Raw genomic sequence first — 57671 nt, forward strand, 5'->3', positions numbered from 1 at the left:
TGAATTTTCAGCTCTGTGTGGCGAAATTTCTAAATCCCTGCGCAAGGTGATGGAAGCGTAATGAAGCCCCAGAAACCGTTGTTGGAACGCCAATCCGCCATATCACCGGCCCGACCGTTGGGTTTCGCACGTCAATTGCTGAAGGCCTTCTTGCCGCCTCTGATCATGGGTGGCGTCTTGTTCTGTCTATACGTCTTTGTGCGCGGCAACCTTGAGCCGCATCGCCAGTTCCTGATGCCAGGTGTCAGCGATCTCTGGTCACAGGCATTTGGAATTGCCGCTGTGCGCGAAGAGCTGCTGGAGCGTTCCATCACCACCATGTCGATTGCGCTTGCAGGATTGGGTATTTCGATACCGACAGGTATTTTCCTCGGCATCATCATGTTCCGGTTCTATGTGATGGAACGAGCGGTTTTCCCTTACCTTGTTGCCTTGCAGTCCATTCCGATCATGGCAATCATCCCGCTCATTCAAAGCGCGCTGGGGTTCGGTTTTTTTCCGAAAGTGCTGATTGTTGCGCTGTTTACTTTCTTTGCCATTCCAACCACGCTTCTTCTGGGGCTGAAAAGCGTTGACCGTGGTATCATCGATCTGTTTCGCCTTCAGGGCGCCAGCTGGTTTGTCATGTTGCGCAAGGCTGGACTGCCGTCAGCGGCCCCTGCCCTGTTTGCGGGGTTGCGTATTTCGGGCAGTCTGGCGGTTATTGCGGCAATCGTTTCAGAGCTGTTCTTCCTGTCTGGACGCGGTGGACTGGGCCAGATGCTGATGAACACCAAGATCGACTTCAAATACGAACAGATGTATGCGGCGCTTATCGTAGCGTCGATCCTGTCGATCTGCGTGTATGTGTTCTTCAACTGGCTGGGAAACCGGCTGTTTTCACAGTGGCATGAATCGGCGCGCCGCAATAAATAGACTGGCCGCTGCGGAGGCGAACGGGATGAGGGAAACGACCATGAATAAAACAAGCGCATTTTTTCTGTCAACTGTGATTGCGGCAACCGCAGCCACATCGCTGCGGGCGCAGGAGCCCGGCGCATTTGCCGAAGAACATTACACGACCTCGCTGAAGGACGTGTGCCCCAGCCCGCTTTACATTCAGAAGGACTGGCTGGCGCAGGCCGAACATGGCGGGCTTTACCAGTTGATCGGTGCCGGTGGTAAAATGGAAACCGGTCGTTATTCCGGCCCACTCGGCGCAACGGGCATCGAACTCGTGCTGCTGGAAGGCGGCAGCGGTGTTGGTCTTGGCGATGGCGAGACCGCCTATTCCGCGCTTTACAACGGCAACTCAAAAGCCGGCGTGACACCGCAGATCGGTTTTCAGGAACTGGACAACGCGTTCATTTTTTCCAAGCGTTTTCCTGTCGTCGGTGTGATGGCGCCGCTTGATAACTCCCCGACCGCGCTTTTCTGGGACAAGGCAACCTACCCAGACGGCTTCAAGTCGATCGCCGATCTGAAGGCCTTTGCAGAAAGCGACAAGGGCAAGATCTATGTATCCACCATCAAGCGAACCTTCGGGCTCTACCTTGTCGAACAGGGCGTGCCGAGCGATGTTTTTGTTGAGGGCTATCGAGGTGACGGCGAAAACTTCGTTACGAACAACGGTACATGGCTCAATCAGGGTTTTGTGACCAACGAGGTCTACAAGTTCAGCCACGGCAACAACTGGGGCAAACCGCTTGACTATCTGCTGATCGATAGTCTCGGCTACCGCAATTATACCGGAATGCTGTCGGTGGCGACAAACCGTCTGGAAGAGCTGGCGTCATGCCTCGAAAAATTGGTTCCTTTGATCCAGCAGGCCCATATCGACTACGTGAAAGATCCGGCCGAAGTAAACAAGCTGATCTTTGAATTCAACCAGGCCGGACTTGCCGCAAGCTGGTGGAAAACACCTATGGACCTGATTGATAACGCGTCCAAGGTCATGGTGGAAACCGGTGTCATCGGCAACGGCCCAAATGCGACCATTGGGGATTTCGACATGGAGCGCGTTGCGGAAATGTTGAAGATCGTCAAGTCACGGCTGGATGAGCGTGCCGATCCAGATGTTACACCGGAGCAGATCGTTACAAATCGCTTTATCGATCCGTCCATTGGTCTGAAGTAAGGTTTTGCAGATGGCTGGCAGAGCAATCGTCCTTGATGGTGATCTACTGGCCACTGAACTGCGACGGGAGATGAAGAGCCGTGTTGCGGCTTTGCGAACTGCCGGCGTGACACCAAAGATTGCCACTGTGCTGGTGGGGGATGATCCCGCCAGCCATCGATATATCGCCCGCAAACATGCCGATTGCATTGATTTGGGCATTGAATCCATCGATTTGAGGATGCCCGGCGACGTCGACATGTCCGGTTTGCTTGCTCAGGTGTCCGATCTCAACGGGGATAAAAGCGTTCACGGTTTTCTGGTGCAGCTTCCATTGCCATCACATCTGGATGGGGAGGAAATTCTTGCAGCTGTTGATCCTTCAAAAGACATTGATGGCCTCCATCCAGTCAATCTCGGTGCGCTATGTGCTGGTTTTCCGAAAATGCTGGCCTGCACGCCGTCTGGCATTTTGGCGCTTCTTCGTCATTACCAGGTACCGCTGGCGGGTAAAAACATCACGATCATAGGTCGCGGGATGTTAACTGGGCGACCGCTTGCCATGTTGCTGTCGCTTCCGGGCATTGATGCGACAGTGACGCTGGTTCACAGCAAAACACCTGATATTGCCACTCACACAAAACTGGCTGATGTGGTGATCTCTGCGGCCGGAAAGCCTGATCTGGTGACCGCTGATATGATCAAACCGGGCGCTGCCGTTGTCGGTGTCGGCATTTCTTATAATGCCAATTCCGAGGCTGTTTCTGATGTTGCTGATGATGTGGCCGATGTTGCCGGTTGGGTTACGCCCCGACACGGTTCTGTTGGCGCGTTGACGCGCGCCAAGCTGCTTTCAAACCTCATCGATTGTGCGGAACGAGCCGGTTAAAGTTTTGCCAGTTCGGCATTCACCTGATCCCGCCAGGAACGGGCATTCACCAATTCCGGCGGGAACAATCCCGGTATCGCGAAGTATGGTGCGCTGGCATCTGTGGGATCAGTGATCGCAGCCGCGGCGAGAATTTCTTGGCCGCGTGGATCATCGAGATCACCACGTTTCTGGATTGATTTGATCCAGAGGGCGATCACATAGGCAAAGGTGGTTGCATCTCTGCCTGCTGCCAGTGTTTCAGATGCGGCTGACAAAATGCGTTGTGGCAGTTTCTGGCTAGTGTCCAGTGCAATCTGTTCGGTGCGGTGGGCGATGGTTGGATTGGCAAAACGGTCCAACAGTTGTTTGCGGTAGAACGGCAGATCGATGCCGGGAACCGGATCGAGCGTGGCGACAACAGCCTCCATATGCCGCTCAACCTTTGCGACGAATTCCGGCACGGCCATCACGTCGCGGACAAATTCCAGGTCATGCAAAATGCCCAGATGGGCAATCAGCGTGTGAGAGCCGTTGAGTAACCGCAGCTTCATTTTTTCATATGGTTCAACATGGGTGGCAAATACTGCACCGCCGGCCTCCCATGCCGGGCGTCCGGAAATGAAATCATCTTCGATGATCCACTGCATGAAGGGTTCGGTTTCAATGGCCAACCGATCATTGACGCCAAGCAGAGAGATCGCCCGCTGCCGTGTTTCTGCTGTTGCAGCAGGCACAATACGGTCAACCATGCTGCAGGGAAATTTGCCTTCTTGTTCAATCCAGCGCGCGAGTTCCGGATCTCGTTGCTCAGCCATTTCCAGCACCAACCGACGCACCACATGACCGTTGGACGGCAGGTTGTCGCAGCATAGAATTGTGAAGGGCGAATGACCGCGTTCCCGGCGTCTGACGAGACCTTCGACCAGAAAACCGACCACGCCAACTGGTGCGTGCGGGTTAGCCATATCGGCCTTGATTGCAGGGTGTTGTAGGTCCAGACCGCCCGTGAGAGGATTAAGCCCATAGGCTTTCTCACTGACGGTCAATGTCACGATACGGGTGTCCGGGCTTGAAAGATAAGCGATAACATCGCCTCCCCGTTCTGCCGCACAAATCCAGTCAACCGTTACGCCAATGATGTCAGCCTTGTCGCCATCTGCGCTACGGGTGATGACCGAGTAAAGGCCTTCCTGTTGTTGTAGTGCCTTGACCGGCTCAGGCGACCGCAAATTGACTGCGACGATACCCCAGGGGCCAAATGTCTTCTCGATGGCTTTCTGGGTGAAAACCGCCTGATGGGCGCGGTGAAATGCGCCAAGGCCAATGTGGACGAGGCCCGGCTTGAGCAATTTTCGATTGTAGGTCGGTTGCGAGACGTTGTCCGGTAGAAGGCTGGATGACGAGAGTGTCTCCATTGTCATGCACGCCCATACTGCGAGTGAAGCAAGGTCCGCTCGACGCCGCGCAATTCCGCCAATCCCTTCAGGCGGCCAATTGCTGGATAACCCGGTTGGGCGCCGCGCGTCAGGTCATCAAGAATTTCCTGACCGTGGTCAGGGCGCATAGCGATCCGGTGGTCTTCACGCCCCTCCTGCTTGCGTTTCTTTTCCTCCGCCAGCAGCGCTGCAATGACGGCGACCATATCCGTGCCACCCTCAAGATGTTCGTCTTCAAAGAACGAGCAAGGCACAGTGTCAGTGTCGCGTGTCACATTGCGCAGGTGAACGAAATGGATACGGTCTGCAAAACGTTTGGCGATAAACGGCAGGTCATTATCCGCTCTTGCTCCCAGCGATCCCGTGCACAGGGTTACGCCGTTGGCGCGGCTGTCGACCTGTTTCAGCATATGCGCGTAATCGTCTTCAGTAGAGAGAATGCGTGGCAGCCCCAGAAGTGGCCAAGGTGGGTCGTCGCCATGGGCGCAAATGTTGATGCCTACTTCTTCAGCCACAGGAACCACTTGTGACAGGAAATCGATCAGATTGGATTGCAGCTTGGTGCGATCAATGCCCTGATAGGTCCGCAACTTCTCCAGCAATTGCTCAAGCGTGTAGCCATCGGCAGACCCCGGAAGGCCTGCGCCGATGTTCTTGCCAAGTGCAGTAATCTTGGTGTCGGGCATATCTGCAAAACGTTTTGCCGCATCGTCTATCAACCATTCCGGATAGTCATTCTTGGCGTCCGGGCGTTTCAGGATATGGATGTCAAATGCTGCAAAATCGGTCAGGTCAAAACGCATGGCTTTGGCGCCATGACGGGTTTCCCACCGCAGGTCGGTGCGTGTCCAGTCGAGTACGGGCATGAAGTTATAGCAGACGGTACGAATGCCAGTGGCCGAAAGTCGGCGCAATGTTTCCTGCCAATTGGCAACATGATCCGTCCAGTCACCCGTCTGTGTCTTGATTTCTTCCGACACTGGCACGCTTTCCACGACGTCCCAATAGAGGCCGCCAGCCTTGATTTCTTCGTGCCGTTTGCGGATTTCATCAACCGGCCAGACGGAACCGGTTGCAATGTGGTGCAACGCGCTAACAATGCCTTCTGCACCGGCCTGAGCCGCATCACGAACGGTTACCTTGTCAACGGGACCAAACCAACGCCATGTATGTTTCATTGCAATATTCCTTTAAAAATCAGTGAGGTCAGCTGAAGGTGATCTGCACCTTGCAGGCAACGGAACGGTCGCCAGCCTGTTCAAAGGCTTCAACAGCGTTTTCCAGCGGAAAGTTGTGCGAGATAATCGGCCGAACGTCGATGGACCGTGATGAAATGGCCTGAACGGCTTGCGCGAACTCTTGGTCAAACCGCTGTGAGCCACGCCAGATGACTTCCTTTCCGACAAGCGCATTGAGTGGAATGGTCATGTCTCCAGTAACGCCGACCTGCACAATTGTCCCACGCGGTTTGATAACGGCGAATGCGGAACGCAACGCCGGGCCAGCGGCTGAGCAATCAAACACCACGTCGAATGTGCCCTTGCCTTCCTGATAAGGTGCAAGGCCCTGCGGATTGGAGATGACGTTGATTGTCTGGGTGGCGCCCATGGCGGGCGCGCGGGACAGTGCTGCATCGGCAAGATCTGTCACAACAATTTCACTTGCGCCAGCGTGTTTTGCGGCTGCGACAGTCAGCAGTCCGATGGGGCCGGCACCGGTCACCAGTACTTTTTTGCCAGTGAGATCTCCGGCTTGGGCGACCGCATGCAGGCAAACGGCCAGTGGTTCGGCGCAAGCTGCTTCTGCTGGCGTAATGTCACTTGGAAAAGCGAAGCATTGTTTTGCGGGAACGACCAACCAATCCCGGAACATGCCTTGTTCATGCGGCAGACGCATTGCGCTGCCCATGAAACGCATGTCGAGGCAATGAATAGGCTCGCCTTTATCGCAATACTGGCATGTTCCACATGGTTGGGATGGATTGACGGCGACCAAGGCGCCAATCGTTAGTTCGCTTACGCCGTCTCCCAGTTTGTCTACGTAACCGGAAGCTTCATGGCCTGATATGATGGGTTCGCGCACCTGAATGGGTCCAAAGCCACCATCCTGATAATAATGCAAATCCGAACCACAAATGCCGCCGACGGCCATACGAAGCAGCACGTTGCCGGGCCCGGGTTCGCTGAACGCCTGGGTTTCGACCTTGAGATCCTGTTTGCCGTAAAGACGCGCAACGCGAGTGAGCATTCAATCTGCCTTTAATCTTAAAAAAGGGAATGCCGCGCGGATTTCACCGCGCGGATGGTATGTTAGCGGATCAGGCCCATCTGGGTCGGCAACCACAAGGAAATCGCCGGAATGAAAGTGATCAGAAGAAGCGCGATAAACAGCGGGACCATCCAGGGAAGGATTGCCAGCGTCGTTCGTTCAACCGACATTTTTGATATGCGCGCGAGGACGAACAGCACCATGCCGACCGGTGGGGTTAGCAGACCGATCATCAGGTTGAGGGTTACGATAAGACCGAGGTGAACCGGGTCAATTCCGTAACGGGCTGCAACAGGCATCAGGATCGGAACAAGGATACTGATGGCAGCAATCGTATCAAGGAATGCACCGACAATCAGCAGCAACACGTTGACAAGAATAAGGAATGTCCACCAGTTGTCTGTCAACCCGAAGATGAAGTCCGAGAACAACTGCGCTGCCTGACTTACCGTCAGCAACCAGGCAAAGATAGATGCTGCGGTTACAATGAACAGAACCGAGGCCGTGGTTTCAATCGTGTCGAACGATGCTTTTGCCAGGGTTTTGAACGTCATCGTGCGATAACGAACTAGTCCGAGGAACATAGACCACATCACCGCAGCAACAGCCGCTTCCGTCGGTGTGAACCAACCCATTGTCATGCCGCCAATCAGTAGTACCGGCGTCATCAGAGCCATAACGGCTGAGAAGTCAAAGTACCAATCAAGAGCCACCAGAGCCACAAGGCCGATAAGGACTGCAAGATTGACGGACAGGCCAGCCAGAACCAGCAGATAGACCGCAGCCGGGAAGGAGAAAACGATAACGACTTCTAGCGAGGCGCTCATAAGCTGTTTGAGTTCGAACGGCGTATCAGAGCCCCAGCCCTTGCGGCGTGCGAAAACATAAACCGTCAACATCATCAACACAGTCATGACGATGCCAGGCACAATACCGGCCATGAACAATGCGCCAATCGAGGCATTGGCCATCATGCCATAGATCACGAAAGGCAGCGATGGTGGAAAGATAGGGCCAAGCGTTGCAGATGCTGCAGTTACGCCGACGGCGGCTTCGACGGGGTAACCATGGTCCTTCATCGCCTTGATCTCGATGGTACCAATACCGGCCGCATCAGCAAGTGCTGTGCCTGACATGCCGGAGAACACCACAGAACCGATGATATTGACCTGCGCCAAGCCACCCTTCATCCAGCCGACGAGCGACAGGGCGAAGTGATAGATACGACCGGTGACGCCAGCGCTATTCATGAGGTTGCCAGCCAGAATGAAGAAAGGCACGGCAATAAGCGGAAAACTTTCCACGCCAGCGATCATGCGCTGGGCGGCGATAATATCAGGTGCAACGCCATAGAGGACAAGATACAAAAGCGAGGAGACTGCCATGGATACGGCTACAGGTGTGCCGATGAGCATGAGCAGCAGAAATGAACCAATCAGTAGCAGCATCGCTCAAATTCCCTGTGTATTAATGGCTTCGTCAGCCTGCTCGCGCACGGTTTTTTTGCTGGTCATGTCCTTGACGAAGTTCTGCACCGAACGCAGGAACATCAATATGTAAGCTGCAAACACGGTATAGAAGACAATGCCGCGTGGAAGGTCGACTGTAACCATACGTTCGTCGCCGACGATTTCGAGATAACGCCACATCAACCAGGTGATGTAGGCGAAAAAACCGATGTTGATGAGGTCAACGACAACTTCAAGGGCACGTCCTGTCTTGCGCGACAGGAAGCGATAAATCAGGTCGACCTGAATGTGTCGAACCTGACGGACACACATGACGGAGCCAAGAAACACCACGACCACAAGGCAGTTGGCGGCAATTTCTTCTGTCCAGGCAAGACTGTTGTTGAGTGCGTAACGTGTGAAAAACTGCAGGAAGACACTGGTCGCCATTCCCCAGAATACCAGCATGGTCACCCAGTCTTCAAATGCGTAGGGAGACAGGTCGACATCGACAACCTCTTCCTCGAAGGCATGCGCCATCTCTTCCACGCTGATGGGCGCGTTTTTTTGATCTGTCATTTGGAAAGCTCCAGTGGACTAGGCCAAAGGGATGTCCGGTGCCGTGTAGGCACCGGACGGTGCAATTACTGGATGGCGCGGATGGCTTCCCAGTCAGCTTTGTCGTAACCGAATTCTTCGAAGGTCACTTTGTCCAACACGTTCTTTTCGAAGTCGGCCTTGTCGACTTCCGTGACGGTCAGGCCACGCTTCTTGAAATCCTCGACGAGAGCGTTTTCACGTTCTTCGATGATTTTGGTTGTGCGTTCTGCCGCCTGCTGCATGACTTCCACGAAGATTTTCTTGTCTTCGTCCGAAAGGCTGGCCCAGCGGCTCTTTGAGATCAGCGTGTTGAGGTGGTCAACAATGTGGCCAGTCAACACGATGTTTTTCTGAACTTCGTAGAACTTCTTGGCATCGATCGTTGTCAGCGGGTTTTCTTGGGCATCCACAGTGCCGTTCTGCAGTGCAAGATAAACTTCAGCAAAGGCAATTGGTGTGGTGTTTGCACCGCAGGCACGTGGCATGGCAAGGTAAGCCGGAACATCAGGCACGCGCATTTTCAGGCCAGCCATATCGCCGCATTTTGCAATCGGCGTATTGGATGTGGTGTGGCGCGTGCCGTAGTAGCTTACAGCGGTGATGATGTTGCCAGTCTTGTCTTCATAACCTTTCGCCAGACGCTTGAACACATCGCTCTTGGTGTAGGCGATGAGGTGAGCAGGATCGCGGAAGATGTAAGGGAAGTATGTTACGCCAATAGGCTTATAGTCGCGGGCTGCAAAGCTGGAGCCAGAGATGATCATATCAACAGTGCCGAGCTTCAGGCCTTGGTTGATGTCGGCTTCCTTGCCGAGCTGTGAAGCGGGGAACACGTCGATCTTGTAGCGTCCCTCGGTGCGTTTTGCTATTTCTTCAGCGGCCCATACCGACTCCGTATGGAAAGGCTCTGTTGTTTCATACACATGCGCCCACTTCAGGGCCGTCTGCGCCTGCGCCGCGAGTGCCGATGCCATGATCAGTGCAGTTGCACCAAGCAACGTTTTTAATCCGAATTTCATCCTCAAATCCTCCCTAATTGATTTCAGATTTCGTATGGTTGTGATCCCGCCGCAAGAAGCGCGACAGGGTTATTCTTCTCCTCCCAACTCCTCACCGAAGCTCTCAGAGAATCTCTTTTGCGCCCGTATCATGTGCAGGCGCATCGCCTCACGCGCAGCAGCCGGGTCGTTAGCCGCAATCGCATTGCGGATGACCACATGTTCCTCCATTGCCAGCTGCCAGGTATGCGGGCCCTCAAAGTAACCTGCTAGCTTCTCGAAATAAGGCGTCATCCGCTGATCGTAGATCAGACCCGTGAAGCGGTTCAGTGTCGCGTTGCCGATGATGTCGGCGATAGCCGTATGAAACTCCCGGTCCACGGCCAATGCACGTTTTGCATCATGAAGCGACTGCTGCATGCGCTTCAGATTGTCGTCGAGTATCGCTACATGCTGTGGGGTCGCCAGGCGTGCGGCTTCTTCAGCAATTGCACTTTCGATGATGCAACGCGCCTGCAAAATTTCGAATGGGCCGTCGCTGTCATCTGCAGGCAAGACAATCTTGGTTGGGCTTGTCTTGCGGCTGATATAGACGCCTGAACCCATGCGGATCTGGATGTATCCCTCCACTTCCAGAACAATCAAAGCCTCGCGAACGGTCGGGCGCGATACCGAAAATCTCTCTGCAAGCTCGCGCTCGGCAGGCAGGCGGGCTCCATCGGAAAGCTCCCCCGTTTCGATAAGTAGACGTATCTGGTCCGCGACCTGCCGATAAAGGCGGCGCGGTTCCAATGCCACAAACATTTAGATCCTCCCATGCGCCACTCCCCTGGCGCATATCTGGTAAGATGGCCTTACCAATTTTTTTATTAAAGCTGCTTCAGTTGATAAGTCAAGCGAGAAATTAAATAAATATTACAATTAAGTATATGTTTTTAAACGCAAAAATTTGCTTGGCGGCAACCTGGTTGCCGCCCGTATTTTTCAGCGATGGAGCTATGGTTGCCTCTCAGATCAGAGGCATTTCCAAGCCATATTTTTCGGCAAGCTCTTCGAAAGCCTGCCTTGTGGCGGGGTCAACAGTCACCCCTTCTCGTTCTCTTTGCGCTGCGACAAGCCATTCCCGGTCGCCGGGCGCCATGACCTTGCAGTCTTCACGGGTTGGTGACGTGCGCAGCACCTGCAGATAGCGCTGCATGCCCGGATCATATGTCTGCCGGTCGACGAATGCTTCCGGTTTGATAGCCAGTACAAATGCGCCCATGCCGCGTGGCTTGGAAAAATCAGGCCCACCCATCGGAGCAATATCGAAACTCAGCTTCATGCCGGTCAAAACCGCGCTGAAAATTTCTGCGACGCCTGCAAGAGCCGCGCCCTTGAAGCCGAATTCGCCACCGAGCGGCGCGAGCATGTCAGCAGCATTGGCATCCGTGGTGTCAACGCCCGTTTCATCAGATGCAGTAGCGTTTGGTAGAGCTTGGCCGAGGCTGCGATACAGCAGAACACGGTTATAGGGGATGGAACTGGTTGCCATGTCGAGCAACCACGGATCATCCCCGGAAACTGGCACGCCAACTGAAATCGGGTTTGTGCCGTGGAAACGCATCGCACCGTCATGCAGGCGGACAAAGCTGTCCGAGTTGCAGAATGTAATGCCGATATAACCTTTGCGGGCCGCTTCGATGGAGTAGGCGCCAGCCGGACCAAAATGTGAGGTGTTGCGGATAGCAACTGCGCCAATTCCGAACTTACTGGCGAGGTCGATCGCGTTGTCCATTGCCGTATATGTGGCAAGGGCACCGTGCGCGTCATCTGCATCCAGCGTTTCGATGGCGCCAAAGCTTGTTATTTTTTTGATATTAGGTGCGCCGTTGATGCGGCCGCCGTTCAGCGCTGTGATGTAGTGGGCAAGAAGGCGGACACCGTGGCTGTCGACGCCGTGACGGGTGCCATGCATCATGGCTCGCGTTGCAGCGTCTGCCGTTGCCGTGTTTGCGCCAGCGGCGACAAACACGGCACGACAAAACCGGTCGAGCTCTTCCAGCGACACATTGTTCTGTGCGTTGGTTTGCAACATCCCGGTTCCTCCCCTCCAAAATGTACTATGTGTACACTAGACATTATTTTTGAGTCACGCAATGCCGCCATCTGCAAAAATCTGTTGTCAAAGCTGTTGCAAGGCAAAGCCGCTTCCCGCATCTTCGAACCAGAAAAACCAGAGCAATATCATCCATGTCCACCACCGGTTCCGGCACAGCTCCCAAACTCTACCAGCGCGCTTGCGAGGTTTTGGCATTGGATATCAATAATGGCGCCATCAAGGTTGGCAGTCGCCTGACGGAAACAGGGGTGGCTGAGCGCTTTGGAATCAGCCGCGCACCTGCCCGGCAGTCGTTGATGGAACTTGAGCGCATGGGGCTGATACAAAAAGCCTCTTCGCGTGGTTATGATGTATTGGCACTCGCCAATCCAGCGGCTGTCAGTACGGCCCCCAAAGCTGCGGCCAATGATGATCCCAAGATACATTTCCTGCCAAGTTGGGAGTTGATCTACTCTGAAATCGAAATGGAGATTGTCTCACGGACAACCTTTGCCAGCTGGCGCATCAATGAAGCGATCCTGGCGAAACATTACGGTGTCAGCCGAACGGTTGCACGCGATGTGGTGGCCCGCCTGCAGCAGCGTGGCATTGTTCAGAAAGATGACAGCGCACGGTGGTTTGCACCCGCACTGACCATGCAACACATTGATGAGCTCTACGAATTAAGATGGGTTCTGGAGCCACTGGCGTTGGAAAAAGCCGTACCCAATTTGCCTGAGGGGTTTCTCACCCGGGTTCGCGGCAATATCGAAACAGCAATAAACTGCCAGATGCCGCAAGTCGGCAGCACATTGGACAGGTTCGAGCAGGAACTTCATGTCGAGCTTTTGGGGTATTGCGGCAACAGTTCACTGATGCGCGCGATCAGCCTGCCGCAGTCACTGCTCATTGCCCACCACTTCCTCTATCCCCGTACCACCGATCTGTTCGAGACGGAGCCGTTTCTGCCGGAGCATCTGGAGATACTCACCCATATTCAGGACGGAAATATCGTCGGCGCCAAGGACGCGATGACGGCGCATCTGCAGATTTCCCGCGAAAGAGCCATGATGCGTATTCAGGCGGTGACCCATTCGATGACGCCAGATGAGCTTCCCTATCTGGACCTCATGGAGTCGCTTTGACGCGGTGACGATTCCGTGTTTCCTGTTGGTTTGGATTGATACTCCGCACCCCCCGACAAACGCCGTGCTTGTGCCTTAATTCATTCAGGATCCATTCAGGCAGCGGGAACTATTTCTTATGCCATGATGTTTTAACGGGTGACAAAACACCCTCTGGATGGACGAAGACAATGTTCACAGTTGCAAAGAAAACAGTACTGGCAATTGCGGTCGCTGCCACAGTGATTGTTCCGCTTCAGTCAGCGAACGCCGGTGACTGGAACCGCCGTCACCGCAACGAGGCAGCTGCCCTCGGCGTGATTGGTCTTGCGGCTGGCTTGGCTGTCGGTTCAGCGCTCGCACGTCCGTCTGAACCGGATGGTCCTGTTTACATTGACCCGCCGCGCCGTGGTCCGGTTTATGCCGAACCTGAATATGTGTATCAAGACCCATATGCGAATGACGGTTATTATCCTGAGCCTCCGCGAACCGTTTACCAGCGACCGCGCCCAGTTTACGAGACACGCCCGGTTTACGAAACACGTCCCGCCTATCAACCGCGGACAGTTTACCGCACGATCGAACCATGGTCGCAGTCTTGGTATGACTATTGCTCACAGCGTTACAGAAGCTTCAACGCTCGCACCGGCACCTACACCGACTATAGTGGCCAGCGTCACTTCTGTACTGCTGGCTAAACAGCGGTCTCAAACATGTCAAAAAGCCCGCAGGCTGACGTCTGCGGGCCTTTCTTGCGATTACAGCACTGCCAATTCGAAACCCTCATCCAGCCAGCCGGTAATGCCGCCAGCCATGATCTTTACCGGCCGCCCCAGTTGAGCAAGCCGCAAGGCACCTTTTGCTGCGCCGTTACAATGCGGCCCCGCACAATATGTCACGAAAATAGTGTCTTCAGGCCAGGCTGCCATTTTCGATACAGTCATTTTGCCATGCGGCAGGCTAATGGCACCGGGAACGTGTCCCTTGTCGTAGAGCGCTGGCCCGCGCACATCGAGAAGCACAAAATCTGCGCCCTTTGACAGCGAGTCGTGGACATCCCAACAATCGGTTTCAAAGCTGAATTCGGCTGCGAAATGTTCAACAGCCAGATGGCTTGGTGCAGGTTTTACGATGGTAACGGCAGTGGTCATTGATCTGTCTCCTTTGCATAGCCCATTTTGCAAAGATGGCTCTGATTGCAAATTGGCGTAAATGCCAATAAACGTAAAAATCATGCCAAATGTATCAAACAGTCCGCAGCCTCCAAACGGCCCTCTCGTTGTAGCCTTGCTCTATGACCAGCTTTGCACGTTCGAATTTGGGATCGTTGCCGAAGTTTTTGGCCTGTCGCGCCCGGAGATGGGGGAGAACTGGTATCGGTTCGCCAGTTGTGCGGTGGAGGACGGGCCGATGCTTGCCCATGGCGGGCTACGTGTAACGGCGGATGCGGGTCCCGAACTGCTTGACATCGCCGACATCATTATTGTGCCGGGCTGGAAGGGGGCTGATGCTGCTGTCCCGCCGGAGCTCTGTGATCGTTTGCGGGCTGCGCATGCGCGGGGAGCGCGTTTGGCATCAATATGTTCCGGTGCATTTGTGCTTGCTGCTACGGGCTTGCTGGACGGTGGGGTCGCGACCACCCATTGGCGTTACGCGGAGGCTCTGCGATCGCGTTATCCGGAGGTGTCCGTGGATGATGCGTCCCTCTATCGTTCCCATGACCGCATCTATACTTCGGCCGGCAGTGCCGCCGGTATTGACCTGATGATCGAAATTGTACGTCAGGACTTTGGTGCCGTTGCGGCCAATTCAGTGGCAAGGCGTCTGGTGATGCCAGCACATCGTACCGGTGGGCAAGCACAGTTTCTGGAACGCCCGGTTGCGAAACGTGACGGTGTTGAGATTTCTCCGCTTTTGGACGCCGTGCGGTCCGATCTCTCCCGCACGTGGACCATCACCGAGATGGCGCGTTTCTGCCGAATGAGTGAGCGGACGTTTCTCAGGCGTTTTACCGAAGCAACCGGTGCCGCACCGGGCCAATGGCTGACAAATGTGAAGGTCGATGCGGCAAAACAACGCCTTTGTCAGGGGCGCGAGCAGATGGAAGACATTGCAATGGCAGTCGGGTTTGGAAGTGCGCACACACTTCGTCATCACTTCCGGCAAACCATGGGCATCAGTCCGGCAGAATATCGCGCCCGGTTTTTGAACGAACAGGTCCCCTTGCCAGTGTAATCAGGCAGAGGCGTTCTTTTTGGCCGTGTAATCAGCGCGATTTATGCCATGCCGTTGCAGCTTGTCGTAAAATGTCTTGCGCGCAATGCCGAGCGCGGCGATGGTTGAAGCGACGTCACCATCATTTTGCACGAGAGTTTCATGAATGATCTTTGCTTCATGCCGATCAATACGCTCTGTTAGCGTGCCAGACGCTTTGGCTTCTTCTTTCGGAGGGATGCCAGACAGTGTTCCACTTTCCAGCCCAAGAGCGACGCGTTCGGCGAAATGGCCTAGTTCACGGACATTGCCCGGCCAGTCGTGATCTGCCAGATGACGCGACACGCTGGCGGAGATTTGCGGAACGGGCATGTTGAAGCGTTTGGTGGCGCGCGACAGAAAATGGGAAAACAACATCGGAATATCCTCCCGGCGCTCCCTTAACGGCGGGATAGACAATGTGACAACGTTCAATCGGTAATACAGGTCGTCCCGAAACTGGTCGCGGCGTGCTGGATCGCCAAGATCGACTTTGGCGGCTGCAACAACACGGATGTCTACGGACCTTTCGTCATTGGATCCAAGTGGAGAAACCTCCCGCATTTCAAGGACGCGCAGCATTTTCACCTGTACTGCCAGCGGCATGCTCTCAATTTCATCCAGGAACAGCGTGCCACCACTTGAGTGCTCAATACGGCCAACGCGTTTTTTCTGCGCGCCGGTGAAAGCCCCTGCCTCATGGCCGAAAAGCTCGCTTTCAATGACGCTTTCCGGCAGCGCACCGCAATTCAATGCGACGAAGTTGCCTTTCGAGCGCTTTTTGCTCCAGCGGTGCAAAGCCGTCGCGACCACTTCTTTGCCGCTACCGGTCTCACCTGCCACGAGGACGTCGACGTCGGCGTCGGCGATATGGCGGATGGTGTCGCGAAGACGCTGCATGGCAGGCGTTTGGCCAATCAGCGGCAGGTCGCCTTCCGCCTGTTCGGCTGCCAACTTCAAAGCGCGGTTTTCCATGATGAGATGACGTTTTTCCAGCGCACGCATTGCGCTTTCTACCATGCGCTCGGCGGCAAATGGTTTGGTCATGAAATCATAAGCGCCGTTATGCAACGCTTCGACGGCCATCGGGATATCGCCGTGGCCCGTCATCAGGATGACGGGCAGATCGGTATCGACACTGCGGACTCGTTCGAAAAATTCTAACCCATCCATCCCGGGCATACGCACGTCACTGATAATGACACCGCCAAACTCGGCAGATAACGCATCCAATGCCAGTTTTGCAGCGGGAAAGGACGTTACCTCAAGGCCTGCCAGTTCCAGCGTCTGGCGCATTGCCTTGCGCAATGCGGAGTCGTCATCGACGAGAAATACCTTGCCTGAAATGCCCATGATCATGCCTTTTTGAGATAGACGGAGAAGCAGGTTCCACTCGGATTGCTTTCCACCTCGATACGTCCGCCATAGTCAGCGGCAATTTCGCGGGAGATGACCAGACCAAGCCCAAGTCCGCCGTCTTTCGATGTGTTGAAGGGCGTAAACAGGGCCTCAAGAATGTCTGGCGCAATGCCCGGTCCGTTGTCTGCAACGCTCAAGACCACCTGATCGGCAGCTTCGCGCACGCTGATCGTCACCTGACCATCGGCCTTGTCTTCAACTGCTTCGAGCGCATTCTGGAGAAGGTTGATCACAATCTGCTCCAGCCGGATGGGGCTGCCAGACACCATCAAGGTTTCAGCGGGAAGAGCGATATCCAGCGCCTCCATATGACCAGCGAAACGGCTGCGCAGCAGCACGACTGCACCTTCGATGACAGCCTTGACGCTGACAGGCTGTGCAGCCGCCCTGCCCTTGCGGGCCAATATCTTAAGATCACTGGTGATGACACCAATGCGCTCCGTCAACGCAGCAATGTCTTTCATGTTTTCGTCGGCTTCTTCCAGCCGCTGGCGGTTCATGAGAGTGCGTGCATTATCCGCAAAGGCGCGGATCGTCGCGACAGGCTGGTTGATTTCATGGGCGACGCCAGCTGCCACCTGTCCGAGAATGGCCAGCCGGTTTGCCTTTACAAGTTCCTGCTGGACAGTTTGCAATTCTCGACCGGTCTGCTGGTGGCCGCTGATTTCTGTTTCAAGCTGGTCCATGGCACTTTGCAGGTCACGTGTTCGTTCATCCACCCGGCGTTCCAGCTGTGCGCGGGCCCGGGCGGCAACTTCTTCCGCTTGTCGGGCTTTTTGGCGCCGTCGCAACCACAAACCAGACAATACGATAAGCGGCATCATGCCGGCCAGCATCAGCAGACGCATCCTCTGCACCTCTACCATCAAGGTAGGTTCAACCGGCAAAAGATAATGCAAGTGCCATGAGGTGGTTGGTACCGGCAGGATGAAACGTAGATAATCACCACTGTTGACGGCGGGTGAATTGATGTGGATCAGCTCCGTCGAATTGTCGATAAAGCGCAACGGGGAAAATGGCAGCAGATCAAGTGTCTCATTACCAAATTGCAGGCTGTCGGCAATGGTGCGGCGGGTCTGTTGGTCTATGGGTTTCATTGTGTCAAAGCGCCATGCCGAAATACTCGTCATCAGCACAACGCCGTTGGCATCAGCGACATAAACCGGTTTGCCACCTATTCTCCAGTCAGCCTCCAGACGGTTGAATTCGACCTTCGCGATGACGACACCGAGCGCTTTGCCGTCTTCAGAATCCACACGTCGTGATATGTAAAGGCCGGGTTTGCGGCTGACATTTCCCAAGGCGTAGTGCTCGGCCATGCCTGTGCGCATTGCAAGGCTGAAGTAGTCCCGGAAGGAATAGCTGGTGCCGACAAAACTGTCTGCGGCACGCCAATTGCTGGATGCTATTGCGACGCCATTCGGCCCTGTCACGTAAATCACCGAGGCCTGTGTGCCTTCGATCAGTCCCTCCAGTTTGCGGTTAAGCCGATCTACTGCGGCACCACCAGTTTCCAGAGCGGCAACGAGGTCCCTGTCGCCTGATAACACAAGCGGCAGGGCGCGGGGCCGCTCCAATGCAACATTCAGAAGCGCGACTTTCAATTGCCCGTCAGTTGAGGCGTCCTGCTGTAAGGCCTTGATGGTTTCTGTTCGGCCAAGTTCGCCTGCGACATAAATCGCCACCACCGCAATTACAGCCCAGAAAAACGCAAACAGCCACCACGGCCGTTGAGCGGCATCGATATGTTTGAACCCGGATGCGGTGAATGTGGTCATCATTTATCTTGTGCGTATTTTCACACAAAAGGCAATATTTCTGCGCGGAAATCTACACGAATCCAAATTTCGTGAAGCTGCACCAAGAAATTAAATCCATTTATTTCAGATATTTATCTGATTTTTTCTGTCTTGGCACGGTGTTTGCAAAACCGTCATCAAGCGGTCGCGAGGCCCCAGACCAAACAAGGCTGACCGGGAGGCCCCTATAAAAGGCAGGTCCAGCCGAGGAGGAGAAAATCATGATTGATAGTACAGCCGTGGCTGCAAGCCATGTCCGCATGCCATTTTACCGTCACCTGTATTTCCAGGTGCTGGTTGCCATTCTGGCCGGTATTCTTCTGGGCCATTTTTGGCCGTCCATCGGTGAGCAGCTGAAGCCATTGGGTGATGGTTTCATTCGTCTGGTCAAGATGATCATTGCACCTGTTATTTTCTTGACCGTTGCGACCGGTATTGCCGGTATGAACGACATGAAGAAGGTCGGGCGTGTTGCCGGCAAGGCGATGATCTACTTCCTGACCTTTTCGACGCTTGCGCTGGTCGTTGGTCTGATTGTTGCAAACGTTGTTCAGCCGGGCGCCGGCATGAACATCGACCCTGCGTCTCTCGATGCTACGGCGGTTGCGACCTATGCCGACAAGGCACATGAGCAGACGATTACCGGCTTTTTGATGAACATCATCCCGACCACCATTGTCGGCGCATTTGCCAGCGGTGACATTCTCCAGGTGCTGTTCTTCTCGGTGCTCTTCGGTATTTCACTTGGGGTCGTTGGTGAGAAAGGCAAGCCGGTCGTCGACTTCATGCATGCCATGATGTACCCGATCTTCAAGCTGGTCGCGATCCTGATGAAGGCTGCTCCTATCGGTGCTTTCGGCGCCATGGCGTTCACAATCGGCAAATATGGCATTTCGTCGGTGACCAATCTGGCGATGCTCATTGGTACCTTCTATCTGACATCGCTGATCTTCGTGCTGGTTATCCTTGGTGCGGTCGCCCGTTACAATGGCTTCTCCATTCTGGCGCTTATTCGCTACATCAAGGAAGAGCTGCTGCTGGTTCTCGGCACATCGTCTTCGGAAGCTGCGCTTCCGGGCCTGATGAGCAAGATGGAGAAGGCCGGCTGCAAACGCTCGGTTGTTGGTCTGGTTATCCCGACTGGTTACTCCTTCAACCTTGACGGTACCAACATCTACATGACGCTTGCGGCTCTGTTCATTGCGCAGGCAACAGGTATTCACCTGTCGTTCGGTGAGCAGATCCTGCTGTTGCTGGTTGCCATGCTCAGCTCGAAGGGCGCTGCTGGTATCACCGGTGCCGGTTTCATCACGCTTGCTGCAACGCTGTCCGTTGTTCCTTCCGTTCCGGTAGCCGGCATGGCGCTCATTCTCGGTATCGACCGCTTCATGTCCGAGTGCCGCGCACTGACCAACTTTGTTGGGAATGCCGTTGCCACTATCGTCGTTGCTCGTTGGGAAGGTGAACTTGATGAGGCTCAGCTTCAGCGGGTTCTGAACGGTGAGGAAATTGCCAGCATCGATGTGATTGACAACACGCCGATGCCGCAACCTGCTGAATGAAATCGCGCAAGGCGAAACAATAGAACCCGGCTTCCTCAGGTGGCCGGGTTTTTCTTTGCCATGGAAACAGACTTGCGACGGCCGCGTTGCGGTGCAATGACTGAACCCGGAACCTTCTGCTGTTTCCGAGATCAAAAAATGAAAAGTCTTTTTGCTTCATGGCCTTTCTGGGCATTGCTGTCGGCTGCTTTCGCCGCCTTGACCGCGATTTTTGCCAAGATCGGTGTCGAGAATGTCAATTCCGACTTTGCAATATTCATTCGCACCATTGTCATTTTTTGTGCCGCCGGTCTGATGGTGTACATCACCGGTAACTGGCAGCAACCATCCGGCATTTCCGGACGGACCTGGCTGTTTTTGGTGCTTTCCGGCCTTGCGACCGGAGCCTCGTGGATTTGTTATTTTTCGTGCACTGAAGCTCGGTGATGCCGCACGTGTGGGACCGATCGACAAACTCAGCGTCGTGTTTGTAGCCGTATTTGCAGTTCTGTTTCTGGGGGAACGATTGTCGCTGCCCAACTGGCTTGGCGTTGTTCTCATCGCGTGCGGCGCGGTGCTGGTCGCTTACCGAGGATAAGGCAGTGAGAGCGCCATTTCAGAGCCAGCCGAGTGCGGTGGCGGCTCTGATTGCTTCGGCGCGGCGGCTGCAGTCGAGCTTTCGAAACAGGTTTCCAAGGTGAAACTTGACGGTGACTTCCGAAATATTCAGGGCTTGAGCGATTTTTTTGTTGGACATGCCGCCAGCCAGAAATTGCAGCATCTGTACTTCGCGTTGAGACAATCCGCCATGGATTGCGCGGGCTTGCGGGGAGTTCACTGAAGCTGCAAAAATCGCCAAAGCAGCGCGCACATCAGACGAGGTTTCGATGAAGCTGTGTATTCGACGATTTTCGAGAAGCGGCGACAGAAAGATTCGTTCTTCGGAAAGAACTCCATTGCAGCCGAGGCGCGTTGCAGTTTCCAGTGCCAGCAAGATATTGGCGCGTGCCGCGGCATTGTCACGGCGTTGATGGGCCGTATAGCTCTGCCAGATCAGCAGCGCCACCCTCTCGCGATTGGTGACTTTCGGATTGGCGATCAGTGCATCGATCTGTCGTGGCAGATAGCCGCGCGGCGTCCAGACGTGAACCGCATCTCTAAGCCAGGCCATGACGTAGGTGATCTCGTCACGCCGCGTCAGACGGGTCAGTTCTTCTTCGGCACTTTCGACCCAGTTTTTGCCCATCGGCATGCGGATGGAGGTGAGTGTCGCAGCAGCTTCCGACCAGCGGTTGGTATTTTGGTAGGCTATCGCGGTGCGGATTTCCATCATCGCATGAAACTGTAATCCTTCAGACAGGTGTATCCACAAGCCATCCAGAAATCCCGGCCTTATGGTCATCGGGAAATGGTCCATGACGATCTGGGTCGCATAATGCAGAGCAAACTGCATGAGGCTCGGCCAGATCTCAGCGGCCGCGAAGTGCTCAAAGTCTTTCTGGATGAATTCCAGCAGATCGCGTGGGCGGCCTGATTCGTACTTTATGCAGGCTTCCGCCAGCCGCAACATGCGGCTTTCTTGCGGGACTTCGTGCGTGACCTGCTCCAATCGTTCACGTGCATCTTGCGCTGCCCGCCGTGCCATCAGCGCATCGCCGCTCATCAAACGCAGCACGATCTGGTGCAGGTGGATGAAGAATTCGAGAAGTGGTTGACCGCCCATTTTGCGCAGATAGATAAGCGCTCGGGCAGCCGCAGCTTCCGCCTCACGGAAGTTACGGCGGCGGATTTCGAACTCAAGAAGGGCGTTGTAGTAGCCGGCCCATTTGCCATGGTCACCCATTGGGTAATCCGCCATGAATTCACCAAGGCGGGTAATCATCGCATCGTTGGGTGTCAGGTCTTCCGTAATCATCAGATTCAGACGGAAAGTGCGGGCAGCAAAGGAAAAGCGCGAACCGTTTGCCAGAACCTTGAATGGATCAAGGTAATCTGAACCAAGATGCTTACCGACGAGATGGCGCACGCGCTGCAACTCACCCTGCTTGAGCAATGCTCTGCATACCGCAAACAATACGGTTTCATCGGTGGCAATCATGTCATGCGAGAAGTGCATGATGATGTTTTGAAACGCATTCACACTGCTGCGATAGATCAGTTCACGCCCATGGGCGCGCGCCAGAATTTGCGCGGCATGTGTTTCGTATCCCTTGTCCAGCAGCAGCGCCATCGCTTGCAACGCGCGGCCCGCCTTATCCAATGCGGAAGCCAGTTCGACGACAGCGCTGCTGTTTTCCAGAACTTGGAGACGTTCCTGCACTGCAATCGTCAACAGTCGTATCAGGTCTTTGTGCCGTTGCGGATCACGTGTCAGAAACGGCGGTAGCTGACTCGCCCAGGGTTGATGCGCGGCGCCGTCAGGCGCTTCAAGCCATATCGAAAGCGCCATGGTCTGTTCCGGCGAGAGATGGCTTAAGAAGGTTTCGCGCAAATAATCTGCGCAGGTGTCGTCATCAATGTTGCCCTGAAGTGGCAAAAAGGCGGGCCAACCGGCATAACCTTCCCGCATCGATGCTGCGCTCGCCGCTGGTAGCGCATTAAGCTCTTCATCGGAAAAGGTCAGGTCTTCAGCGCCGATCGTTGTCGAGCCATGATGCAATATCTGCCGACCAAGGCCGCTGATACGTTGTTCGGGGCGACAAGCGATAATGACCGTTGTCACGGTTTGCAGGGTTGCGGCCGGTATCTTGACTGTTCGTGCAGCGACCGGGACATCCCATAAAAGCCAACCGTCTTTTACATCCTCAGTCTTGGGATGTGTTGACGTGCAGACAGAACGTTCCGTCAAGCCAGCGAACAGTTTTAAAAGGCTGGTTTTCCCTGCCCCTGCCGGTGCCCGCAAAAAGATGACGCCTGCAGTTTCTTGCAGGATGCGTTGGCACAGATGAGTGCGTGGAAGCATGACATTCATGCCGAATGGATAGGCTATAGGCATGCAAAAACCTATACCATAACGATAAAAAACTATACTTTTTTGCGGTTGCTGATCTCTTGTTATCTGGTGATGTTGATGCATCAAAAAGCCGATGCACAAGGAAACTCCCGCTGATGCAGCAACATCCGTTGATCGCAATTATGACCCGGCTTGGTACATTCGTGCTTGTCATGATTGCCCTGTCCATCATGATTTTTGCATTGGCGCGTGTGGTGCCGGGTGACCCGGCGCGTATGGCTCTTGGCCCTGCTGCCACGCAGGAACAGGTTGAGGCGCTACGCCTGCAGATGGGTCTGGATAAGCCTCTAGCCCTGCAATATGTAGATTATGTCAAAAATGCCCTGCACGGGGATCTCGGCATGTCGCTGGTGTCGCAGCGCCCGGTCACGACGGACCTTGCTCAGACTGTTCCCGCGACCGTTGAACTGGTGCTGGTATCCGTCATATTCATGTTTCTGGTCGCAATACCCCTTGGCGTCATCACCGCGCATTATCGCGATAGAGGGCTCGATCATCTCGGACGCATTCTGTCCCTGACCGGCGTCACCATTCCGAGCTTTCTGTTTGCCATTACCCTGCAGCTGCTGGCTGCCAGATACATCAGTGGCTGGCCAATCATTGGGCGGCTGGACCATTCACTTGGCTGGCAAGGTGGACCAACCGGTTTCATTCTGGTCGATGGTCTACTGGCCGGTCGTTTTGATGTGGTCGGCGATGCTCTCAAACACCTTGCACTGCCAGCATTTGCGCTGTCCATGGCCGGTATCGGACAGATCACCCGTATCACGCGTTCCTCGATGATCGAAAATCAGCGCAAGGATCACGTGCTAACGTTGCAGAGTTTCGGCGTGCCTGAACGGGTCATCATCTTCCGCTACCTCTTGAAGCTGTCGTCCATAGCACCCTTGACGATCATGGGGCTGGAATTCGCCTCGCTGATCGGCAACGCCTTTGTTATTGAAATGGTTTTTGCCTGGGGCGGTTTTGCTTCCTACGGCCTGAACTCGATCCTTCAGAAGGACCTCAATGCCGTTACCGCCGTGGTTCTGGTCGCCGGTCTGTTCTTCATCGTTGCAAACATGATCGTCGACGTTCTGATCTCGATCATCGACCCACGCCTGCGTCACAAGGAGGCACGCTGATGGCCGATATGAAAATGCTCGACACATCCGACAAGGCGCTGAGTGCCGGTTACATTCTGTGGTACCGGTTCAGTCGCAACCCGGCTGCCGTTATCGGCGCGCTCATCCTGCTCTCGGTCGTTATTCTTGCTGTCTTTGCACCATTTTTGACGCCTTATCCGAAGCATGTTGGCGCAGTGGTTGATTTTCGCGCCAGACACCTGCCTCCCGATGCCCTGCACTGGTTTGGCACGGACAAGGCGGGCCGCGACATCTTTTCGCGCACTGTTTTTGGTCTGCGCATCTCGTTGCTGCTGGTTATCGGCGTGCTGGGTATCTCCGTACCAGTGGGCACAATTCTCGGGTTGGTAGCTGGTTACGTCGGCGGCTGGACAGAGAAATTCATCACCGGCCTTACCAACGTCATGCTGGCGATGCCCCCTCTGGTAATGGCGCTTGCCGTGTCTAACCTTCTCGAACCGACACTGATGAACGCGATGATTGCCATTACGCTGTTGTGGTGGACATGGCACGCGCGCCTCATCTATTCGGTATCGAAGTCGATTGCCTCGGAAGATTACATTGAGGCGGCACGCCTTGCCGGCGCCGGTCCCATGCACATTCTTTTCCGGGAAATATTGCCGAATTGCGTGTCGGTTATCTCGGTCAAGACCACGCTTGATGCGGCATTCGTCATCCTGTTCGGCGCGACGCTCAGCTTCCTCGGTTTCGGCGTGAAGCCTCCTATCCCTGACCTTGGCTCGATGGTGGCTGATGGCCGTCAGTTCATGCCTGAATTCTGGTGGGAAGTGCTCTGCCCAGGTGCCGCTGTTCTCTACGTTACTCTTGGTTTCAACCTGCTGGGCGATGGCCTGCGCGACATGTTCGACGTGGAGAATTGATTGATGACTGAACCGCTTCTTCAGGTTGAGAACCTCAACGTTTCCTTCACGACGTATGGCCGTTCGCGTCAGGTCTTGCGCAATGTGGGCTTTACCGTTGCTGCTGGCGAACGTGTTGCACTGATTGGTGAAACAGGTTCGGGAAAATCCGTAACCGCCAAGGCAATCATCGGTACCTTGCCGAAAAATGCTTCGATCACATCCGGCTCGATTGTAGTGGGTGGAAAAGATGTTCTTACCCTGCCAAAAGCAGAACGTGAGGCACTGAAGGGTACGGCATTTTCCCTGATCATGCAGGACCCGCTATCGTCCTTCAATCCGGTTTTCAGGATTGGTACGCACCTAGATGACGTCATGCGTTTTGCAGACAAACGCAATGGCATCTCGTCATCGAAGTCAGAGCGTCGCAACCGTATCGCCGAGGTGTTGCGTCGCGTGCAGCTGGCAGACACCGAACGTGTCATGAATGCCTATCCGTCGGAACTGTCCGGCGGCATGCGCCAGCGTGTTCTGATCGGTCTTGCCTTGCTGCACCGTCCAAAGCTGCTGATCGCCGATGAGCCGGGTACGGCTCTCGATGTGACCACGCAGGATGAAATTCTCAATCTGATCAATCGCCTGGTCATTGAAGAGAATATGGCCCTGCTGATGATTACCCACAATCTTGGCGTAGTTCGCAAGGTGGCAGACCGCGTGGTGGTCATGCACCATGGTGATATTGTCGAAACCGGCCCATGCTCGGAAATTCTTCATGCGCCGCGCGAGCCCTATACCAACTCTCTACTGAACGCTGTGCCGCCGCTTTACGGCCCACGTGTTGTTGATGCGCCGGAAAGTGATCGCGAGCCGATTGTCCGGCTCAATGATCTCAACAAGATTTTCGGCAAGCGTAATGGTTATCACGCCGTTCGTGACGTGACCCTGACATTGCGTGAAGGTGAGATATTTGGCCTTGCCGGTGAATCCGGTTCCGGCAAGACGACTGTCGCCAGAATGATCATGGGCCTGTCTTCACCGACGTCTGGCAGCCTGTCCATTGATGCGCCAGCACCGGCGCGCGGTAAACGCCTGACCCAGATTGTTTATCAGAACCCGGGTACATCGCTGAACCCCAAACGGTCTGTCCGACAGACGCTGACCTTGCCTTTAAAGTCGATTGGCATGGACAAGACCGCCCGCGAAGCACGGATGCTGGAGTTGATGGATCTGGTCCGTCTGCCGCAATCCTATCTCGCCAAGTATCCTCACGAATTGTCGGGTGGCCAGAAACAGCGTGTCGCGATTGCACGCGCTTTGGCGGCCGAACCGAAGATACTCATTCTGGACGAACCGACCGCCGCTCTTGATGTGTCTGTTCAGAAAACGGTCATCGAATTGCTGGAGCAGCTGCGGCAGGAACTCGGACTGACCTACCTGATGATTTCCCATGACCTTTCGCTCATGCGCAACTTCTGTTCGCGCATCGCAATCATGCTGCGTGGCGAAATCGTCGAAGAAGGTTCAACGCGCGAGGTCTTTGCCGATCCGCAACACCCTTACACCCGCGCACTAATTGCCGCGATCCCTGTCGTTACCGATGAGGAAGAACGCGAGAAACCCACCGTCACCGAAGAAGAGCGCTTGCGCTTTCTGGTGAAAACAACGGACTGATGAGAGGAGCTGACGTGTATCGCGTTGGAATTGATGTAGGCGGCACCAATACGGATGCTGTAGTCCTGAAGGATAAAACTGTACTGGCGGGAGTTAAGGCTTCCACCACGGAGGATGTGACATCCGGCGTTCTCGAAGCGCTCGAAAAGGTTATCGAGGCTTCGGGTATTGATCGCGGTGTGATTTCCGCTGTGATGATCGGCACGACACACTTCACCAATGCCGTCATTGAGCGACGTCATATGGAAGAGGTGGCCGCTATCCGTCTTGGTCTGCCATCGGGCGCAGGTTTGCCACCGATGGTGGATTGGCCAGACGATCTGCGCAAGATCGTCGGCAATCATGGCTATCAGGTCAAGGGTGGTTACGAGTTCGATGGCCGCGAAATCTCGCCGCTGGACGAAGATGCCATCGTGCGGATCGCTAGCGACATTCGCGTCAAGGGCCTGAAGGCTGCTGCCGTGACCTGCGTGTTCAGTGGCATCAACGATGCCATGGAACTTCGCACCAAGGAAATTCTGCAACAGCATTGCCCAGGTCTTCCTGTTGTCATGTCCAAGGACATCGGTCGCCATGGCCTGCTGGCGCGTGAAAGCGCCGCGATCATGAATGCAAGCCTTCTTTCTCTGGCAGACCGGACTGTTGCAGCATTTGGCAAGGCGCTTGCCACTGCTGGCATCACCTGCCCGTTTTACATCACACAGAACGACGGCACGTTGATGGCTGCTGACGTTGTCCGTGCCTTCCCTGTTCTGACATTTGCGTCCGGCCCAACCAACTCGATGCGTGGTGCGGCATTCCTGACAGGTCTCAAGGATGCAGTTGTGGTTGACGTTGGCGGTACAACATCGGATGTCGGCTCCCTGTCGCATGGGTTCCCGCGTCAGGCTTCGACAACTGTCGACATCGGTGGCGTACGCACCAACTTCTGTATGCCAGATGTGTTCTCCATCGGCTTGGGTGGCGGTTCGCTGGTATTAAACGGTGGTTCGGAAATCACCGTTGGACCGAAGTCAGTTGGTTACCGTGTCCGTGAAGAAGCTCTGTGCTTCGGCGGTGCGACATTAACCGCGACCGATATCGCTGTTGCTTCCGGCAAGGCCGATGTTGGCGAAAAGGCACTGGTTGAAACTCTCGACAGCAAGCTGGTCAAGGCTGCTGCTGCCAAGATCAATTCCATGTTGGAAGCCTGCGTTGAGCGCAGCCGTATTTCCTCTTCTCCAATTCCGGTTATCGCCGTCGGCGGCGGTTCCATCCTGATGCCAGAGCGGATCGGTGATCTTGAAGTGATCCGCCCGGACAACTTCGCAGTTGCCAATGCCGTTGGTGCAGCGATTGCGCAGATCAGCGGCGAAACCGACCGCGTGTTCTCGCTGGTGGAAGGCCGTACACGCGAAAGTGCACTTGCAGAAGCGGAAGCTGAAGCCCGTGAAAAGGCAATCGCGGCCGGTGCGCTGCCAGAAACGCTTGAGGTTATCGAACGTGAAGACATGCCGCTGGCCTACCTGCCGGGTAACGCTACCCGCATTCATGTGAAAGTCGTCGGAGAAATGGGAGGCCATCATGGCTGAGACGCGCAAGTTGAAATATGACGAGGCCAACCTGCGCACGCTGACGGTTGAAGATCTTGACGCACTTGAAATCGGCTCGGGCATTCTGGGCACAGGCGGCGGCGGAAATCCTTATCAGGGCAAGCTGCTGGTGCTTGAAGCGATGAAGGCTGGTTACGAGATGAAAATTCTCGCGACCGACGCCATTGAGCCCGACGCGCTCTGCATGTCGCTTGGCGGTATCGGTGCACCAGTGGTTGGTGTCGAGCGCATTCGTGAAGGTCGTGAAGGTCTGCGTTGCCTGCGGGCGATGGAAGAACTTATCCGTGCGCCAATCGACGCAATCGTCTGTGAAGAAATCGGCGGTGCGAACTCCATGAACCCGCTGGTTACAGCGGCACTTGGCGGTTTGCCTATTCTGGACTGCGACGGCATGGGCCGCGCCTTCCCAGAAATGCAGATGACAACCTTCTCGATCTATGGCCACAGCTCCACGCCGTCTGTGATGTGCGACCTGCATGGCAATGCAGTGATCTTCAGTCATGCGGTATCGGAAGTCTGGCATGAACGTATGGCGCGTGCCTGCGTTGTAGCGCAGGGTGGCGGCGCCATGTTGGCCACTGCACCCATGCAGGCCCACTATGTGCACCAGTACGGCATTCCGAAAAGCTACACCAAGGCAATCGCCATTGGTGAGGCGGTTATCCGTGCCCGTAAGGCTCAGGAAGACCCGATCGCAGCCGTTTGTGAATTGGAAGGCGGTCGTCGCATCTTCAATGGCAAGATCACCGATTTGAAGCGTCACCTGCGTGGTGGTTTTGCAGTTGGTGAACTGGAACTGGCAGGTTTCGACGACTTTAGTGGCCAGACGGCTGGCGTCGCCATCCAGAACGAATTCCTGATTTTCCGTCGTAACGGCGAGGTCGAGGTTTGCGTGCCTGACCTGATCGTTCTGCTGGACGTGGACACCGGTTATCCGATCACCACTGAAATGCTGCGTTATGGCCAGCGTGTCGCGGTTATTGCCATCCCTTGCCATAATTTGCTGCGGACTGCCCGCGCCCTTGAGGTCGTTGGTCCTGCTGCATTCGGCTACCCGGACATTGCCTATTCACCCCTGCCTGCACCGGTTCGTGCGGCTGCGGAATAACAAGCGGGATTTTCCCGCATTACAAAGAGGAGAACTTCCATGAAACTGCATTCCAGATATTCGCGTTTTGCGGCATTAGCGCTTGGCACGGCAATCGCCCTGCCTTTGGGCTTCTCCGCGCAGGCGGCTGATGAAAAGGTGTCGATTGCCGTCAACACCATGCAAATCTTCAGCTCGCTCGACCCTGCCAAGGTCACCGACTACACCGGCTACATGGCCGTTGTGAACATGTATGACGGTTTGACCACCGTGAGCCCATCGGGTGAAGTGGTTCCGCATCTTGCGAAGTCCTGGGACATTTCGGAAGATGGCCTCACCTACACATTCCACTTGCGTGATGACGTGAAGTTCCAGGATGGCACGGCCGTTAAGGCGTCCGATCTGGTCTGGTCCATCCAGCGGCTGATTGGCATCAACAAGGGCCCATCAAACCTGCTGGTCGGTCTTGTAAACCCTGATAATGTAACCGCGCCTGATGAGGCCACCGTTATCGTGAAGCTTGACCGCCAGTTTTCTCCTTTCATGTCGGTCACACCTTTGATGGTTGCGCTGAACGAGAAGCTTATCACCGCCAATGCCAAGCCTGACGACAAGTGGGGCGAAGCCTATGTCGGCGAGCATTCATCAGGCTCTGGCCCATACAGCCTTGTCAGCTACAACCGCTCTGCCGACATGGTCATTGCCCGTAACCCCGATTATTTCGGCGGCTGGAACAAGGGCAAGCCGATCGACGAAGTTCGTTTTGTCCAGACAAGCGACGATGCCACAGTAAAGGCCCTGGCTGAAAAAGGTGAACTTGGCCTGACGTCACACGGTCTCGGTAACGACACCTACGAGTCTATCGGCAAGATGGATGGTTACAAGATCATCCAGACCCGCACGGCTGGCGGATTTGTCATCAAGCTGAACACCAAGGCATACCCGACTGATGACGTTCATGTTCGTCGCGCCATTGCCTATGCAACGGATTACAAGACGATCCAGGAAGTTATCTATCCGGGCTTCGACATGCAGGGTCCGCTTTCGGACGCCTTCAAGGATGCCCATAATGATGGCATCGAGCCGGGCGTTTTTGATCTGGAAAAGGCCAAGGAAGAACTGGCAAAGTCCAAATATGCCGGTCAGCCAATCACGCTCGTCAACAGCTATGTTGCCTCTCTAGCTTTCGAAGCTGAAGTGGCTTTGATGCTGCAGGCCAATCTGGAGCAGATCGGCATCACGCTTGATATCAAGCCAGAGCCATGGAACCGTATTGTTGAGCTCTCTTCGAAACCGGAAACCACTCCAGCCTCAACACAGGTCAACATTTCGCCGACCTACCCTTCGCCGGACGCAATGTTCTACAACCAGTACCACTCGAAAGCGTCTGGCACATGGATGTCGATGGAATGGTTGCAAAACCCGGAAATCGATGCGCTGATCGACAAGGCGCGTGCGACAACCGACGTTGCTGAACAAAATGCAACCTACAAGGAACTGCAGACGAAGATTGCTGAGCTGCAGCCGGATGTCTGGGCTGTTGCACCCAACCGCCGTTACGGTGCGAACAAGTGCCTGCAGGGTTACGAGTTCGTGCCGATGCAGAGCTGGGATCTGAACTTCTCCAATTTCCATTGGGATTGCTCGGTTAACTGATAGGCATACAGAAAATCCGGCCCCGTACATGCGGGGTCGGAAACACAATTTCCCAGAGCATTTGCGCATTTTTTGATTGCGAAAATCGCTCTATCTCCTTGTTTTCACGCAATTCCTGAATTCGAGGCGCGCTGCGCTATTTTGCCGGAATTGCTCTAGGGTGAGACATGCTTCAGGAATTCGCAGAAGAAAACATTGAACCGCTGGCCACCGGCGCATGGATTTTAGGTACTGGAGGCGGAGGCAATCCTTACATCTCCACCCTGAACCTCAGACGTCTCTATGCCGAAGGTCGCCGCGTCCAGGTCATGGACCCGATGGCACTTGAAGATGACGACATGGTTGCAGTTGTCTCCAAGATGGGCGCGCCGCTGGTCGGTCAGGAGCGTCTTGGAGACCCTGTCCATCTTGCCCGTGCGGTGGAGGTGATGGAAGATTACCTGGGCAAGCCGTTCCGCGCTATCATGAGCGTGGAAATTGGCGGTTCCAATGCTTTGTCATCCTTCCTCGCCGCTGCAATTCTGGACCGACCGGTTGTGAATGCCGATGCGATGGGACGTGCCTATCCCGAAGCGCAGATGACGTCATTTGCGATTGGCAATCTACCGATGTTTCCGCTGTCACTGGTTGATGTGCGCGATAACGAGGTGATTGTTACCCGTGCCGCATCGTGGAAGTGGATGGAGCGGATTTCCCGTAAAGTCTGCACCGAGGTTGGCTCGACGGCGGCGACCTGCAAAGCGCCCCGCACCGGCAAGGAAGTCAAGGAGTGGGGCATTCACTACACCGTCACCAAGGCGGTGGAACTTGGACGTGCCGTTATGGATGCGCGTGCACGGCATGCTGATCCGGTACAGGCGGTTCTTGACCACGAAGGTGGCAAACAGCTTTTCCGCGGCAAGGTAATTGACGTTGCGCGCGAAACTACCGGTGGCTTCCTGCGCGGTAGCACGGTGATTGAAGGCATGGATGCCGACAAGGGTTCGCGTATGGAACTGGCCTTCCAGAACGAGTGGGCTGTCGCCTTCCGCGACGGTTCGCCTGTTGCCATGACGCCTGACCTGCTTTGCCTGCTCGATACGGTTTCCGGCAGTGCTATCGGAACTGAATCGGTGCGTTATGGACAGCGCGTGACGGTCGTTGCTCTGCCCGCACCGGAACTTCTGACAACACCAGCTGGTATAGCTGCGGTTGGTCCCCGCGCCTTTGGCTATGACATAGATTTCAGATCGGTATTTCCATGAAACGCATCGGTATTGACGTAGGCGGCACCAACACGGATGCCGTGCTGATTGATGGCGAAACAATTATCTCTTCCGTCAAGGTTCCAACCACACAGGACGTGCTTTCGGGTGTGAAGGCGGCGTTGGCACATGTCTCCGGGCATCCGCAGGCGGCCGGCACGCCAATCGATGCGGTGATGATCGGAACAACGCATTTTACCAATGCGGTGGTCGAGCGTGCGCGGCTTGAGCGGGTTGCCGCTATTCGCATCGCGCTACCAACCGGCCGTTCCTTGCCACCGATGTGCGATTGGCCGGATGATCTGCGCAGCGCTGTCGATCCGATGATCTTCATGGTGCATGGCGGCCATGAATATGATGGCAGCCCGCTTGTGCCGATGATCCCTGAGGAAATACGGGATGCGGCAATGAAGATCCGCGACGCGGGCATCACTTCCATTGCGATCTCGGCTACATTTTCGCCGTTGACCACCGAGTGTGAAATCAAGGCCGCAGACATTGTCCGTTCGGTTATTCCGGATGCGCGGATCACGCTGTCGCACACGCTGGGGCGCATCGGCTTGCTGGAACGTGAAAACGTTGCACTTTTGAATGCCGCGTTGCAGACCCTGGGGAAAACGACAGTACAGGCATTTTCGGACGCATTACGCGAAGCGGGCGTAACGGCGCCGTTCTTCCTGACGCAGAATGATGGCACAGTCGCTTTGGCAGATGTCGCTTCGGCAAACCCCGTGCACAGCTTTGCGTCCGGGCCAACAAATTCCATGCGTGGCGCGGCTTTCCTGACCGGATTGACGGATGCGATGGTCGTGGATGTTGGCGGTACGACATCGGACATTGGTTGCCTGATTGGCGGCTTCCCGCGCGAGGCAAACAACATCGTTCATATCGGTGGCGTGCGTACGCTCTTCCGCATGCCAGACCTGTTGCCAGTGGCGCTTGGTGGCGGCACCATTATCGACCCTGAAACAGGAACCATTGGTCCTCGTTCGGTGGGTTACCGTATCCTGACAGAAGCACGAGTGTTCGGCGGCAATACGCTCACCACCTCCGATATCGCCGTCGCTGCAGGTCTGATCGAAATGGGTGACAAGGATCGGGTCAAGGATCTGGATCCGACTTTCGTCAAGTCATGCCTTGGCCGCATCCGAGACATGGTTGCTGATAATTTCGATCAGATGAAAACCTCTGCTGAAGATGTGCCATTGATCGCCGTTGGCGGCGGTGCATTTCTGATCCCGGAAAGCATACCTGGTGCGTCGGAAGTGTTGCGTGTTGAAAATGCCGGTGTGGCCAATGCCTTGGGCGCTGCTATGGCGCAAGTCTCTGGCGAAGTCGATCAGGTGTTTTCCGGCATGAGCCGTGATGAAGCGCTGGCAAAAGCGGAAGCTGAAGCGCGGGACGCCGCAGTTGCCTCCGGTGCTGGCCGCAGCACTCTCAAGACACTGGAAGTCGAGGATATTCCAATTGCTTATCTGCCGGGCGGCGCGCGTCGCGTTCGAGTGCGGGTTATCGGCGATATCGACTTCACCTGAACCTCTTCACCCGCTGATAGCAGGGCATGATCGGAGCATGACATGACTAAAATCGCACTGGCCATACATGGTGGTTGTGGCGTGCTGCCACAGGATAGCATGACGGCGCAGGAATGGGCTGAGGCGCGGCTCGATCTAGGACATGCCTTGCGTGCCGGCTACGCCGTGTTGAAGGCGGGTGGACGGTCGATTGACGCTGTTGAAGCTGCCGTCGTCGTGATGGAAGACAGCCCGCACTTTAATGCCGGGCATGGCGCGGCACTCAACGAACATGGCCTACATGAACTCGATGCGTCGATCATGGATGGGCAGACGCTGGAAGCTGGAGCGATCAGTGCTTCGCGCGTCATTCGCAATCCGATCAAGGCGGCCCGCGTGCTGATGGAAGACGGTCGCGCCGTTTTCCTGACCGGTCCTGCGGCTGACACCTTTGCTGGAGAAAAGGGTCTGGCCGTTGAACCACAGTCCTACTTCACAACCCCGAAACGCGTTGAGGCCCTGCAAGCGATGAAGGCCCATGCGGCCGCTGGAACTGAAGCAACCGAAAACGAAAAACACGGCACTGTCGGCGCAGTGGCACTGGACGCTGACGGGCATTTGGCCGCCGCCACATCAACAGGTGGTTACACCAACAAACCGGATGGCCGTGTGGGCGATAGTCCAGTTATCGGTGCGGGCACCTATGCCCGCGATGGTGCCTGCGCTGTTTCTGGTACTGGCAAGGGCGAGTTTTTTATTCGCTACGTGGTTGGTCATGAAGTGGCGACGCGCGTGTCTTATCTCGGGCAGGACCTTGAAACCGCAGCCGGTGGACTGATAAACAACGATCTCGCCGCTCACGATATTGGCGCCGGATTGGTTGCTGTTGATGCCAAAGGCAATGTGACTGCACCATACAACACGCCGGGCATGTTTCGTGGCTGGGTGACAACGGAAGGCAAGGCCTTTGTTGCCACGCATGAAGAACTTTATGAGATTACACTGTAAGGACGCTGTGAATGACTGCTGATCTGGTACGTGTGCCCGTATTTGACGGCCACAATGATATCTTGTCCCGCTTGATGCGTGAGGGTGTCGAAGGGGCTGAACAGCGCTTTCTGCAAGGGCAGAACAATGTCCATATCGACATACCGCGCGCTCGTGGAGGCGGTCTGGCCGGCGGGCTTTGTGCCATCTACGTTCCATCACCTGCGGGCGGTCTTGATGCCAATGGTGATCTGCCACGTGTCGAACTGCACAGTGCAATCGACCAGACGATCAGTCAGGCGGCACTCCTCGGGCGGATAGAGGCGCAGTCAGAGGGCGCTTTCACCATCTGCCGGATAGCAGCAGATATCCGCAAGGCCATGGAAAAAGGCAGCTTTGCCGCGGTGTTTCATATCGAAGGCATCGAGGCCGCAGGCCCAGACCTTGATATCGTCCACGTTCTCCACGCAGCAGGCCTGCGGACGCTCGGACCTGTCTGGAGCCGGCCAAACATATTTGCACACGGCGTTCCCTTCCGCTTCGGTCACGACCCCGATATCGGACCTGGTCTGACGGACGCTGGACGTGATCTCATTCGCCTCTGCAATCGTTTGAAGATCATGGTCGATCTTTCGCACATGAATGATGCCGGTTTCCGTGATATCGCAAAAATTTCCGATGCGCCGCTTGTTGCGTCTCATTCAAACGCATTTGCCGTTTGCCCGCACAGCCGCAATGCCACTGACTGGCAGCTTTCGGCCATTCGTGACACCGATGGTCTGATCGGCCTGAATTTCGGCGTCAAATTCCTGCATCCGGAAGGCAAGGCCGACCCGAATATGGATATTTCCGTGATGGTGCGGCACATCGACTACCTGGTCGAACATGTCGGTATCGATCACGTCGCATTGGGGTCGGACTTTGACGGTACGCTGATCTCACAGAAGATTGGTGACGCCACCGGCCTGCCGCGCCTGCTGACCGCATTGCGTGATGCCGGTTATGACGATGAAAGCCTTGTCAAAATTGCGCATGGCAACTGGATTGCGTTGCTTGAACGGACCTGGGGCGCCTGATAGAGGCGATTTATCACGTCAGTTTTTGATCATTATGTCCCGCACGATAATGTCGTGCGGGATTTTTCGTTTATCGACCTCAGGCAAAAATACGTTTGAAACGCGATGCCGCAAAGGCTGCGATATGCTGCGAGGTTGGTCTACCCGATATGAGATCAGCGACGATGCGCCCACTGGCCGGGCCTGTTGCCAGACCGACATGGCCGTGCCCGAATGCATAAATGATGTCACTGGTAGCAGAGGACGGGCCAATTACCGGCAGTCCGTCCGGCGTTGATGGGCGATGACCCATCCACCAGTCGATACGGTTTTCATCAAAGGCTTTTGTAAGAGCTGGATAGGCACGTTTGGCGTGGCCAAGCAGAATGTCGGCGCGGCTCTTGTCTGGTGACGTGGCTGTACTTGCCAATTCCACCTGCCCGGCAATGCGAAGACCCGCCAATGTCGGGTTGTTTCCCATTTTCCCATCACCAGGCATGATAGGCATAGCACCTGTTACGACGTCATGCGGAATGACCACGTGGTAACCACGCTCGCTTTCCAGCGACACCTTGTCACCAGCTTTGGCTGCCAGTGTCTTGGAGTGGATGCCGGCGGCGATGACTGCACGATCGCAGGTGATGCTGCCCGCGTCTGTTTTCACAGCCTGCAAGCGACCAGCCGATATATCAAAACCGATTGCCTTGCCATTTATCCTGACGGCGCCGAGCGCTACTGCATGGTCAACGAGGGAGCCGACATATCCACCGGGATCGATGCAATGCCCACCCTGCTCTACCAGCACGCCGAAAGAGTAGGCTTTTGACAGTGCCGGTTCCAACCGATGCAATTCGTCAGATGAAAGCTCGCGGTAAACAACGCCATTGTCGCGGCGCAAACGCCATGCAAGCGCTTCTGCTTCAAACAATGCTCTATCCGGATAGGTGTAGATAAGTCCTTTGCGGACAATCAGATCAGAACGACCAGCCTCCTTGGCAAGTGCTTCATGTCGTGCCGAAGCATCATGCAGTAGCGATGACAGGATGCGGGCTGTTCGTTCAACTTTGGCAATGGTGGCGCCAGCTGATACAAACCGCAAAAGCCATGGCGCCAGACGCAGGATATGGCGCCAGCGAATAATCAGCGGGCCGTTGGGGTCAGCGATGAGGCCGGGTACTTTTTTCCACAGGCCGGGCATCGACATGGGGATAATCGAGGCAGGACTCAACCAGCCGCTATTTCCATAACTTGATGCCTGACGCCCGCCCGGCTGTTCCGGTTCGATGATGGAAACCGAATGCCCATCTCTCAGCAATTCAATAGCGGTTGCTGCACCAACAATGCCTGCACCGATAACGACGACATGCGAGGTCATTCCTGGAACGCCTCCTTGCGCACCGAGCCGAATTTCGGCAGCACGATCAATGCCAGGACGACAACGGCGGCCACCAGAAGACCAGCAGAGATTGGCTTGTCGACAAAAATGCTGAGACTACCGCGTGACAGGAACATGGCGCGACGGAAGTTTTCCTCCAGCATCGGTCCGAGAATAAGGCCCATGACCAACGGCGCAGCGTCGCAATCCAGCTTGGTGAAGATATATCCGAGAATGCTGAAGATCGCCAAAAGCCACAGGTCGAACACCGAGTTACCAAGCGAAAACGCACCGATGGCACAGAACACGATAATCGCAGGATAGAGGTACTGGAACGGCAACGTCAGCAGTTTTGTCCAGATGCCGATCAGTGGGAGGTTCAGGACCAGCAGCATGAAGTTGCCGACCCACATGGAGACGATAACGCCCCAGAAGATTTGCGGGTGATCGCTGATAAGGGTCGGCCCCGGTGCGATACCCTGCATGATAAGCGCACCGAACATCAGTGCCATCACGGCATTTGCCGGAAGACCAAGCGTCAGAAGTGGCACGAAGGATGTTTGCGCACCCGCATTGTTGGCGCTTTCAGGTGCGGCAACACCCTCGATAGCGCCGTTACCGAACCCTTCCGGTGGTTTGGCAACGCGTTTTTCAATCGCGTACGCGGCAAAGGCCGCAAGCAGTGCGCCACTACCGGGGAGTAGACCAAGCAGGGAGCCAATACCCGTGCCGCGCAAGATCGGAGCGGCCATGCGGCGCCAATCCTCACGCGATGGCAACATGGAAAAGAATGGTGCCTTGATCGCAGTTCGGTTTTCTGTGTGTTCAAGGTCCTTGATCAGTTCGCCTATGCCGAAAAGGCCCATGGCGACCACCACGAAGTTCACGCCGGTTGCCAGCTCTTCATAGCCCAGCATGAAACGCGGTGCAGCCGTTTGCACGTCCTGCCCGATCATGCCGATCAGAATGCCGGTGAATACCATCGCAAGAGCTTTGGGCAACGATCCGCGCGCAAGAACGATTGAGGCGATAAGGCCGAGGATCATCAGTGAGAAATATTCAGCCGGACCGAAAAGCAGACCAACTTCAGCCAGCGCTGGTGCAAACAGTGCCAGCAGCAACGTCGCAACCGTACCGGCAAAGAACGAACCAATGGCAGCAGTCGCCAAAGCCACACCAGCGCGGCCTTTCCGGGCCATCTTGTAACCATCAATGGCTGTGACCACCGATGATGCTTCGCCCGGCAGGTTCAAAAGGATTGCCGTGGTCGAGCCACCATATTGCGCGCCGTAATAGATGCCCGCCAGCATGATCAGCGATGTCACCGGTTCGAGACCGATGGTGAATGGCAGAAGGATCGACATGGTCGCCGCAGGTCCAAGGCCGGGCAAAACGCCGACCAGTGTGCCGAGCAAGGCGCCAATCAGACACCAGAAAAGGTTGACCGGCATGATAGCCTGATCAAGACCGAGGAGAAGAGCGTTGATTGTTTCCATTGGTCTTTCCTCAGTAACCGAACCACGGACCGATAATGCGTACCGGCATGCCCAAACCTAGGATGAATGCGGCACTGCACGCCGCACCCAGACACAGGCCGTATAGCCCCATGGCAATTGGTCGAAACGGACGCGAAGCGAAGGATGCAATCAGACTGCAAAGCGCGACGGATATAAGCAGGCCAGCGCCGCGAACCGTGAGGCCGAATATCACGATCGATGCGATGATGATGACGACGCGCGAAGGATTGACGCGCAAGGCCTCACCAGCCGTGCCCATCCTGATGCCTTTCAACGCAACGATCACCCCCATGATGATAACGCCAACTGCGACCATCGCTGGAAAGCCACCGGGGCCAATTCTGCGCAGTGTGCCAAACGACAAATCGAGGCTGCCAATCAGAAACAGACTGCCGATCAATATGAACAGCAGACCTGAGAGTAATTCGGTGTTCAGACGTGAGGACATTACATTACCTCGTTTTTCTGGTGGTCTTGCGCGGATCTGGGACCAGATCCCCCGGTCGGTAAGCACGAACTGGTGGTGCGATACCGTCAAAACGCGCTATTTCGACAAGGCACGAATTGGGGCTTGGCCCCTGTGCCAGACGTGAGGTGCCGTGATCAGCCGTCAGGACATTCGGGTTCCCGTTTAATTCTAGTGAACCGGCAACGGAAGGGTCGGACGGGTCAAACCATGCGCCAGTTGCGAGTTGCACAACCCCTTCCATCACAGCGTCCGTTATCGAAACACTCGCAAGGCATGCCCCGCGTGGGCTCGTGATCGTGACTGTGTCGCCATCTGCCAGATTTCGTTTGGCGGCATCTTTCGGGTGGATGCGCGCCGGTTGACGACCTGAAGCCTTGGTACGACGCGACGGTTTGGCGTGGTCCCACTGACTATGCAGCTTGTCATGCGGCTGGCATGACAAAAGATGAAGTGGGAACTGTTGCGCAACCGGTGATCCCAGCCACTCCTTCGGTTCTAACCACGCTGGATGTCTGGGGCAATCATCGTAAGCAAAGCCGGCAATGGTCTGTGAGCTGAGTTCAATGCGGCCTGACGGTGTGGGGAGTGGATGCGCCTGCGGATCGGCTCTGAAATCTGCAAGCAGCGCGCGTTCCGGGGACTGTGCTGCCACTTCAACGATGCCGGTATTCTGGAATGTCTCGATATCAGGCATGGTGATGCCACGTGTGGCGGCGTTCACGCATGCCTGCCCATACAGGCGCTCAAGCCACTCGTCCTCGCTCAGGCCCTCGGTGAACTCAGCCTCAACTCCCAATCGGCCTGCAATGCGCCGCAGAATTTCGTGGTCGGTCACAATGCCCTCAGGCGGCGCTGCGAGACTTGAAGACCAACCGATAAAGCTGTCACGACCGCTGGCGATGACGTCGTTGCGTTCCATGAACGTCGAGGCCGGAAAAACGATATCCGCATGGCGCGCATGGGCGTTCCACCAGTGCTCATGCGCAATGATCGTGTCAGGCCTTTGCCACGCTTCGACAAGACGGTTGAGGTCTTGGTGATGATGGAATGGATTGCCGCCAGCCCAATAGACAAGCTTGATATCCGGATAGGTACGACGGGCGCCATCATGGTCGTATTCGGTGCCGGGATTAAGCAACATGTCTGCAATACGGGCGACCGGAATATAGTCGGTGATTGGGTTTTTGCCCTGAGGCAGGGATGGCCAGTTGATCGGCGATGCGGGCTGGCCGATGCTGCCGACCGATGCGTAACCGAAACCGAATCCCTGACCAGGCAAACCAATGCCACCCAACAGACTTGCGAGTGCAATTGCTGCCCAATAGGGCTGCTCGCCGTAATCGGCGCGCTGCAGCGACCACGACATCATGATGAAGGTCTTTTTCCTGGCCATCATCCGCGCCAGATCGGAAATCACTGCTGCATCTACATCGGTTATCGTGCTGGCCCAGACGGCATTCTTTACGATGCCATCCTGCTCACCCATCAAATAGGCGCGAAGTGTCTCAAAGCCTTCTGTGTAGCTTGCAAGGAAATCCTGGTCGTGCAGATTCTCGGCGATCAGCGTGTGCGCCAATGCCAGCAGCAATGCCGTGTCGGTACCTGGTCTAAGTGGCTGCCACTCAGCAGATAATTCGGCTTCTGTATCATCGCGCACCGGCGAGATATTCAGCAAACGTGCACCGGAATCCCGGCAGGCCAGAAGTGCACTGCGTGCGGTATGGCGTGTGATGCCACCGGCATTAACCTGCGCATTGCGCAGCGGGGTGCCGCCAAACATCACAATAAATTCGGAATGACCGGCGATCTGTCCCCACGGCGTGTGGCCGCTGACAAGACCGTTCAGGTTGCCGATGACATGCGGAAGAATGACTTCACCCGCTGCGTAACTGTATGTCTGAACCGAGCGAACCGAGCCGCCCGCCATATTGAAGAAACGCTTGAGCTGGCTCTGCGCATGATGGAAGCGTCCTGCACTCGACCAGCCGTAGGAACCTGAAAAAATCGCGCCATTGCCGTAGGTTTGCCGGACACGGCTTATCTCCGAGGCGACAAGGTCAAGAGCCTCGTCCCAGGAAACTTCGACGAATGGCTCGGCACCCCGTCTTCCATGATCCGTTCCCGGGCCATGTTCGAGATAGGAGCGCCGTATTGCGGGCCTGAGGATACGCGATGGCGACAGCCGGCCTTGCGTCAGTTCCGTGCCGAACATGGCCGGATCCGGATCTTCACGAAAAGGCTTCAGACCTCCCGACTTGCTGTCATGTTCGTAAAAACCCCAATGGCTCCCGACAAGCTTCTGCTGTCGGGAGGGCTCCGAAAAATCCGTATTTTTCATGGGGTTTACCGGAGCCTTGCTCATTTTACTCGACCTTGATGCCAGCCGAATCTACGATTTCGCCATAACGCTTGGTTTCGTCGACAACGAAAGCCTTCAGGTCTGCACTGTTCTTATACATCGGCTCGAAACCGAACACAGTGAGTTTTTCCTTGAACTTGTCGGAGTTGACGACCTTGGACACTGCGGCGTCGAGGTATTCGGTAGCCTTCGGATCAAGGTTCTTCGGTGCCCACACGCCGTACCAGGACACCATGTCCAGTGGCTGCATGCCACTTTCTTCAACGGTCGGGATTTCTGGAGCAAGAGCCGAACGCTTGAGGCTGGTAACAGCCAGAGCCTTCAGGCGACCTGCCTTGACGTGTGGCAGCGACGACAGCATCGGGTCAGCCATCAGCTGAACCTGACCACCCATCAGATCGGTAAGAGCCGGACCTGCGCCCTTATAGGTCACGACATCAGTATCGACGCCAGCCTGTGCCTTCAGCACTTCGACGGCAAGGTGGCCAGCAGAGCCGTAGCTCGATGTTGCGAAGTTGAAACCTTCCGGATCAGCCTTCACTTCTTCAAAGAACTCCTTGAGAGTGTTGGCTTTTGTGGATGTTGGTGTAACGACCAGCAGCGGACCTGCGGCGATACCGGCGATGTGGGTGAAGTCGTTGAGGACGTCAAACGGCACGTTCTTGTTGATCAGCGGCGTGACCACATGGATCGATGCATTGAGAAGCAGCGTGTAGCCATCCGGCTCTGCCTTGGCGACTTCTGCGGAGCCAACAACACCACCTGCACCACCGGCACGGTTATCAACGACAAATGTCTTGCCTGTTGATTCAGACAGTTCAGCGGCAAGCACGCGGGCTACACCGTCAACGGCGCCGCCTGGTGGATATGGCACAACGATGCTGATTGCGCGTGCAGGGAATTCCTGTGCAACGGCAACGCCACCGGAGATGGCAGCGAGCGATGCGGCAAGAAGCAATGATCCAATATTTTTCATGTCTGGTGGCTCCTTCTGAATTCAGGATACAGATGTACGTTCGCCGCGGAAATGCGCAGCGTTAAACAGTGCGGTGGCTTGTCAGCTACCGTAGAATGGGATTTGCCGAAACCCTAGTAGGTTCCGGGGTATTGACCTCCGTCAACGAGGAGGTTTTGTGCGGTAACAAAACCGGCCTTCGTTGAACACAGGAATGCAATATAAGCACCGATCTCGTCCGGATCGCCGTAACGACCGGCCGGGTTCTGTGAGGCGCGTTCTTTCCAAATGTCATCGAATGGGCGGCCACTTTGCTCTGCCAGTACTCTGACATGCTCGCGCTGGCCATCCGAGGCAATAATGCCGGGAAGAACATTGTTGATCGTCACATTGTGACTGACGGTCTGGCGCGCCAGGCCAGCGACAAAGCCGACCAAGCCAGAACGCGCAGCATTCGATAGGCCAAGTTCTGGCTGTGCGATCTTGACGCTGCGCGATACGATATTGACGATGCGACCGAAACCCCGGTCCATCATGCCATCGACAGTCAGACGTATCATGTCGATCGGCGTCAGCATCATGCGGTCCATGCCGCGCAGCCAATCTTCGCGTTTCCAGTTGCGAAAATCGCCTGGCAATTCCCCATCGGCATTGTTGACCAGAATATCCGGGTTGGGGCATGCCGCGAGCGCGGCTTGCCGTCCTTCAGCACTGGTTATGTCGGCCGCAACGGTCGTGACGCGGGCCCCAGTCTTGGAGCGGATTTCCGCAGCCGTTTCTTCGAGCGTTCCCGCAGTGCGGGCAACAATCGTCAAATCCACATTTTCATGTGCAAGCGTCATCGCCGCTGCTTTACCCATGCCACGGCTTGCACCGGTGACGAGAGCTTTTCTGCCAGAAATCCCGAAGTCCATCTGTCTCTCCTTAAGCGGCGAGAGCTGCGGTGTTGATCTTCCAGCCGTACACCTTGTCGAGGCCAAGTTCCTGCACGATGCGAACGCCGCGTGCCAGTGCTTCACCTTCGAGGCCAGTCAGCGGGCGGCGCAGTTCACCGGCAGGCAGACCAACAGCCTTCATCAGCGACTTTACGGCAACCGGGTTGATGGCCGAGTAGTTGTAGTGCAGCAGCGGGAGCAGGCGCAGGTAATTGTCACGGAAACCTTCTGCTTCAGTGTAGCTGGTCCATGGACGCGACATGACGGCGACTTCAGCAGGTGCAATGTTACCACCCATGTTGGCGGTGCCGTGGCCGCCGAGGCTCATTGTCGGAACGACGAGGCCGAGGTTGGGGCTATCGCAGCACATGACAGAAACGTCTGGGCGTGCCGCGAGAACCTGGGCAACCTGACCAACACGTGCCGTCGACTCCTTGTGAATGACGTAATTTGGGTGCTTGAAGATGCGCAGCAGGTGGTCCCAATGCAGGTCGCTTTTGACGCGTGGTGGGTTGTTGTAAAGGCCAAGTGGCAGGTCTGTCGCATCAGCAATTTCAAGGAAGTAACGCTCGATGTCGGCTTCCGGTGCGCAGATATAGGCAGGCGCCGCGAGGATCGCGCCATCGGCACCGTTATCCTTGGCGAACTTGACGTTGTCGATTGTGGTGTCGGTGTTGTTGCCCGTGCAGCCAAAGAAAATTGGCATATTCTCGGACTTCATCTTCGAGGTTTCGACGATGATCTTGCGCTTTTCGTCCTGCGACAGCATCGACACTTCACCTGTCGAGCCCATGATGAGGACGGCAGAGGTGCCATTGGCCTCATGGAACTGCAGCAGTTCACGGAACGCGCCGATATCGACAGCGCCAGAGCGATCAAATGGCGTGATAAGCGCGACGAAAGAACCGGTAATTTTCTTGGCTGCTGCGGACATTGAGGCTGCTCCATCGGAGAATAAACAATGTTTCAAACATAGTTTTAATTCCAATTCAGTCAACGACTATAAATGGTCAAAATGCCCATGAATGCAGCATGGTTTGCTCAATATATTATCAGAAATAGAAAACTATTCCGACTGAGCGAGAGCTGCGTCTTTTTGCTTGATTTTGACAGCTGGCGCCAGGAATCCGGCGCAAACGAATGCAGTCAGTTGCGCGATGATCTGTTCATCATCGTCAGTGTCACAAAGGCCGCCGGACAAGTTCTTGAGACGGTAGGTTGCGTGGTCTGAATCCGTCAACACCTGCATGACAGAGCCGATTGAAAAATTGTAGCGCCAAAAGATGTCGCGGCGCTCGAGCGATGGGACGGCGTGCCCGAAGGCATCGATAAAACGAAACACCGCCGGGTCGACACGTCGTAGGAAAAAACGTGTGGTGATTTCTCTTGGACGTGAGCGAACCTGCTGGATCATTCGGATCAGCGGACGATCACCAACGGCGTCGCGGCTGAACTGCACCATCGGGCGCACCAGCGCCTCCGCAACATCCTGCAGTGTTGGCAGGTTTGGATGCGCCGATTTCTGACATGCCTCCAGTGCGGCGATACGCGCAGTGGTATAAGGCTCCATCATGATACTCAGCACTTCGCTGATCAGCTCATCCTTGGAGCCGAAGTAATAGTTGATGGCGGCGACATTAACGTCGGCGCGCAAAGTGATCTCGCGCACGGTAGCCAGATCGAAGCCCTGTTCGATGAAAACGGCGCGGGCTGCGGCAATAATACGCTCGCGCGGATCCTCGGCACGCTCGACCGGCCCATTGGATGACGCTGGAGTCTTGGCTTTTTTTGCCATCTGTTTTGGCTCTCTCGTTCCGTCTGGCACCCGGAATCGGAATTGCCCACTCTATTGAATGCTCTGTAGCATGTTACAACAAATAGGTGCGACCCCCATAATTTGACGAAAAATCTGTGTCGCGCACAGATTTGGGGCAAGCTGTTATCTTGTCCGTATCTCGGGCGCAGGCACGATCGACTTGTTACGAATGCGCGATGCCGTCCTGTAGTCACGCGGCGTCAAGCCTGTTTCCATCCGGAAATAACGGTTGAAGTTGGACAGGTTATTGAAGCCTGCTTCAAAGCAGATGTCTGTAATCGGCATCTCGGTTTCGGCAAGCAAGGTGCGGGCGCGCCAGACACGCACGGAGCGAATATAGGTTGAGAAGGTCATGCCGGTCAGCCGTCTGAATGCGCGGGAAAATGCCGAAGGGTCTAGCCCCACAGTCTCGGCAACCTCATGCATTTGTGTATCCGGTCTGGATTGTAAAATCTGAATTGCCTGGTCAATGCGGCGATGGCGTTTGTCGGATAGCTCGCCATAGAGCGATATGAAATGTTCTGTCGCCAATGCGCGCTTGCGCGGTGCAGCTTCAATGGCATTCAGAATTTCCAGAAACAATCCAAGACCAACGGCACCCTTGTGGTCATTTAACTCAACAATCATCTCACCAATATCAATGGCTTCCGGCCCCAGAATCTCTATGCCTCTGCGAGACATCGGTTTCAGACGGTGCAGCACGTCGAGTTCTGGGCAGATGGCGCGGGCCTGCATCAACGTATCCGCATCGAATTGCAAAACGAGGTCACGACCCGGCAGGTTTGGGGCGCCGGGGGTGATCCAGTTATGCGGCAGGTTGGTCCCGGTCAGAACAAGGTGACCCGGTTTGAACGGGCCGACATAATCGCCGACATAGGCAAAGCCTGCTGCATCAGAGATGTAGTGAATTTCCCACTCCGGATGATAGTTCCAGATACAGATTGGGTTGGGATAATCATCCCGCCGGATGAGGTAGGACATGTTGTCCGGAAGGATGATTTGTTCGCGCGTCGCGGTGTAGGTATCTGACACCGAGTGGGGAAAATCTGATGATATACGCATGTGTATCTCTCATCATTGGCGTGATAATGTCAAAATAGTATCAGTTAACGGTAAAAAGCCAACTAGTTCCCAACCAATGTTTTTCGAAAATAGGTGCGTGAGCTGTACAGGAGTGCAGCTTCTGAGGGAGGAAATCATGTTTAAGACTTTACTCCGCACTGGTTGTGCGGCGATTGCGCTTTTTGCTGCGTCCAACACTTTTGCTGCTCAGTGCAGCGCGGATGTGCGTATTCTTGCACAGCCACGTGACGGCCTGACGCTGCTGGAGGACTATGTTGATGAGTTCGAGAAGCTGTCCGGTGCAGGATTTGAAATCAGCTATCTGAATGAAAATGACCGCCGCGCCAAGTCGCAGGCCGATGCATCGACTGTTGGTAGCTTCAACGTTTATTACGTTGATGAGGCAAACCTTGCGCTCTTTGCATCTTCTGGCTGGATTGTACCGCTTGATGGCCTTTATCCGGCTGAATATGACTACAACGACTTCGACGCAGGTATGCGCGCTGCTGCGTCCTACGACGGCAAGCAGTGGTTTGCACCGGTACAGGGCGGCGGCGACCTGATGGTTTACCGCACAGACCTGCTTGAAAAGGCTGGCATCCAGCCACCAAAGACATGGGACGAATATCTCGCCGCTGTCAAAAAATTGCATGATCCGGCGAATGGTATCTACGGTACAGCACTGCGTGGTCAGCGCGGTTCGGGTGCCAATGTCTGGCGCTGGATGCCACTGTTCAAGGCCAATGGCGGTGAATGGTTCAAGGATGGTCAGCCTGCATTCAACTCCGAAGCAGCTGTAAAGGCCACGCAGACATATCTTGATCTGTTCAAATATTCCGCTCCAGGCACTCAGACCGGTTCGTGGGATGAATCCACCGGCGCCTTCCGCGCTGGCAAGGTTGCTATCCTGGTAGAATCCGCACCACTTGGCGGCATGTCCGTCGACAAGGCGCAGAGCCAGGTTGCCGACAAGGTTGCATTCTCCGTTCCACCATCTCCACTGCCAGGCGCTGGTTATGCGCATGGTTTCGCAGTGGCCTCCAAGGCAAATGCGACGGATGAGGAAAAGGCTTGCGCCGGTCTGTTCGTTGCATGGGCGACCTCCAAGGAGCAGGAAGCTCGCCGTCTCGCTGCCGGTCAGCCGGGTGAGTTGACCAGAACCAGCACCTACCAGAGTGCAGAATATGCCAAGACATTCGGTCAGAACCTTTCTGACGCGATGGCAGAGACCGGCAAGCGCACACAGGTGACGTTCTGGCAGGATGCTCGCTGGCAGGAGCTGGGCAATCAGTGGGGCATCATGCTTGAAGAGCTGATCACCGGCAGCCGTACCGACATCAAGGGCACTCTGGACGAACTTGAAGCCTTCGCCCGCAAGCTCTGATGCTGCATAATCAAAAACAGGGCGCGCTTTCATGCGCGCCCATCTCTTCAGCCTAGGATCTGCTGTGATGCGACGCGGACGTTCACTGCCCTATGTATTTCTGGGGCCGACCCTTTTGATCCTGGTCGTGCTGGCACTGGTGCCCACGGTCTATGCGGTCAATATTTCTTTGCAGAACCGGACACTTTCCCAACCGGTGGCCGACTACATCTGGTTTGCAAATTACATTGCTCTCTTTTCGGATGCGCGTTTTCTTAATGCCCTCTGGGTATCGGTAAAATGGGAAGTCATCAGCGTCAGCTTGACCATGTTGACAGGCATCGGACTTGGTATTGCGATGTTTGAAGCTGCTGGACCGCGCATGCGCAATGTGCTGTGTCTGCTTTTCATCATTCCGGTTTTGCTGCCGCGCGTTTGTGCTGCATTCGTCTGGAAATTCGGCTTTCATCCGCTTTACGGTGCGTTGACCTGGCCGGTGCGTGAATTGACGGGCAGCACCCCGGATATTCTCTCGACACCTTGGGGTGCCCTTCTGGCTGTTGCCTTCGTTGATGTTTGGCAATGGGGATTGTTCTTCGCGGTTATCATCTTGAAGCTGCTGGAATCTCTGCCGCCGCAACCGCTGGAAGCTGCGCGCATTGATAAGGCAAGTCGTTGGGAAATTCACCGCTTCGTGACATTGCCGATGCTGAAGGCGCCATTGATCAGTCTTCTGCTGGTGAAGGCGATTGAAAGCCTGCGCTCTTTCGATCTCGTCTACGTCATGACGCGTGGTGGTCCGGGCATTTCAACCGAAACGCTCGATATGTACGCCTATTCGCAAGGCTTTATTGAATCCGGCAAGATTTCCTATGCGTCTTCAATGGCGGTCATCATGATGGTGCTCACAGTCGTAACCTTTACCTTTACCTGGAAGAGGTTGAACCGATGAAGATTTCCACCATTCTCCTTCGCCTGGTGCTGATCGTTGCTGCGGCGTTTGTCGTCCTGCCGCTTCTCTGGACGCTACTGAATGCGTTCAAAACCAATTCGGATCTGCTGGTCAGTACACCAAAACTGTTTTTCCAGCCTGTCTGGGACAATATGAGTTACGTGTTGAACCGTCGCTCTGTGGCACGGGCTTTGACCAACTCGGTCATTATCTGCTCGTCGGCCGTGGTGATCGGTGCCATCATTGGCGTTCCCTCGGCTTATGTGATCGCCCGCTTCAAGAACCGACTGACGGCAGAAGCGCAGTTCTTTGTTCTGTCGCTGCGCTTCCTGCCGCCTGTCGCGATTGCTATTCCGATGCTGGTGATCTGGCTGGGCCTCGGTCTCTACGATTCACGCCTGTCACTGATCGTAACCTATCTGATCGTTACCGCGTCGATTACGATCTGGTTGTCCGTTCCTGCCTTTGAGCGTGTGAGCATTCACGTCGAAGAAGCGGCCCGAGTTGATGGGCTCGGACCTTATGCAACATTCTTCCGCGTGGCATTGCCAATCGCTCGGTTCCAGATTTTCGGCGCGATTGCCTTTTCTTTCGTGCTCGTCTGGAACGAGTTCCTCTTGGCAATGATGCTTACCACATCCAATGCGAAAACGTTGCCAATCATCGCATCCGAAATGTCCCAGCTCGGCATGAACGTGCCCTGGGGTATTCTAAACGCAGCCGTCGTTCTTTTGTCCATGCCCCCTCTTATCCTGCTTGGATTGCTGGCGGGCGGTCTGAATGCCGCATTCTCGAAAAAACAAAATCAGGGTTGATTATTCAATGAAAGCACTTGTCCTGGAACGCGTTGGCGAATTGAACCTGCGCGATATCGATCTGCCCCAGACCATGGGACCGGATGACGTCCGTATCCGCCTGCATACGGTTGGTGTGTGCGGCAGCGATGTGCACTACTACACACATGGTCGTATTGGTGATTTCGTGGTCAACGAGCCAATGGTGCTCGGTCATGAAGCTGCCGGTACGGTCATTGAGGCTGGTGCCAATGTCACCCATCTCAAAGTCGGGGACCGTGTCTGCATGGAGCCTGGCATTCCTGACCCGATCTCGCGCGCCTCGCGTCTCGGTATCTATAACGTCGACCCTGCCGTTACATTCTGGGCCACACCACCTGTTCACGGCATTCTTTGCCCTGAGACCGTGCATCCCGCCGGTTTCACTTACAAGCTGGCTGACAATGTTTCCTTCGCGGAAGGTGCGATGGTCGAGCCTTTTGCTGTTGGTATGCAGGCAGCTGCCCGCGCCCACATCACGCCCGGCGATACAGCCGTCGTCATGGGCTGCGGCACCATCGGCATCATGGTTGCTCTGGCGGCACTGGCTGGCGGTTGCTCGCGCGTATTGATTTCGGATCTGTCCGAAACCAAGCTGAAATTGGCTGAGACCTACGAAGGCATCACCGGCATCAATCTGCGCGAAACAGATATTGTCAGCGCCGTGAATGAGGCGACAGAAAATTGGGGCGCAGACATCGTATTTGAATGCTCCGGTGCACCTGCTGCCATACGGGACCTGTTCAAGGTCGTGCGTCCGGGCGGCACTGTCGTTCTGGTTGGTTTGCCACCGGAGCCGGTTCCTTTCGATATCGCTGCTGCCTGCGCCCGTGAGTGCCGTATTGAGACCGTGTTCCGCTACGCAAACGTCTTTGACCGTGCGCTGGCGCTGATTGCTGCTGGTAAGGTCAATCTCAAGCCGCTCGTTTCGGACACATATAATTTCGATCAATCGATTGCTGCTTTTGAGCGGGCTGCCGAAGGGCGCCCTGAAGATGTGAAGCTGCAAATCGTGCTGGATAAGGAAACGAGCTGATGGCTACAGTCGAATGCCGTTCCATCCGTAAGGTCTACGGTTCGCTTGAAGTCATGCGTGACTTCAACCTGTCGATCCATGACCATGAATTCGTGGTTTTCCTCGGCCCATCGGGCTGCGGAAAATCGACCATGCTTCGCATGATTGCCGGTCTGGAAGATATCTCTGGCGGCGATCTTCTCATCGGCGGTCAGCGTATGAATGACCGCGATCCTGGTGATCGTGGTATTGCCATGGTGTTCCAGAACTACGCGCTTTATCCGCATATGACCGTTCGCGAGAACATCGTATTCGGTCTTGAACGTGCGGGTGTTGCAGAGGATGCCATCAACGCACGTCTGGCACCGGTCGTCGAAGCGCTGGGTCTCAACGTCTATCTGTCGCGCAAACCGACAGAGCTCTCCGGTGGTCAACAGCAACGCGTGGCGATTGCGCGTGCTATGATCAAGACACCGGAAGTGTTTCTGTTTGACGAGCCGCTTTCAAACCTCGACGCCAAGCTGCGCGGAAGCCTGCGAGTTGAAATCGCCCGCCTGCACCATGACCTGAAAACCACCAGCATCTACGTCACGCATGATCAGCTTGAGGCCATGACGCTGGCTGATCGCATCGTGCTGATGAAGGATGGTCATATCGAACAGATGGGTACGCCAGAGGAGATCTATCAGACGCCTGCCACATTGTTTGCAGCCGGTTTCATTGGTACGCCGAACATGAACTTCCTGGAGCTACAGGCATCAGATGGGGTTTTGGCTGGTGATACAGTCAACCTGGGCGCACCTTTCAATGTCCGCCCCGGTGCTGTGACAGTTGGTATTCGTCCTGGCGCTTTTCGCCTGAACGAAACGGCCGGAACCTTCCGTGGACAGGTTGATCGCAACGAGTTTCATGGCGAAACACGTCTGGTAACACTGAAGAATGGTCGGCATGAATTCAGCGTCGCACTTCCAGCAGAAACGCGTCTGAATGTGGGACAAAACATCGGCTTCGACGTTGATCCTGCAAACCTGCATCTGTTCGATACGACGAGCGGACAACGTCTGTCGGCCTGATCGATTACGCCATTCCGGGCAAAACAGGCATTAAAACGTGTACCCCCACCAGACGGTCTGTCAGGTGGGGGTATTTTATTACCAAGTCCGGCGCAGTGTGACGGCGAACGACCGGCCCGGATTGTAGAAGTCAGCTCCAAAACCGCCATAAGCGACGTACTTCTTGTCGAACAGATTGCTGACATTCAGATCCAGCGATGTGTTTTCCTGAATCTTGTAGTTGAACGACGCATCGAAAACGACGTTGTTTCCAGTTTTTTGCGTGTTTGCATCGTCGAAATAGTAAGATCCAATGTAACGAGCACCCAAGCCAAAAGTCATGTCGCCAATGGTGTCGTTGCCCTCGAGAGTATAATTACCCCACAACGAAGCTGAATGATTGGGTACGAATTGCAGTTCGTTGCCAATGTTCCCGCCAGTGCCATTCTCAGTGATCTCTGATTTCAGGTACGAGTAGGCTGCTGTCAAACTGAAGTTGTTTGTCACCTCTGTTTTTGCCTCAAGATCCAATCCCCGAACCCTAACTTCACCGATGGTCGACGGAAGATTTGTCACTGGGTTCGTGACAGTAATATTTGACTTGGTCAGGTCGTAAATCGCGGCAGTAAATAGACCCGGAAAATTTGTGGGTTGATATTTTACACCCAATTCAATTTGGTCGCCGCGCTCGGGTTGAACGCCTACTGTGGGTGGTGCCACCGACTCCGCGTAGCTTGCATAGGCGGCAAACGCATCAGTAAATCGATAGGTGACGCCAAAGCGCTTAGTAAGCTCACTCACGCGGTCTTCATCATTGCTAACCACTTCGGACCCTGTCCAATACGAAGTGGAGTGTTGCTTCAAATCAAGCCAATCATTTCGAAGCGCGACGGTGGCTATGAGTTTTTCGGAGAACGTCAAATCTTGTTGTGCATATATAGCCGTAGTGTATTGGCGATTTCGCGTTATTTCACCCAGAGGAACTGATGTTGGCGCGCCCGAATATATCGGGTTGGTCCAATCAATGCCGGGTGCGTCACCGAAGTTGATCTGACCATCAGAGGATAGGTTATTGTATTCGACGCCAAACAGGGTCTTACTTTCGACTGCGTCAAAGTTCGCCTCGTATTGCAGATGTGAATCAACGATGAAATTCTCATCTGATGAATCGTCTGCGAAGAATGAACGGTTAGCAGTCGTAGAGCCATTCGTTGGCGTCGACGCAATATATGCGTAACCAAAATCGGTGTTTGCTTTACTATATCGGGCATTTGTACTGAAGCTCAGACCTGAGCCAAAATCATGATCGAACATGACGCTCAAGGAGTTTCTGTTGACTCCGCGATAATTGAAATCCGGCTCGCCGAAGAAACGACTTCTGCTGAAATCCGTCCCAACAGGATGACCACCACTTCCCGGTACGCCATCAGTATTAAGATGATCGTAAACAACGGTCAGGCTGGTGACATCGGTAGGACGCCATGTAAGGCCGCCCATAAAAAACTTCTCGTCATCATTCGAGAAATCGAACTCGGCCTTTGCATTTTTGACCTTGCCCGTAATGCGATACGATAGCGTGTCGTCTTCAGTGATGTTGTCACCAAAATCGATCCCTGTTTCGGCGCGGTCGTAAGATCCCCCGGTCACATAGGCTTCGCCAAACCTTTCGTTTTTGGGTCGCTTCGTCATGTAGTTGACGGCGCCACCTGGGTCAGAAACGCCGAATGTTGCCGAGTTGGCGCCTTTTAGCACTTCGACGCGTTCATATGCAAAAGGCTCTTCACGGAGACCACCAAAGGGACGACCGATCAAAAGGCCGTCTCGATACATATAGGCATCGAAACCGCGAACCTTAAAATAATCAAACCGGTCGTCTGAGCCATAAAAATCAGTCGTGACGCCAGCGGTGTATTTCAACACTTCTTCGACGTTCTGCGCGCCACGTTGCTGGATTTCTTTTGACGTGATCACAGAAACGCTGGCAGGCGTGTTCATGATGTCCGTAGCAATTTTGCCGCCACTGGTTGTTTTGGTAGCGACAATGGATTTGCTGTCATCATCCGCGCCGGCGCCATCAATAGTAATGGTTTGCAAGACGGTATTGGAACCTGAACTGTCTGCATCTTGCGCCAGCGATGTTACCGGCGAAAAAGCGATCAGTGCCGTGCATCCAAGAAGGGCAGCATTGCGATAATGAAGACCGGACCGTTTGCCTGTGCTGCCGTTTTTTTTGCTGTACATGTCCAAATTCCAGAGGTTGGCGTTGTTGTTGCTGGTCACCAACAGGGTGCATTTCTTAGTCCTTTGCCAAAGCGGTTCTGTGCGTCGCTTTGATGCAGAATGGCACGGACTGTGGCGATACCCTGTATTCACCTTCCGCGCTTGTTAACTTGAGGCGTACAGTCTGGTATTGTAGATTCCTCTGGTTTTGTATGAAACTCCGGAAACTTTGACGCGCTGCCGGTTGGTCGTTTGCGTAAGCCTTGACGCATCCCCATTAAACTGGAACTGGAAAGCCAACTTTAAATATCAAGGAGGGTTGGCCGTGCCAAGGTTCTTCGATTTTTACGCAATGGTGGTTGTGACATGCCTTTCATTGCTGGCATTCACACAGGTCCGTGCAGACGAAACCACGTCTTATCCGATCGTCATCAAACATGCGTTGGGAACAACCACGATTGCCAAAAAGCCAGAGCGCGTCGCGACTGTCGCTTGGGCCAATCATGAAGTTCCGTTGGCATTGGGCATTGTTCCCGTTGGTTTTGCTGCAGCCAATTTTGGCGATGACGATGGCGACGGTCTGTTGCCATGGGTCGCTGAAAAGCTGAAAGAGCTTGGTACTGAAAAGCCTGTGCTGTTTGATGAGGGGGATGGAATTGACTTCGAGGCCGTCGCTGCAACCCAGCCGGACGTCATTCTCGCAGCCTATTCCGGCCTCAGTCAGGCCGATTACGACACGTTGAGCCAGATTGCACCGGTTGTTGCTTATCCGGAATCATCCTGGGCGACTGACTGGCGCGATATGATCCGCCTTAACAGCGCAGGGCTCGGCATGGCGAAAGAAGGCGATGCACTAATTAAGCGGATTGAAAAGGAGATCACTGATACTGTCGCTGGGCATCCTCAGCTTGAGGGCAAGTCGGCAATGTTTGTGACGCATCTCGACACCACGAACCTCAGCATCGTCAATTTTTATACCGCCAATGACACCCGCGTGAAGTTTTTTGCCGATCTCGGTCTTAAGTCACCCAAGAGCGTTTTGGATGCAACCACCAAGGGCCAGTTTGCTGCGGGCGTCAGTGCAGAACGTGTCGACGCCTTTGATGATGTTGATATCGTCGTGACTTACGGCAGCCAGGCCTTGCTGGATGCGGTGAACGCTGATCCCCTGCTTTCGCGAATGCCCGCTGTCGCCAATGGCGCAATCGTCATGCTGGGCCGCAATCCACTCGGTACTGCATCCAATCCAACACCATTGTCGATTTCGTGGGTGTTGAAAGACTACGTCAATCTGCTTGCCGAGGCGGCGGGAAAGTCCAAATGATATTGAATAAAGGGTCCTCGCAGGCTGCGAAGGCTTGTCCCGGAAATACCCGCCGTTCGCGGTTATTAGGTTTGGTTGTAGTGCTGGCAGCACTTGCTTTTTTCTGCGCCTTGTCGGTCGCGATCGGTACACGAGACGTGTTTTGGAGCGATATCGTAATGGCATTGCGTGGCCATACGGATAATATAAGCCAAGCTGCTGTCGCAGTCCGACTGCCAAGGACTCTGCTTGCATTGCTTGCGGGCGCTTCACTCGGTTTGGCAGGTGCGATCATGCAGGGCGTTACCCGCAATCCTTTGGCTGATCCCGGCATTCTCGGCGTCAATATGGGTGCGTCTTTGGCGGTCGTGGTGGGTGTGGCGTGGTTCAGTATCGCGTCGGCATACGCCTACATCATGGTCGCCATCTTAGGTGCCGGCATTTCAGCTGTTTTTGTTTACGTCATCGGCTCGATGGGGCGCGGCGGTGCGACACCGCTCAAATTGGCACTGGCTGGTGCCGCGACATCGGTCGCTTTTTCCTCTTTGGTTATCGCTGTAGTCTTGCCACGCAATGATATTGCGGGCGGCATTCGCGCCTGGCAGATCGGTGGTGTTGGTGGGGCGACATTTGAGCGTATTTCTCATGTGCTGCCGTTTCTGATCGTTGGTTTTGCGATCAGCCTATTGTCGGCTCGCAAGTTGAACTCATTGGCGCTCGGCGATGAATTGGCCGCTGGTCTGGGCGAACGTGTTGCGACTGCCCGGGCCATAGCGTCATTCGGGGCAATCCTCTTATGTGGTGCAACGACTGCGATTTGTGGTCCGATCGGTTTCCTTGGTCTCGTCGTTCCACATCTGTGCCGCCTGCTGGTGGGGGTAGACCACCGTTGGCTATTGCCTTTCTCGGCCTTGAGTGGAGCTTGCCTACTACTGGCCGCGGACATTATGGGACGCATCGTGGCACGGCCTGCCGAGTTGGATGTGGGCATTGTCACTGCACTCGTCGGGGCGCCGTTTTTTATCTGGATTGTCAGGCGGCAAAGGGTGCGTGAATTATGAGCATGCTTTCCCCTGTCATCACCTCGATCGCTGGAAACCGGCGTCAGCGCGCTAGTGGCCGGTGGCTTGTTATCTCCGGTCTGGTGGTGTTGTTATGTGCCGTCTTTGCACTGACGCTGATGTCCGGCCAGACGTTTACGCCGCCGAAAGACGTTATCCGTGTGTTGCTTGGTGAGAATATCCCGGGTTTGAGTTTCACCGTTGGTCAGTTGCGGTTGCCGCGCGCTGTCCTGTCCATTGTTGCGGGACTTTGTTTTGGCATGGGTGGCGTCGCCTTTCAGATCATGCTCCGCAACCCACTCGCCAGCCCTGACATTATCGGCATCAGTTCCGGCGCAAGTGCCGCTGCGGTTTTTGCCATTGTTGTCCTGTCGCTCAGCGGGCCGATCGTGTCAGTTTTCGCCGTCGTCTCCGGGCTTGGTATTGCGCTGTTGGTCTATACTCTGTCGTTTCGCAACGGTGTTGCAGGGACGCGATTGATCCTTGTCGGCATTGGTGTCTCTGCCATGCTGCAGAGTTTTATTGCTTACATATTGTCTGTCGCGCCGGCCTGGAGCCTTCAGGAGGCGATGCGCTGGCTGACGGGCAGTGTGAACGGCGCACAGATGTCGCAGACACTGCCGCTCATTCTCGCCTTGGCTGCCTTCGGTGGACTGCTGCTGACCCGCGTTCGTGATCTGGAAGCCTTACGGCTCGGCGATGATACTGCCGCAGCACTTGGCGTGCGTGTCGCCAAGACACGGATCATCGTTATCATCGCATCGGTTGGAATGATCGCATTTGCCACAGCAGTGGCCGGGCCTATTGCATTTGTTGCTTTCCTCTCCGGGCCGATCGCTGCAAGGATCATGGGTAACAATGGTTCGTTGCTTGTGCCTTCGGCACTGGTCGGCGCAACGCTCGTTCTGGTTGGCGATTATTGCGGGCAATTCCTGTTGCCCAGCCGTTATCCGGTCGGTGTCGTTACGGGTGCGCTCGGCGCCCCCTACCTCATTTTCCTTATCGTGCGCGTCAATCGCGCCGGAGGTTCACTATGACTACCTATTCACTTGCCGCCACGAAACTTTCAGCCGGATATGGCGATAGCGTCATTCTGAATGACCTCGATCTGGTGGTGCCACATGGCAAAATCACCGTGATTGTTGGCGCCAATGCCTGTGGCAAGTCGACACTGCTGCGCACCATGTCGCGGCTGATTACGCCACGTGCAGGCCACGTGCTGCTTGACGGCAAGTCCATTCACAAAATGCCATCACGTGAACTGGCGAAAGTGATGGGGCTTTTGCCACAATCCCCTATCGCGCCTGAAGGTATCATGGTGGCAGACCTTGTCAGCCGTGGCAGGCATCCGCATCAGGGCATGTTTGCGCGCTGGACATCAGCGGATGATGAAGCTGTCGCGACAGCGCTTATTGCCACCAAAACTGTTGAGCTGGCAGAACGACCGGTCGACGAACTTTCCGGCGGGCAAAGGCAGCGTGTCTGGATTGCAATGGCACTGGCGCAGCAGACTGAAGTCCTGTTGCTGGACGAACCAACGACCTTCCTCGATATCAGCCATCAGATTGAGGTGCTGGATCTGTTGACCGATCTCAATCAGTCGCGTGGAACGACAATCGTCATGGTTCTCCACGACCTCAATCTGGCGG

49 protein-coding genes and 1 pseudogene (2 of these 50 cut by a window edge) are annotated in these 57671 nt (G+C 55.1%); 28 read left to right on the forward strand and 22 right to left on the reverse strand.

Annotated elements, in window-relative coordinates:
- The 4 genes in view from ACZ5FM_RS21725 to ACZ5FM_RS21740 are tightly spaced (at most 40 nt apart) and all read left to right on the forward strand, a layout consistent with a single transcriptional unit that may run on beyond the window.
- Positions 1–61: the 3' portion of an ABC transporter ATP-binding protein gene (locus tag ACZ5FM_RS21725; protein WP_464040737.1), read on the forward strand. The gene continues 719 nt to the left of window position 1, outside the view; the window shows 61 of its 780 coding nt (coding positions 720–780); its start codon lies beyond the left edge, outside the window; the stop codon is at positions 59–61.
- Positions 61–915, forward strand: a complete 855-nt coding sequence (locus ACZ5FM_RS21730) for an ABC transporter permease (RefSeq protein ID WP_464040738.1) — start codon at positions 61–63, stop codon at positions 913–915. The genes ACZ5FM_RS21725 and ACZ5FM_RS21730 overlap by 1 nt, the downstream gene beginning before the upstream one ends.
- 40 nt (positions 916–955) lie before the next feature.
- Positions 956–2116, forward strand: coding sequence for a hypothetical protein (locus ACZ5FM_RS21735; RefSeq protein ID WP_464040739.1), 1161 nt, complete (start codon positions 956–958; stop codon positions 2114–2116).
- Between the two features lie 10 nt (positions 2117–2126).
- Positions 2127–2984: a bifunctional 5,10-methylenetetrahydrofolate dehydrogenase/5,10-methenyltetrahydrofolate cyclohydrolase gene (locus ACZ5FM_RS21740; RefSeq protein ID WP_464040740.1), complete on the forward strand. Its 858-nt coding sequence runs from the start codon at positions 2127–2129 to the stop codon at positions 2982–2984.
- Here ACZ5FM_RS21740 and ACZ5FM_RS21745 read toward each other — a convergent pair.
- From ACZ5FM_RS21745 to ACZ5FM_RS21780, 8 genes are all read right to left on the reverse strand, one after another.
- Complete coding sequence (locus ACZ5FM_RS21745) at positions 2981–4381, reverse strand: mannitol dehydrogenase family protein (protein ID WP_464041044.1); 1401 nt, start codon at positions 4379–4381, stop codon at positions 2981–2983. The two genes, ACZ5FM_RS21740 and ACZ5FM_RS21745, sit on opposite strands and share 4 nt — an antisense overlap.
- Before the next feature lie 2 nt (positions 4382–4383).
- Positions 4384–5580 carry a mannonate dehydratase gene (uxuA, locus tag ACZ5FM_RS21750; protein WP_464040741.1) on the reverse strand — a complete coding sequence of 399 codons (1197 nt, stop codon included), beginning with the start codon at positions 5578–5580 and terminating at the stop codon, positions 4384–4386.
- Between the two features lie 28 nt (positions 5581–5608).
- Positions 5609–6649 carry an L-idonate 5-dehydrogenase gene (locus tag ACZ5FM_RS21755; RefSeq protein ID WP_464040742.1) on the reverse strand — a complete coding sequence of 347 codons (1041 nt, stop codon included), beginning with the start codon at positions 6647–6649 and terminating at the stop codon, positions 5609–5611.
- 62 nt (positions 6650–6711) lie between these two features.
- Positions 6712–8118, reverse strand: coding sequence for a TRAP transporter large permease (locus ACZ5FM_RS21760; protein ID WP_312948645.1), 1407 nt, complete (start codon positions 8116–8118; stop codon positions 6712–6714).
- 3 nt (positions 8119–8121) lie between these two features.
- Entirely contained in the window at positions 8122–8697 is a 576-nt protein-coding gene (locus ACZ5FM_RS21765) for a TRAP transporter small permease (protein WP_312948647.1), read from the reverse strand.
- 65 nt (positions 8698–8762) lie between these two features.
- Complete coding sequence (locus ACZ5FM_RS21770) at positions 8763–9737, reverse strand: sialic acid TRAP transporter substrate-binding protein SiaP (RefSeq protein WP_464040743.1); 975 nt, start codon at positions 9735–9737, stop codon at positions 8763–8765.
- A gap of 69 nt (positions 9738–9806) precedes the next feature.
- Positions 9807–10520, reverse strand: a complete 714-nt coding sequence (locus ACZ5FM_RS21775) for a FadR/GntR family transcriptional regulator (protein ID WP_464040744.1) — start codon at positions 10518–10520, stop codon at positions 9807–9809.
- A gap of 205 nt (positions 10521–10725) precedes the next feature.
- A complete protein-coding gene (locus ACZ5FM_RS21780) occupies positions 10726–11793 on the reverse strand; it encodes an Ldh family oxidoreductase (protein ID WP_464040745.1) in 1068 nt (355 codons plus the stop codon).
- A 155-nt stretch (positions 11794–11948) separates the two neighbouring features.
- On the opposite strand from ACZ5FM_RS21780, the gene ACZ5FM_RS21785 reads away from it, so the two are divergent.
- Positions 11949–12941 carry a GntR family transcriptional regulator gene (locus tag ACZ5FM_RS21785; RefSeq protein ID WP_464040746.1) on the forward strand — a complete coding sequence of 331 codons (993 nt, stop codon included), beginning with the start codon at positions 11949–11951 and terminating at the stop codon, positions 12939–12941.
- Positions 12942–13111: 170 nt separating this feature from the next.
- Positions 13112–13618: a BA14K family protein gene (locus ACZ5FM_RS21790; protein ID WP_192489092.1), complete on the forward strand. Its 507-nt coding sequence runs from the start codon at positions 13112–13114 to the stop codon at positions 13616–13618.
- Between the two features lie 60 nt (positions 13619–13678).
- Here the strand turns inward: ACZ5FM_RS21790 and ACZ5FM_RS21795 are convergent, their stop codons facing one another.
- A complete protein-coding gene (locus ACZ5FM_RS21795) occupies positions 13679–14071 on the reverse strand; it encodes a rhodanese-like domain-containing protein (RefSeq protein ID WP_464040747.1) in 393 nt (130 codons plus the stop codon).
- A gap of 82 nt (positions 14072–14153) precedes the next feature.
- Here ACZ5FM_RS21795 and ftrA point away from each other — a divergent pair, with 82 nt between their 5' ends.
- Complete coding sequence (gene ftrA, locus ACZ5FM_RS21800) at positions 14154–15155, forward strand: transcriptional regulator FtrA (protein ID WP_464040748.1); 1002 nt, start codon at positions 14154–14156, stop codon at positions 15153–15155.
- Here ftrA and ACZ5FM_RS21805 read toward each other — a convergent pair whose 3' ends face one another.
- Positions 15156–16526 carry a sigma-54-dependent transcriptional regulator gene (locus ACZ5FM_RS21805; protein ID WP_464040749.1) on the reverse strand — a complete coding sequence of 457 codons (1371 nt, stop codon included), beginning with the start codon at positions 16524–16526 and terminating at the stop codon, positions 15156–15158.
- Positions 16527–16528: 2 nt separating this feature from the next.
- A complete protein-coding gene (locus ACZ5FM_RS21810) occupies positions 16529–18373 on the reverse strand; it encodes an ATP-binding protein (RefSeq protein ID WP_464040750.1) in 1845 nt (614 codons plus the stop codon).
- A gap of 239 nt (positions 18374–18612) precedes the next feature.
- Here ACZ5FM_RS21810 and ACZ5FM_RS21815 point away from each other — a divergent pair, with 239 nt between their 5' ends.
- Complete coding sequence (locus tag ACZ5FM_RS21815) at positions 18613–19953, forward strand: dicarboxylate/amino acid:cation symporter (protein ID WP_464040751.1); 1341 nt, start codon at positions 18613–18615, stop codon at positions 19951–19953.
- Positions 19954–20091: 138 nt separating this feature from the next.
- Positions 20092–20530: pseudogene (locus ACZ5FM_RS21820) on the forward strand (EamA family transporter).
- 18 nt (positions 20531–20548) lie between these two features.
- Here the strand turns inward: ACZ5FM_RS21820 and ACZ5FM_RS21825 are convergent.
- Positions 20549–22903 carry a helix-turn-helix transcriptional regulator gene (locus ACZ5FM_RS21825; protein WP_464041045.1) on the reverse strand — a complete coding sequence of 785 codons (2355 nt, stop codon included), beginning with the start codon at positions 22901–22903 and terminating at the stop codon, positions 20549–20551.
- Between the two features lie 137 nt (positions 22904–23040).
- Between ACZ5FM_RS21825 and ACZ5FM_RS21830 the strand changes: the two genes are divergently transcribed.
- From ACZ5FM_RS21830 to ACZ5FM_RS21875, 10 genes are all read left to right on the forward strand, one after another.
- On the forward strand, positions 23041–24069 hold the full coding sequence (locus tag ACZ5FM_RS21830) for an ABC transporter permease (protein ID WP_192489084.1): 1029 nt from the start codon (positions 23041–23043) through the stop codon (positions 24067–24069).
- The gene (locus ACZ5FM_RS21835; protein WP_192489083.1) at positions 24069–24950 is read left to right on the forward strand and encodes an ABC transporter permease; all 882 of its coding nucleotides are present in this window, start codon (positions 24069–24071) and stop codon (positions 24948–24950) included. Before ACZ5FM_RS21830 ends, ACZ5FM_RS21835 begins: the two co-directional genes overlap by 1 nt.
- A 3-nt stretch (positions 24951–24953) precedes the next feature.
- Positions 24954–26600, forward strand: a complete 1647-nt coding sequence (gene nikE, locus ACZ5FM_RS21840; RefSeq protein WP_250984952.1) for a nickel ABC transporter ATP-binding protein NikE — start codon at positions 24954–24956, stop codon at positions 26598–26600.
- 14 nt (positions 26601–26614) lie between these two features.
- Positions 26615–28171, forward strand: a complete 1557-nt coding sequence (locus ACZ5FM_RS21845) for a hydantoinase/oxoprolinase N-terminal domain-containing protein (RefSeq protein ID WP_464040752.1) — start codon at positions 26615–26617, stop codon at positions 28169–28171.
- On the forward strand, positions 28164–29300 hold the full coding sequence (locus tag ACZ5FM_RS21850; protein ID WP_464040753.1) for a DUF917 domain-containing protein: 1137 nt from the start codon (positions 28164–28166) through the stop codon (positions 29298–29300). Before ACZ5FM_RS21845 ends, ACZ5FM_RS21850 begins: the two co-directional genes overlap by 8 nt.
- Positions 29301–29339: 39 nt before the next feature.
- A complete protein-coding gene (locus ACZ5FM_RS21855) occupies positions 29340–30935 on the forward strand; it encodes an ABC transporter substrate-binding protein (RefSeq protein ID WP_464040754.1) in 1596 nt (531 codons plus the stop codon).
- Positions 30936–31102: 167 nt separating this feature from the next.
- Entirely contained in the window at positions 31103–32179 is a 1077-nt protein-coding gene (locus tag ACZ5FM_RS21860; protein ID WP_464040755.1) for a DUF917 domain-containing protein, read from the forward strand.
- Positions 32176–33714, forward strand: a complete 1539-nt coding sequence (locus ACZ5FM_RS21865) for a hydantoinase/oxoprolinase N-terminal domain-containing protein (RefSeq protein ID WP_464040756.1) — start codon at positions 32176–32178, stop codon at positions 33712–33714. Before ACZ5FM_RS21860 ends, ACZ5FM_RS21865 begins: the two co-directional genes overlap by 4 nt.
- 42 nt (positions 33715–33756) lie before the next feature.
- Positions 33757–34701, forward strand: a complete 945-nt coding sequence (locus tag ACZ5FM_RS21870) for an isoaspartyl peptidase/L-asparaginase family protein (RefSeq protein WP_464040757.1) — start codon at positions 33757–33759, stop codon at positions 34699–34701.
- Positions 34702–34712: 11 nt separating this feature from the next.
- Positions 34713–35756: a dipeptidase gene (locus tag ACZ5FM_RS21875; protein ID WP_464040758.1), complete on the forward strand. Its 1044-nt coding sequence runs from the start codon at positions 34713–34715 to the stop codon at positions 35754–35756.
- Between the two features lie 79 nt (positions 35757–35835).
- On the opposite strand, the gene ACZ5FM_RS21880 is transcribed toward ACZ5FM_RS21875, so the two are convergent.
- From ACZ5FM_RS21880 to ACZ5FM_RS21920, 9 genes are all read right to left on the reverse strand, one after another.
- A complete protein-coding gene (locus ACZ5FM_RS21880; protein ID WP_464040759.1) occupies positions 35836–37110 on the reverse strand; it encodes an NAD(P)/FAD-dependent oxidoreductase in 1275 nt (424 codons plus the stop codon).
- A complete protein-coding gene (locus tag ACZ5FM_RS21885; RefSeq protein WP_192489073.1) occupies positions 37107–38606 on the reverse strand; it encodes a tripartite tricarboxylate transporter permease in 1500 nt (499 codons plus the stop codon). The genes ACZ5FM_RS21880 and ACZ5FM_RS21885 overlap by 4 nt, the downstream gene beginning before the upstream one ends.
- A gap of 10 nt (positions 38607–38616) precedes the next feature.
- On the reverse strand, positions 38617–39075 hold the full coding sequence (locus tag ACZ5FM_RS21890; RefSeq protein ID WP_250984962.1) for a tripartite tricarboxylate transporter TctB family protein: 459 nt from the start codon (positions 39073–39075) through the stop codon (positions 38617–38619).
- Positions 39076–39079: 4 nt separating this feature from the next.
- Positions 39080–41434, reverse strand: coding sequence for a molybdopterin-dependent oxidoreductase (locus ACZ5FM_RS21895; RefSeq protein WP_464040760.1), 2355 nt, complete (start codon positions 41432–41434; stop codon positions 39080–39082).
- A gap of 25 nt (positions 41435–41459) precedes the next feature.
- On the reverse strand, positions 41460–42431 hold the full coding sequence (locus ACZ5FM_RS21900; protein WP_192489070.1) for a Bug family tripartite tricarboxylate transporter substrate binding protein: 972 nt from the start codon (positions 42429–42431) through the stop codon (positions 41460–41462).
- Between the two features lie 113 nt (positions 42432–42544).
- Positions 42545–43324, reverse strand: coding sequence for an SDR family oxidoreductase (locus ACZ5FM_RS21905; protein ID WP_464040761.1), 780 nt, complete (start codon positions 43322–43324; stop codon positions 42545–42547).
- Between the two features lie 10 nt (positions 43325–43334).
- On the reverse strand, positions 43335–44279 hold the full coding sequence (locus tag ACZ5FM_RS21910; RefSeq protein ID WP_464040762.1) for a 4-hydroxy-tetrahydrodipicolinate synthase family protein: 945 nt from the start codon (positions 44277–44279) through the stop codon (positions 43335–43337).
- A gap of 132 nt (positions 44280–44411) precedes the next feature.
- Positions 44412–45140, reverse strand: a complete 729-nt coding sequence (locus ACZ5FM_RS21915; RefSeq protein ID WP_259147142.1) for a TetR/AcrR family transcriptional regulator — start codon at positions 45138–45140, stop codon at positions 44412–44414.
- A 144-nt stretch (positions 45141–45284) separates the two neighbouring features.
- On the reverse strand, positions 45285–46223 hold the full coding sequence (locus ACZ5FM_RS21920; protein WP_250984968.1) for an AraC family transcriptional regulator: 939 nt from the start codon (positions 46221–46223) through the stop codon (positions 45285–45287).
- Positions 46224–46359: 136 nt separating this feature from the next.
- Between ACZ5FM_RS21920 and ACZ5FM_RS21925 the strand changes: the two genes are divergently transcribed.
- From ACZ5FM_RS21925 to ACZ5FM_RS21945, 5 genes are all read left to right on the forward strand, one after another.
- Positions 46360–47607 carry an ABC transporter substrate-binding protein gene (locus ACZ5FM_RS21925; RefSeq protein WP_464040763.1) on the forward strand — a complete coding sequence of 416 codons (1248 nt, stop codon included), beginning with the start codon at positions 46360–46362 and terminating at the stop codon, positions 47605–47607.
- Between the two features lie 67 nt (positions 47608–47674).
- Entirely contained in the window at positions 47675–48538 is an 864-nt protein-coding gene (locus ACZ5FM_RS21930) for a carbohydrate ABC transporter permease (protein WP_192489064.1), read from the forward strand.
- Positions 48535–49353 carry a carbohydrate ABC transporter permease gene (locus ACZ5FM_RS21935; RefSeq protein WP_464040764.1) on the forward strand — a complete coding sequence of 273 codons (819 nt, stop codon included), beginning with the start codon at positions 48535–48537 and terminating at the stop codon, positions 49351–49353. Before ACZ5FM_RS21930 ends, ACZ5FM_RS21935 begins: the two co-directional genes overlap by 4 nt.
- 7 nt (positions 49354–49360) lie before the next feature.
- Positions 49361–50407, forward strand: coding sequence for an NAD(P)-dependent alcohol dehydrogenase (locus ACZ5FM_RS21940; protein ID WP_259147149.1), 1047 nt, complete (start codon positions 49361–49363; stop codon positions 50405–50407).
- Positions 50407–51459: an ABC transporter ATP-binding protein gene (locus ACZ5FM_RS21945; protein WP_464040765.1), complete on the forward strand. Its 1053-nt coding sequence runs from the start codon at positions 50407–50409 to the stop codon at positions 51457–51459. The genes ACZ5FM_RS21940 and ACZ5FM_RS21945 overlap by 1 nt, the downstream gene beginning before the upstream one ends.
- Before the next feature lie 78 nt (positions 51460–51537).
- Here the strand turns inward: ACZ5FM_RS21945 and ACZ5FM_RS21950 are convergent, their stop codons facing one another.
- A complete protein-coding gene (locus tag ACZ5FM_RS21950; protein WP_464040766.1) occupies positions 51538–53679 on the reverse strand; it encodes a TonB-dependent siderophore receptor in 2142 nt (713 codons plus the stop codon).
- A 331-nt stretch (positions 53680–54010) separates the two neighbouring features.
- Here ACZ5FM_RS21950 and ACZ5FM_RS21955 point away from each other — a divergent pair, with 331 nt between their 5' ends.
- The 4 genes in view from ACZ5FM_RS21955 to ACZ5FM_RS21970 are tightly spaced (each overlapping or abutting the next) and all read left to right on the forward strand, a layout consistent with a single transcriptional unit that may run on beyond the window.
- Complete coding sequence (locus tag ACZ5FM_RS21955; protein ID WP_275642553.1) at positions 54011–54982, forward strand: iron-siderophore ABC transporter substrate-binding protein; 972 nt, start codon at positions 54011–54013, stop codon at positions 54980–54982.
- Entirely contained in the window at positions 54979–56022 is a 1044-nt protein-coding gene (locus ACZ5FM_RS21960; protein ID WP_312948706.1) for a FecCD family ABC transporter permease, read from the forward strand. The genes ACZ5FM_RS21955 and ACZ5FM_RS21960 overlap by 4 nt, the downstream gene beginning before the upstream one ends.
- Positions 56019–57059 (forward strand): FecCD family ABC transporter permease, encoded by a 1041-nt coding sequence (locus tag ACZ5FM_RS21965; protein WP_192489059.1) that lies wholly within the window; start codon positions 56019–56021, stop codon positions 57057–57059. The genes ACZ5FM_RS21960 and ACZ5FM_RS21965 overlap by 4 nt, the downstream gene beginning before the upstream one ends.
- Positions 57056–57671, forward strand: partial view of an ABC transporter ATP-binding protein gene (locus tag ACZ5FM_RS21970; protein WP_464040767.1) — the 5' portion only. The gene runs 197 nt beyond the window's last position; only the first 616 of its 813 coding nucleotides appear in the window; its start codon is at positions 57056–57058; its stop codon lies beyond the right edge, outside the window. The genes ACZ5FM_RS21965 and ACZ5FM_RS21970 overlap by 4 nt, the downstream gene beginning before the upstream one ends.

It is taken from the genome of Agrobacterium sp. 5Ca50 (assembly GCF_055381905.1).

What these genes read in the sequence shown, in the direction of transcription:
- ACZ5FM_RS21745 (WP_464041044.1), bottom strand. Translation starts at nt 4,381, where the DNA reads ATGGAGACACTCTCGTCATCCAGCCTTCTACCGGACAACGTCTCGCAA.
- ACZ5FM_RS21910 (WP_464040762.1), bottom strand. Translation starts at nt 44,279, where the DNA reads ATGTCCGCAGCAGCCAAGAAAATTACCGGTTCTTTCGTCGCGCTTATC.
- ACZ5FM_RS21775 (WP_464040744.1), bottom strand. Translation starts at nt 10,520, where the DNA reads ATGTTTGTGGCATTGGAACCGCGCCGCCTTTATCGGCAGGTCGCGGAC.
- ACZ5FM_RS21940 (WP_259147149.1), top strand. Translation starts at nt 49,361, where the DNA reads ATGAAAGCACTTGTCCTGGAACGCGTTGGCGAATTGAACCTGCGCGAT.
- ACZ5FM_RS21740 (WP_464040740.1), top strand. Translation starts at nt 2,127, where the DNA reads ATGGCTGGCAGAGCAATCGTCCTTGATGGTGATCTACTGGCCACTGAA.
- ACZ5FM_RS21790 (WP_192489092.1), top strand. Translation starts at nt 13,112, where the DNA reads ATGTTCACAGTTGCAAAGAAAACAGTACTGGCAATTGCGGTCGCTGCC.
- ACZ5FM_RS21900 (WP_192489070.1), bottom strand. Translation starts at nt 42,431, where the DNA reads ATGAAAAATATTGGATCATTGCTTCTTGCCGCATCGCTCGCTGCCATC.
- ACZ5FM_RS21875 (WP_464040758.1), top strand. Translation starts at nt 34,713, where the DNA reads ATGACTGCTGATCTGGTACGTGTGCCCGTATTTGACGGCCACAATGAT.
- ACZ5FM_RS21850 (WP_464040753.1), top strand. Translation starts at nt 28,164, where the DNA reads ATGGCTGAGACGCGCAAGTTGAAATATGACGAGGCCAACCTGCGCACG.
- ACZ5FM_RS21925 (WP_464040763.1), top strand. Translation starts at nt 46,360, where the DNA reads ATGTTTAAGACTTTACTCCGCACTGGTTGTGCGGCGATTGCGCTTTTT.
- ACZ5FM_RS21965 (WP_192489059.1), top strand. Translation starts at nt 56,019, where the DNA reads ATGAGCATGCTTTCCCCTGTCATCACCTCGATCGCTGGAAACCGGCGT.
- ACZ5FM_RS21830 (WP_192489084.1), top strand. Translation starts at nt 23,041, where the DNA reads ATGCAGCAACATCCGTTGATCGCAATTATGACCCGGCTTGGTACATTC.
- ACZ5FM_RS21785 (WP_464040746.1), top strand. Translation starts at nt 11,949, where the DNA reads ATGTCCACCACCGGTTCCGGCACAGCTCCCAAACTCTACCAGCGCGCT.
- ftrA (WP_464040748.1), top strand. Translation starts at nt 14,154, where the DNA reads ATGCCAAATGTATCAAACAGTCCGCAGCCTCCAAACGGCCCTCTCGTT.
- ACZ5FM_RS21765 (WP_312948647.1), bottom strand. Translation starts at nt 8,697, where the DNA reads ATGACAGATCAAAAAAACGCGCCCATCAGCGTGGAAGAGATGGCGCAT.
- ACZ5FM_RS21865 (WP_464040756.1), top strand. Translation starts at nt 32,176, where the DNA reads ATGAAACGCATCGGTATTGACGTAGGCGGCACCAACACGGATGCCGTG.
- ACZ5FM_RS21920 (WP_250984968.1), bottom strand. Translation starts at nt 46,223, where the DNA reads ATGCGTATATCATCAGATTTTCCCCACTCGGTGTCAGATACCTACACC.
- ACZ5FM_RS21815 (WP_464040751.1), top strand. Translation starts at nt 18,613, where the DNA reads ATGATTGATAGTACAGCCGTGGCTGCAAGCCATGTCCGCATGCCATTT.
- ACZ5FM_RS21855 (WP_464040754.1), top strand. Translation starts at nt 29,340, where the DNA reads ATGAAACTGCATTCCAGATATTCGCGTTTTGCGGCATTAGCGCTTGGC.
- ACZ5FM_RS21945 (WP_464040765.1), top strand. Translation starts at nt 50,407, where the DNA reads ATGGCTACAGTCGAATGCCGTTCCATCCGTAAGGTCTACGGTTCGCTT.
- ACZ5FM_RS21730 (WP_464040738.1), top strand. Translation starts at nt 61, where the DNA reads ATGAAGCCCCAGAAACCGTTGTTGGAACGCCAATCCGCCATATCACCG.
- ACZ5FM_RS21760 (WP_312948645.1), bottom strand. Translation starts at nt 8,118, where the DNA reads ATGCTGCTACTGATTGGTTCATTTCTGCTGCTCATGCTCATCGGCACA.
- ACZ5FM_RS21915 (WP_259147142.1), bottom strand. Translation starts at nt 45,140, where the DNA reads ATGGCAAAAAAAGCCAAGACTCCAGCGTCATCCAATGGGCCGGTCGAG.
- ACZ5FM_RS21890 (WP_250984962.1), bottom strand. Translation starts at nt 39,075, where the DNA reads ATGTCCTCACGTCTGAACACCGAATTACTCTCAGGTCTGCTGTTCATA.
- ACZ5FM_RS21935 (WP_464040764.1), top strand. Translation starts at nt 48,535, where the DNA reads ATGAAGATTTCCACCATTCTCCTTCGCCTGGTGCTGATCGTTGCTGCG.
- ACZ5FM_RS21780 (WP_464040745.1), bottom strand. Translation starts at nt 11,793, where the DNA reads ATGTTGCAAACCAACGCACAGAACAATGTGTCGCTGGAAGAGCTCGAC.
- ACZ5FM_RS21755 (WP_464040742.1), bottom strand. Translation starts at nt 6,649, where the DNA reads ATGCTCACTCGCGTTGCGCGTCTTTACGGCAAACAGGATCTCAAGGTC.
- ACZ5FM_RS21805 (WP_464040749.1), bottom strand. Translation starts at nt 16,526, where the DNA reads ATGGGCATTTCAGGCAAGGTATTTCTCGTCGATGACGACTCCGCATTG.
- ACZ5FM_RS21885 (WP_192489073.1), bottom strand. Translation starts at nt 38,606, where the DNA reads ATGGAAACAATCAACGCTCTTCTCCTCGGTCTTGATCAGGCTATCATG.
- ACZ5FM_RS21860 (WP_464040755.1), top strand. Translation starts at nt 31,103, where the DNA reads ATGCTTCAGGAATTCGCAGAAGAAAACATTGAACCGCTGGCCACCGGC.
- ACZ5FM_RS21835 (WP_192489083.1), top strand. Translation starts at nt 24,069, where the DNA reads ATGGCCGATATGAAAATGCTCGACACATCCGACAAGGCGCTGAGTGCC.
- ACZ5FM_RS21810 (WP_464040750.1), bottom strand. Translation starts at nt 18,373, where the DNA reads ATGATGACCACATTCACCGCATCCGGGTTCAAACATATCGATGCCGCT.
- ACZ5FM_RS21880 (WP_464040759.1), bottom strand. Translation starts at nt 37,110, where the DNA reads ATGACCTCGCATGTCGTCGTTATCGGTGCAGGCATTGTTGGTGCAGCA.
- ACZ5FM_RS21735 (WP_464040739.1), top strand. Translation starts at nt 956, where the DNA reads ATGAATAAAACAAGCGCATTTTTTCTGTCAACTGTGATTGCGGCAACC.
- ACZ5FM_RS21950 (WP_464040766.1), bottom strand. Translation starts at nt 53,679, where the DNA reads ATGTACAGCAAAAAAAACGGCAGCACAGGCAAACGGTCCGGTCTTCAT.
- ACZ5FM_RS21905 (WP_464040761.1), bottom strand. Translation starts at nt 43,324, where the DNA reads ATGGACTTCGGGATTTCTGGCAGAAAAGCTCTCGTCACCGGTGCAAGC.
- ACZ5FM_RS21870 (WP_464040757.1), top strand. Translation starts at nt 33,757, where the DNA reads ATGACTAAAATCGCACTGGCCATACATGGTGGTTGTGGCGTGCTGCCA.
- nikE (WP_250984952.1), top strand. Translation starts at nt 24,954, where the DNA reads ATGACTGAACCGCTTCTTCAGGTTGAGAACCTCAACGTTTCCTTCACG.
- ACZ5FM_RS21930 (WP_192489064.1), top strand. Translation starts at nt 47,675, where the DNA reads ATGCGACGCGGACGTTCACTGCCCTATGTATTTCTGGGGCCGACCCTT.
- ACZ5FM_RS21960 (WP_312948706.1), top strand. Translation starts at nt 54,979, where the DNA reads ATGATATTGAATAAAGGGTCCTCGCAGGCTGCGAAGGCTTGTCCCGGA.
- uxuA (WP_464040741.1), bottom strand. Translation starts at nt 5,580, where the DNA reads ATGAAACATACATGGCGTTGGTTTGGTCCCGTTGACAAGGTAACCGTT.
- ACZ5FM_RS21770 (WP_464040743.1), bottom strand. Translation starts at nt 9,737, where the DNA reads ATGAAATTCGGATTAAAAACGTTGCTTGGTGCAACTGCACTGATCATG.
- ACZ5FM_RS21825 (WP_464041045.1), bottom strand. Translation starts at nt 22,903, where the DNA reads ATGAATGTCATGCTTCCACGCACTCATCTGTGCCAACGCATCCTGCAA.
- ACZ5FM_RS21895 (WP_464040760.1), bottom strand. Translation starts at nt 41,434, where the DNA reads ATGAAAAATACGGATTTTTCGGAGCCCTCCCGACAGCAGAAGCTTGTC.
- ACZ5FM_RS21795 (WP_464040747.1), bottom strand. Translation starts at nt 14,071, where the DNA reads ATGACCACTGCCGTTACCATCGTAAAACCTGCACCAAGCCATCTGGCT.
- ACZ5FM_RS21955 (WP_275642553.1), top strand. Translation starts at nt 54,011, where the DNA reads ATGGTGGTTGTGACATGCCTTTCATTGCTGGCATTCACACAGGTCCGT.